The organism is Streptomyces sp. NPDC014656, assembly GCF_043084305.1.
Classification (GTDB): Bacteria; Actinomycetota; Actinomycetes; order Streptomycetales; family Streptomycetaceae; genus Streptomyces.
Map to the genome: position 1 here is coordinate 282,921 of NZ_JBIBZN010000007.1, position 55,926 is coordinate 338,846.

A 55,926-nucleotide genomic window follows, 5' to 3' on the forward strand; every position below is an offset into this window, starting at 1 on the left:
CCCTCGCCCGCTACGTCGTCGAGAAGGGCTCCATCACCGTCGACGGCGTCAGCCTCACCGTGGTCGAGGTCGGCGACGACTGGTTCACCATCAGCCTCATCCCCACCACGCTCGCCCTGACCACCCTGGGCCACAAGGGCCCCGGCGCCCCGGTCAACCTCGAAGTGGACGTCATCGCCAAGTACGTCGAGCGGCTGCTCGGCCCGACCGCACGGGAGAACGTCAAGTGAACTGGCTCAACTCCGAGGCGTTCACCCTCTTCGGCCAGCGCATCATCTGGTCGGACATGGTCGGGAACGTCTTCGGGCTCGTCGCCCTCACCCTCGGCTGGCGCCGCTCCGTGTGGACCTGGCCCGTCCAGTTCCTCGCCGGACTCGTGCTCTTCGGCGCCTTCTTCGGCCACCTCACCGGCAGCGCCGGCAAGCAGGTCGTCGTCATGCTGGTGGCCGTCTTCGGCTGGTGGCAGTGGCAGCGCGGCAAGCAGGGCGGCGCCGACGGCCACATCGCGGTCCGCTTCGCCACCTGGCGCGAGCGCGGCGCCATGATCGCCGCGGCCGCCGCGGGCACCGTCGCCGTCGCCCTCCTCTTCGAGGCGTTCCCGACCCTCTCGTGGGACCCCTGGCCCGACGCGTACATCTTCGTCGGCACCGTGGTCGCCATGTACGCCCAGGCCCGCGGCATGGTCGAGTTCTGGTTCGCCTGGCTGCTCGTCGACCTCGTCGGCGTCCCGCTGAACTTCGCCAACGGCTACGCCTTCTCCGGCTTCGTCTACGTCCTCTACGGCGCGCTCGTCCTCTGGGGCATGCGCGACTGGTGGCTCCGGACGCGTACCGCCCCCGCTCTGGAAGGAGCCCCCGCATGAGCAGCGCCCCGTCCGTCTGGGACACCGAGGACCTCTCCCTCGACCCCGTGGAGCAGGCGGTCCGCGACATCGCCGCCGGCCGCCCCGTCGTGGTCGTCGACGACGAGGACCGCGAGAACGAGGGCGACCTCGTCATCGCCGCAGAGAAGGCCACCCCCGAGGTCGTCGCCTTCATGATGAGCGAGTGCCGCGGCCTGATCTGCGCCCCCATGGAGCACGAGGAGCTGGAGCGCCTCCACCTCCCGCAGATGGTCGAGCACAACACCGAGTCCATGCGGACCGCCTTCACCGTCTCCGTCGACGCGAGCCCCGAGCACGGCGTCACCACCGGCATCTCCGCCGCCGACCGCGCCACCACCCTCCGGATGCTCGCGAGCGGCCGCCACGAGCCCTCCGACTTCGTCCGCCCCGGCCACGTCTTCCCGCTGCGGGCCCGCGAGGGCGGCGTCCTCGCCCGCCCCGGGCACACCGAGGCGGCCGTCGACCTCGCCCGCCTCGCGGGCCTGCGGCCGGCCGGCGCGATCGTGGAGATCGCCGGCGAGGACGGCGTGATGCTCCGCCTGCCGGAGCTGATCCCCTTCGCCCGCAAGCACGGCCTGACGATCATCTCCATCGAGGACCTGATCGCCTACCGCCGCTCCGCCGAGCCGACCGTCCGCCGCGAGGCCGAGGTCCACCTCCCCACCGCCCACGGCGACTTCACCGCCTACGGCTACCGCTCCACCGTCGACGGCGTCGAGCACGTCGCCCTCGTCCACGGCGAGATCGGCGACGGCGAGGACGTCCTCGTCCGGGTCCACTCCGAGTGCCTGACCGGTGACGTCTTCCACTCGCTGCGCTGCGACTGCGGCCCCCAGCTCCAGGCCTCCATGGAGCGCGTCCAGGCGGCCGGCCGCGGCGTCGTCGTCTACCTCCGCGGCCACGAGGGGCGCGGCATCGGCCTGCTCTCCAAGCTGCGCGCCTACGAACTCCAGGAGCGCGGCCGCGACACCCTCGACGCCAACCTGGAGCTCGGCCTGCCCGCCGACGCCCGCGACTACGCGGCCGGCGCGCGAATCCTCGTCGACCTCGGCGTCCGCAGCCTCCGGCTGATGACCAACAACCCCGACAAGATCGACGCCCTCACCCGGCACGGCCTCGCCGTCGAGGGCCGCGAGCCGATGCCCGTCACGGCGGGCGAGCACAACCTCCGCTACCTGCGCACCAAGCGGGACCGGATGGGCCACGACCTGCCCTGGCTGGACGGCTCCCCGGCCTCCACCTGCGGCAACCAGTAAGCACGTACGTACGAAACCGGCTAGGAGAGACATGAGCGGCAAGGGCGCACCCGTCCTCAGCGTGAAGAACTGCGGCGACCTCCGGGTCGCGGTCATCGCGGCGCAGTGGCACGAGAAGATCATGGACGGACTCGTGGACGGCGCCCTGCGCGCCCTGTCCGAACTCGGCATCGACGAGCCCACCCTGCTCCGCGTCCCGGGCAGCTTCGAACTGCCCGTCGTGGCCAAGGTGCTCGCGGAGCGCGGCTACGACGCGATCGTCGCCCTCGGCGTGGTCATCCGCGGCGGCACCCCCCACTTCGACTACGTGTGCCAGGGCGTCACCCAGGGCCTGGTCCAGGTCTCCATCGACACCGGCGTGCCCGTCGGCTTCGGCGTACTGACCTGTGACAACGAGGAGCAGGCGCTGGACCGCGCCGGCCTGGAGGGATCGAACGAGGACAAGGGGCACGAAGCGGTCACCGCCGCCGTCGCCACCGCCACCATCCTCCGCACGGTCAGCGAGCCCTGGCGCACGTCCACGGAGTGAACCCCGGCTACGGAGCTCCCCGGCGAAGCCGTACCCTAAGGACATCATGGCGAACAAAACCTTCGAAGAGCTCTTCACCGAGCTCCAGCTCAAGGCCGCCAACGGCGACCCCAGCACCTCCCGCACCGCCGAGCTGGTCGGCAAGGGCGTCCATGCCATCGGCAAGAAGGTCGTCGAAGAGGCCGCCGAGGTCTGGATGGCCGCCGAGTACGAGGGCAAGGAGGCGGCCGCCGAGGAGATCTCGCAGCTGCTGTACCACGTCCAGGTGATGATGGTCGCCCGCGGGATCTCCCTCGACGACGTCTACGCCCACCTCTGAAGCACGCCCCCGCCGTCTCCCACCACTCCCAGGCAAAGGAAGCCCACCCCATGCTGCGCATCGCCGTCCCGAACAAGGGTTCCCTCTCCGGACCTGCGTCGGCCATGCTCCATGAGGCCGGCTACCGCCAGCGCAAGGAGTCCAAGGAACTGGTGGTCATCGACCCCGACAACGAGGTCGAGTTCTTCTACCTGCGGCCGAAGGACATCGCCATCTACGTGGCGTCCGGGAAGCTGGACATCGGCATCACCGGCCGTGACCTGCTCCTCGACTCCGGCGCCAGCGCCGAGGAGATCCTGGCGCTGAACTTCGGCCGCTCCACCTTCCGTTACGCCACCCGCCCGGGCACCGCGAACGGCCCGGAGGACTTCGGCGGGATGACGATCGCCACCTCCTACGAGGGCATCGTCGCCAAGCACCTCGCCGACCAGGGCATCGACGCCTCCGTCGTGCACCTGGACGGCGCCGTCGAGACCGCGATCCAGCTGGGCGTCGCCCAGGTCATCGCCGACGTCGTCGAGACCGGCACCAGCCTGCGCAACGCCGGACTGGAGGTGATCGGCGAGCCGATCCTGAAGTCCGAGGCGATCGTCGTCCGCCGCCACGGTGCCGAGACCGAGAACCCGCAGGTCCAGCAGTTCCTGCGCCGCCTCCAGGGCGTCCTCGTCGCCCGCAGCTACGTGATGATGGACTACGACTGCCGCGCCGAGCACCTGGAGCAGGCCGTCGCCCTCACCCCGGGCCTGGAGTCGCCGACCGTCTCCCCGCTACACAACGAGGGCTGGGTCGCCGTCCGCGCGATGGTCCCCGCCAAGGAGGCGCAGCGGATCATGGACGACCTGTACGAGATCGGCGCCCGCGCGATCCTCACCACCGCGATCCACGCCTGCCGCCTCTGACGGCGTCCGGCCCCGTACCACCCACGGCACCGAGGAACCCCGATGTCCGAGTCGCCCACGCCCGCCCTCCCGGTCACCTTCCGGCCGGGCCGCACCCGCGCCGTCCTGCTGACCGTGGGCGCCGTCATGTTCGCGGCGATCACCGCGGTGGCGCTGATGCTGGAGCGGCTCGGCCCGGGCGAGCGGGCCAGCTTCGTCTTCACCGCCGCGCTCTTCCTCGGGGTGCTGGTGATGCTCAGCCGCCCCAAGGTCGTCGCCGACAGCGAGGGCGTCACGGTCGTCAACATCACCCGCACCCGGCGCCTTGCCTGGGCGGAGATCCTCCGCGTCAACCTGCGTCCCGGCGACCCGTGGGTCTTCCTCGACCTCAGCGACGGCACCAGCCTCCCGGCCCTCGGCATCCAGCCCGGCATCGCCAGGGAGTCCGCCATCAGGGACGCCCGCGCCCTGCGGGCCCTCGCGGACAGCCGCGGCACCGGGGCCGAGGCGGCCTGAGCCCCGACGCGGAGCCGGGGCGGCCCCGAGCCGGCGGACCGGGAGAACCCCGGTGCGTCCCCCATCCGGGGCGTCCCCCCTGCCACGCGGGGCCCGTGCGTGACTACTCTTGAGGCGGTGGTGCCGGACGCACCACCGCCTCGCGCGTGCAGGGCCGCCGCCGGCGGCCGGCGAGGCCACCCTTCGACCCGAGGAGTGACTCCCTCCGGCAATGGACGGATCGTCCGGTAGTACCTGCGCCGCCCCCTCTCCCGACGAGGCGGCGGCATGATCGTCTCCCTGCTGCCCCTCCTGGCGGCCTTCCTCCTGATCCTCGCCAACGGCTTCTTCGTCGCCGCCGAGTTCGGTCTCGTGACCGTCGAGCGCGCGGAGGCCGAGCGGGCCGCGGCCGCCGGTGACCGCCGCGCCCGCACCGTCGTCTCGGCGCTGCGCGAGCTGTCCTTCCAGCTCTCCGGCACCCAGCTCGGCATCACCCTCACCTCGCTGATCGTCGGCATGCTCGCCGAGCCCGCCCTCGCCGGCCTGCTGCGCACCCCGCTGACCGCCACCGGGCTCCCCCCGGGCGCCGTCTCCGGGATCGCCGTGGTGATCGGCATGCTCCTCGCCTCGGCCGTGCAGATGGTCGTCGGCGAGCTGGTCCCCAAGAACTGGGCGGTCTCCCGGCCGCTCCAGGTCGCCCGCTTCGTGGCCGCCCCGCAGCGCCGCTTCTCCGCCGCCTTCCGGCCGGTGATCGCCCTGCTCAACCGGGTGGCCAACGGACTGGTCCGCGCCCTGGGCGTCGAGCCCACCGAGGAGCTGGACTCGGTCCGCACCCCGGGCGAGCTGGAATCCCTCGCCCGGCACTCGGCCCGGGCCGGCGCCCTCGAACAGGACACCGCCGACCTCTTCGTCCGGACCCTGTCCCTGGCCGGCCTCACCGCCGAGCAGGTCATGACCCCGCGCGTGAAGGTCAGCGCCCTCCAGTGGGACGCCACCGCGGCCGACGTCCTCAACCTCACCCGGGCCACCGGCCTCTCGCGCTTCCCCGTCTACCGGGACCGCATCGACGAGGTCGTGGGCATGGTCCACCTCAAGGACGCGCTCGCCGTCGCCCCCGACGCCCGCCCGCGGACCTCCGTCGGACGGATCGCCGTCCCGCCGCTCCTGGTCCCCGAGTCGCTGCCCGTCCAGGCCCTCCTGGAGCGGCTGCGCCGCGAGCAGCCGATCGCCGTAGTCGTCGACGAGTACGGCGGCACGGCCGGCGTGGTCACCCTGGAGGACATCGTCGAGGAACTGGTCGGCGAGGTCCGCGACGAGCACGACCCCGCGGCCGAGGCCCGTCCCGAGCTGGCCGCCGCGCCCGCCGAGGACGGCCGCCCGGCCTGGGAGGCCGACGGCTCCTGCCGGGTCCACACGCTGCGCCGGATAGGCCTCGACGTGCCCGACGGCCCGTACGAGACCGTCGCCGGGCTCGTCGCCGACCTCCTCGGCCGGATCCCGGCCCCCGGCGACCGGGCCGAACTGCCCGGCTGGCGGCTCTCCGTCCGCCGGGTCGACCGCTTCCGGGCCGAGCGGGTCCGGATCGTGCGCACCGCCCCGGTGCCGATGGCGGAGGCGGTCCGATGAACACCCTGCAACTCCTCCTCGCCCTCCTCCTCGTCCTGGCCAACGGCTTCTTCGTCGGCGCCGAGTTCGCGCTCGTCTCCGTCCGCCGCAGCCAGATCGAGCCGCTCGGCGGGACCCGCGCCACGCAGGTGCTGTACGGGCTGGAGAACCTGCCGCGGATGATGGCGGCCGCCCAGTTCGGCATCACCGTCTGCTCGCTCACCCTCGGAGCGGTCGCCGAACCGACCGTCGCCCACCTCCTCGAACCGGCCTTCCATTACGTCGGCGTGCCGGCCGGCCTCATCCACCCGCTCGGCTATGTGATCGCCCTCGCCGTGGTCGTCTTCCTCCACCTCGTCATCGGCGAGATGGTCCCGAAGAACCTGGCGATGGCGGCGCCCGAGCGGACCGCGCTCCTGCTCGCCCCCGCCCTGGTCGGCTTCGCCCGGCTCTGCCGGCCGGTCACGGCCGCCCTGGGGGCCTGCTCGGCCCTGGTCCTGCGGGCCTTCAAGGTCGAGCCGAAGGACGAGGTGGAGGCCGTCTTCACCAGCGCCCAGCTCGGCCGGCTCGTCGAGGACGCCGGCCAGGCCGGACTCCTCGACCCGGCCGAGCAGGAGCGCCTGGAGGACGCCCTGGAGCTGGGCAGCCGCCCGGTCACCGACGTCCTGATCCCGGCCGCCGCGCTCGTCACCGTCCCGCCGTCGGCCACCCCGCGGGAGATCGAGGAGCTGACCGTGCGGACGGGCTACTCCCGCTTCCCGGTCCGCGCCGAGGGCCGGCAGGCCGTCTTCCTCGGCTTCGTGCACGTCAAGGACGTGCTGGACCTGGAGGAGCGGGAGCGGGCGGTGCCGCAGCAGCTGTGGCGCCCGATGGCGACGCTCCGCGCCGAGCTGCCGCTGGACGACGCCCTCACCGTGATGCGGAGGGCGGCGACCCATCTCGCGCAGGTCGCCGACGCCTCCGGCCGGGTCCTCGGCCTGGTCGCCCTGGAGGACGTCCTGGAGACGCTGGTGGGCGAGGTCCGCGACCCCGCGCACCGGCTGGGCCCCGCCCCGTCGCCCGTCGCCTAGCGGGTCAGAACGGCGGTTCCTGCTGGGGGCCGCGGTCCGCCGGACCGCGGCCCGACAGCACCTCGCCGTACGCCTGCATGAGGTCCCCGAGCCGCAGGGTGGCCAGGTCCTCGCGGGTCAGCGTGCCGGGGTAGCCGGAGAGCCGGAGGTCCCGGTAGGCGCAGGACTTCTCGTACAGGGTCCGCAGGAAGCGGCCGTTGCCCAGCTCGTCGATCCAGCCCTGCTCGACCACGTGGCCGCTGATCGAGCGTAGCTCGTCCAGGGCCTCCTCGTCCCAGCCGTCGCCGTTCGCGGCGGCCAGCACCTCGCCGATCGCGGTCAGTTCGAGCGGCCGGTAGGACGGGAAGTCGACCCGGGTGGTGAAGCGGGAGGAGAGCCCGGGGTTGGCGGCGAGCAGCCGGTCCATGCCCTCCGGGTAGCCGGCCAGGATGACGACGAGGTGGTCCCGGTTGTCCTCGGCCCGCTTCAGCAGCACCTGGAGCGCCTCGTCGCCGTAGGCGTCGCCCTTGCTGTAGCCGGAGTTGGAGAGGGCGTAGGCCTCGTCGACGAAGAGCACCCCGCCGACCGCCGAGTCGATCAGCTCGTTCGCCTTCACCGCCGTCTGGCCGAGGAACTCGCCGACGAGGTCGGCCCGTTGGGCCTCCACCAGGTGGTCGCCGCCGAGCAGGCCGAGCGCGTAGAAGACCCGGCCCAGGATCCGGGCCACGGTCGTCTTGCCGGTGCCGGACGGCCCGGAGAAGACGAAGTGCCGCTTCGGCGGCTGCACCGGCAGCCCCTGACGGGCCCGCAGCCGGGCCATCTCCAGCTGCGCCGAGAGCGCCTTGACCTGCCGCTTCACCGGTTCGAGCCCGACCATGCCCTCCAGTTCCGCGAGGGCCTCCGCGAGCAGCACCGGATCCGTCGGCCCGGCCGGGAAGCGCGGCGGCCCGGGCTGCGCGGGCACCGGCGAGCTGTGCCGCACGACCTCCGGCGGCGCGGCCGGCACGCCGGGCGGCACCGGTTCGGGGGAGCGGCGCAGCCCGTCGCCGCCGGGGGCGGCGGGCTCCGTCTCGGGCCCGGCGGCGGTGTCCGTGCCGTCCGGCCCGGGGCCGGTGCCCACCGTGCCGAGGGCGACGGCGGCGAGCCCGGCCTGCTCGTCCATGCCGTCGAGCCCGTCGAAGCCGTCGTACTCGGCGATCGCGGCGAGCCGGGCGGCGGTGTCCATGAACGCCGGGTCGACGCGGTGCACCGCGCGGTAGAGGGGGAGGGCGGCGGCGCTGCGGCCGGTGCCCTCGTGGGCGCGGGCGAGCCAGTAGCGCAGCTCCTTGCGCTGGGGCTGCTCGCTGCGGCAGCGCATCAGGGCCGCCGACAGCAGCGGCTCGGCCTGCCCGTACATCTCCAGGCGCACCCGGGCCATGCCGCCGAAGAGTCCGGCCTCGATGCCGAGCAGCGGGTCGTCGACGAGCGGTTCGGTGTGCCGGACGAGCTGGTCCCAGTCCTTGACCAGGTAGGAGCGGCAGGCGTGCAGGAAGCGGACCTGCGGGTCGGTGTCGACCGGCGGCAGCTCGGCGAGGGCCCGGTCCAGCTCCGGCACGTGCCGTCCGTCGAGCCAGTGGGAGGCGTGCGCGAGCAGCAGGTCGCGCGGGCTTTCGAGCACCGGCTGCACCCACCAGCCCAGCCAGTACCAGGAGTTGAGGGTGCGGCGGTGGCGGGCGCGCTGCTCGCCGAAGCGCTCGCGGTTGCGGTACATGCGGAGCAGCGCGGTGGTGGTGTCCACCCGGAGCGCGTGCAGCCCCAGCCAGCCGTCCGCCATGCCGGGATCGATCCGCACCGCGGCCCGGAACTCCTCCTCGGCCTGCGGATAGGCGCCCATGGTGTAGGCGTCCACTCCGCGCAGCCAGGCGAGTTCGGCGGGGGCCTGCGCGCCCTGCGTGCCGATGTCCATCGGGTCCCCCACAACCGTCGGCGTATGGACGGGATTTGACCGCACCTGGGGGCATCGTACCTGCGCAGGGGTGGTGCGCTTAAGGAGAAGCGCAAGATCCGGAAGCGGTGACCCTGGGTGAGCGCGGGAGGTCGGGGAGGGCCCGGGGAAGGGGCGCGGAGGGCAGAACGAAGCCCCCGGTCACGGGGGAACAACCGGGGGCTTCGTGTCTGCGGCGGCTGTCGAAAAGCCGCACATTGAGAACGTAAGACCTGTAAGCCCCCGGGGTCAAGCGCCCTCGGGGCACTTGCGGAAGCGGAGTTCCGGGGACTCAGTCCGCCGCCATCGCGCCGTCACGGTGGGTGATGATCTGGCGCGGGCCCGTCGTCACAGCGGGCCCGGGAAGCCACTCGTACCCCTCGCCCCGCTCCCGAACCAGGGTTCCGGCGAAGGGCCGCGACGGGTCCTCGGCGAAATGGCGAGTCTCCGCCACCACCCAGCCGTCCCAGAACTCCGCCTGCTCCGGTCCGTCCCGGTGCCGGCCCCGCTCCCAGGAGGCCCCGGCCGGCCGGTCCATCCACAGCAGCCACGCGAGGTGCGGCCGCAGCTCCCGCCGCCCGGACCCCACCCCCTCCACCAGCACCACGGGCGCCGGGGGCAGCGCGCGGGCGGGTCCGAAGCGCCGCAGCTCCCAGTCGTACGGCCGGTAGCGGGCGGTCGCGCCGCGTTCCAGCGGCTCCAGGACCTGGGCCCGCAGCCGGCCGGTCCAGGCGAAGGGCTCCTCGTGGGTGGCGAGGTCGTCGAGCCGCAGGACGGGCGCGCCGCCGAGCGCGGAGGCGAGCCGGCGGGCGAGCGTGGACTTCCCGGAGCCGGCGTGGCCGTCGACGGCGACCAGCCGGACCGGTCCGAGCGAGGGCGGCAGCCGGCGCAGCGCGCGGGCGGCGCGGTCGAGGTCGTCCATGCGGCCCAGGGTAGGTGAGGGGTGCCCGCGCAGGTCAGCGAGGTGCCGCCGTCAGTGGTCCATACCCATGTCGATGGCGGCGACGCGGCCCGAAGTGCTGGCGGAGGCCCGGCCGAGCCGGGATAGTGGGCCCGCGCCGTCCCGCCCGATCGCCGTTCCGTCCTCGACTGGGGGTCCTCGCCATGCCCGGATCAGCCTCACGCCGGACCGTCCTCGCCGCAGCGCTCGCGGCCGCCGCGGGCACGGCCGGAGCCGCGCCGGCCGCGGCGACCGGACCGTCCGCGCCGGCCGGCCCGGAGGCGGCCGCCGCCCTCCCGGCCCCGGCGACCGTCGCCAACCGCTTCTGGTCGACCTACACCGACTGGCGCTCCGGGCACGCCGAGGGCACCCGGCCCGTCGCCGGGCACCGTCCCGGCCTGGTCCTGGACGCGCCCCTGGGCCGTACCGACTACACCGACCCGCACACCGGGCTGACCTCCGCCTGGGAGCACGCCCGCTGGACCTCGCCCGCGCACGCCCCCGAGGTGCCGGCCACCGAGGTGATCGCGTCCTGGAACGCCCGCACCCCGGCCGGCACCTGGATCCAGGTCGAGCTGTCCGGCACGTACTCCGACGGCACCGGCACCCCGTGGTTCGTGATGGGCCGCTGGGCCTCCGGCGACACCGACATCAAGCGCACCTCGGTCGACGACCAGACCGACGGCCGGAGCAGCGTGTGGACCGACACCTTCGCGGTCGACGACCCGGCGAGCGGCCTCCGGCTCGCCTCGTACCGGCTGCGCCTCACCCTGTACCGCCGCCCCGGCACCGCCCTGACCCCCACGGTCTGGCGGATCGGCGCGATGGCCTCGGACGTCCCCGACCGCTTCACCGTCCCCGCCTCCGCGCCCGGCCTCGCCCGCGAGCTGGCTGTCCCGCGCTACTCGCAGAACACCCACGTCGGCCAGTACCCCGAGTACGACAACGGCGGCGAGGCGTGGTGCAGCCCGACCTCCTCGCAGATGATCGTCGAGTACTGGGGCCGGGGGCCGTCCGCCGCCGACCTGGCCTGGGTGGATCCCGCCTTCGCGGACCCGCAGGTCTGCCACGCGGCCCGCTTCACCTACGACTTCCAGTACTCCGGCTGCGGCAACTGGCCCTTCAACGCCGCCTACGCCTCCGCCTACCCCGACCTCAACGCCGTCGTCACCCGCCTGCGCTCGCTCACCGACCTGGAGACCCTGATCCGGGCGGGCATCCCGGCCATCACGTCCCAGTCCTTCCGCAAGGAGGAGCTGACCGGCGCCGGCTACGGCACCTCCGGCCACCTGATGACGGTGATCGGCTTCACCCCCGAAGGCGACGTGATCGCCAACGACCCCGCCTCCCCGACCAACGACGCCGTCCGCCGGGTCTACCGCCGCCGCGAGTGGGAGAACATCTGGCTGCGCACCAAGCGGTACAACGCGAGCGGGAAAGTGGTGTCCGGCACAGGAGGGGTCTGCTACCTGTACTTCCCCGAGCGGCCGACTCCCGCGCAGCGCAAGGCGCTTCGGGCCGTCGGGGTGCTCTGAGCGGTCCCGGCGCCGGCGGGGGTGTGAGGGACGTCTCTGGTCCGGGGGCGTCCCGGTGCCCCATGGTGGTGGCCATGAGCGCCACCACCACCCTCACCGGCCGTCTGTTCGCGCGCACCCGCACGGGCGGCCCCCAGGACGACCGGGGCCCCGAGCTCCTGGAGCACGTCCTCGGCTGGACCCTCGTCGTCCTGCTCGCCGTCCTGGTCACCCGCGCGGGTCTGATGTGACCCGCCGGGCGGCCGTCACGCTCCGGCGGGCCGGACCAGGACCCCGCTGACCCGGACGGTCCGGTCGGCCCAGACCGGCCCCGCGGCGAGCCGCGTCCACTCCGCGTCCCGGCGCCCGGGCAGGGTGCGCCCCTGGCTGGCCCAGAGCGAGTACAGCGCCTGGTAGATCGGCGGGTCGGGATGGACCTGCACGGGCACGGGAGCCGGCGTGGGCACGGGTGCGGACGCCTGCGGGGGCACCGGTACGGACGCCTGCGCGGGCGCCGGGGCCGGCTCCGGCGCGGGTGAGGGCACGACGGCCGCGGGTTCGGGGCCGGGGAGCGGGGGAGTCCGTCCCGGGGCCGGAGCGGGGGTCTGCGCGGGAAGCGGTGCCGGTGCCGGGGCGGGCACCGGTGCGGCACCGTCGGGGGCGGGGCCGGGTGGGTCCGGCGCCTCCGGAATTCGGTGAAGAACCGATTCTTCACCGCTCGGTTCGGTCTGCCGATGCCGACCGACTCCGCTGGGTGTGGAGTACAGCGTGGTCATGCCCGGACCAACGCGCCCCGGGCCGCCGGGTCACCCCCGGACGGATTCGGGCGCCAGTTCGCCCCCTACCCGTCCCTTATCCATTCCTTATCCGCCCGTGATCACCCCCGCCCGTCCCCTCCCTCCCCGCCCGCCCCGCCCCGCGCCGGCGGTCGCCCTCCGTCCCGCGCCCCGCGCACACCCCTGGTCCTCGCCGCGATGCCTGACGTACCGTCAGATCTCCCTCGACGACCAGGAGGTCAGCCGTGGACGACGACCGGCCCGTCGCGCTCGACGAATACCCCGTGCACCAGGCCCCGCTGTCGATGAAGCACCACGTCAGCGGCGACCGGAACGCCTACGACCGCTGCATCTTCCACGTCTTCGACCACGCCGGGCGCGCCCTGCTCGTCGCCGGCCTCGGCGTCTACCCCAACACCGGGGTGATCGACGCCTACGCCACCCTGCGCACCGGCGACCGGCTGCACGCCGTCCGCGCCTCCGACGCGCTCGGCGACGACCGGATGCGCCTGGAGGTCGGCCCGCTGCGCGTCACCGTCGACGAACCGCTGCGCCGCTTCACCCTGAGCTGCGCCGCCGACCCGGCCGACCCCGACGGGCTCTCCTTCGACCTCACCTGGACCGGGGACTTCCCCGCCCTCTGGGAACCGCACCACCTCCAGCGCACCGGAGGCCGGCTCACCCTCGAAGGCCGCCGCTTCGTCCAGGCCGGACGCTGCACGGGCGCGATCACCGCCGGCGGCGAGCGGTTCGAGGTCACGGCGGGGGAGTGGACCGGGACCCGCGACCGCAGCTGGGGAGTCCGCCCCATCCCCGGCGAGGAGCCCGGCCGCGCCGCCGAGTCGCGCCCCGAGGGCTTCCACTGGCTCTGGATCCCCATGCGCTTCGACGACCGCTTCGTGATGGTCGTCGTCCAGGAGGACGCCGACGGCTACCGCACCCTCAACCAGGCCCAGCTCGTCCGCGAAGGCCGCCGGGACGTCCAGCTCGGCTGGCCCCGCACCGAGATCGCCTACCGGCCCGGCACCCGCCACCCCGAGAGCGCCGTCGTCCACCTCACCGACCCCACCGGCAAGCCCCTGGAGATCGGCGTCGAGGTCCTCGTCTCCTCCCCGCTCGCCGTCGGCGCCGGCTACCCGCCCGCCGGCGACTGGCAGCACGGCACCTGGCAGGGCCGCGACTGGACCGACCGGCGCGTCTACGACCTCTCCGACCCGGCCGCCCACCCCCTCGCCGGCTACGGCGTCACCGACCACTCCGCCCGCTTCACCCTCGACGGGCGCACCGGCCACGGCATCTTCGAGCACGGCTCCTTCGGCCGCCACGACCCCAGCGGCTTCGCCGGCCCCACCTCCACGGCCCGCTGAGCCGCCCCCCGCTGAGGAGACCCGCATGGCCACGGCACCCCGTCCCCGCACCACCACCCGCGACCCCGAGGAGCTGGCCGCCCGGCTCACCGCCTGGCTCGACCGCAGGCTCCCCGGCGCCACCGTCTCCGGCCTCGCCGTCCCCGGCTCCAACGGCATGTCCAGCGAGACGCTGCTCTTCGACCTGGAGCACCCGGACGCCCCCGTCCGCGGCTGCGCCCTGCGGCTGGCCGCCGACCCCGCCGCGTACACCGTCTTCCCCGTCTACGACATGGCCCGCCAGCACCGGGTGATGGCGCTGGTCGCCGAGCACACCGACGTGCCCGTCCCGCGCGTGCTCTGGCTGGAGGAGGACCCCGGGCCGCTCGGCGCGCCCTTCTTCGTGATGGCCCGCGCCGAGGGACGCGTCCCGCCGGACGTCATGCCCTACACGTACGAGGGGAACTGGCTGCACGATGCCACCGACGCCCAACGCGCCTGCCTGGAGGCGGAGTCGGTGGCGGTCCTGGCACGGCTGCACGACCGGTTCCCGGCGAAGGAGGCCGAGTTCCTGCTCCCCGAGGGCGGGGGGAGCCCGCTGCGCCGTCACGTCGACGCCCAACGCGCCTACTACGCCTGGGTGGTGGAGGGACTCGCGTCCTCGCCGCTCATCGAGGCCGCCTTCGCGCGCCTGGAGGAGCTGTGGCCGGACGACGAGGGGCCGGCGGTGCTCTGCTGGGGCGACGCCCGCATCGGGAACATCGTCTACGACGGCTTCGTCCCCGCCGCCGTCCTCGACTGGGAGATGGCGGCCTGCGCGCCCCGCGAGGTCGACCTCGGCTGGACCGTCTACCTGCACCGCTTCTTCCAGGACCTGGCCGCGGGCTCCGGCCGGCCGGGCCTGCCGGACTTCCTGCGCCGCGGAGCGGTCGAGCGGCGGTACGCCGAACTGACCGGGCACGCGCCGCGCGCGATGGAGTTCCACACCCTGTACGCGGCGCTGCGGCACGCGATCGTGATGCTGAGGATCGCGTACCGCCGGGCGCACTTCGGCGAGGTCGAGGTCCCCGAGGACCCCGACCGGCTCATCCTGCACCGCGCCGCCCTCGCGGCGATGGTGCGCGGCGACTACTGGACCGGCGAGGAGTAGCCCGGCTCAGGCCGCGCGGCGCAGCTGCGCCGCGCGGATGGGCCGCGAGCCCGGGCCGCCGATGTGCGAGAAGGGCTGCTTCCGCCAGTCGAGGCCCTGGGGGAGCGTCAGGAGCAGTGCGGTGTCCTGCTCCTGGACCCCGGCGCCCTCGTCGGCGGAGACCGCCTCGTCCGCCGACCGGCCGGTGCCGGCGCAGACCGTGAGCGTGAAGGGGTTCCACGGCGACGGGCACAGCGCGTGCTCGGGCAGCGCGTCCTCGTCGGCCAGCAGGGCGATCGGCTGATCGCACTCCGGGCAGATGACCCGGAACATCTCAAAGGTGTCGTACGCGTCGAACTCGTCGGACGTGTCGACCGAATCAACGGGCTCCAGCATGGAGAATCTCCCCCTCGGACCGGTCGGCCGGTACTGTGCGGCCGAACCACAGCAAGCCCTTCCCATGCGGGACTCCGCATAACCGTGAGCGGACTTCCGATGCCCGGCCCAAACCTGTGGCGTTCGTCACATGCCTGTCGCAGGTGCCCCGTGATCGCCCATAGCGGCCCATACGACCCCCTCCCGGCTGGGCCCGGGACGCCTCGGCGCAATAGGGTCGGCGCATGGAGGAGCTGGATCGTCAGATCGTGGAGTTGCTCGTCAGGGACGGACGCATGAGCTACACCGACCTGGGCAAGGCCACCGGCCTGTCCACGTCGGCCGTGCACCAGCGCGTCCGCCGGCTGGAGCAGCGCGGTGTCATCCGCGGCTATGCCGCCGTCGTCGACCCCGAGGCGGTGGGCCTGCCGCTGACCGCTTTCATCTCGGTCAAACCCTTCGACCCCAGCGCCCCCGACGACACCCCCGACCGGCTCGCCGACATCCCCGAGATCGAGGCCTGCCACAGCGTCGCCGGCGACGAGAACTACATCCTCAAGGTCAGGGTCGCCACCCCCCTGGAACTGGAGCACCTGCTCAGCCGCATCCGCTCCCAGGCGCACGTCTCCAGCCGCACCACCGTCGTCCTGTCCACCCCGTACGAAGCCAGGCCGCCGCGCATTTAGCCTGGTCGCATGAGCGACACCCTGAATTCCGGCGAACACCGCACCGTGCTCCTGCGCGGTGGAGACGTCCACAGCCCCGCCGACCCCTTCGCCACCGCCATGGTGGTGGAGCGCGGTCACATCGCCTGGGTGGGCGAGGAGGGCGCCGCCGACGCCTTCGCCTCCGGGGTGGACGAGGTGATCGACCTGGAGGGCGCGCTCGTCACCCCGGCCTTCGTGGACGCCCACGTCCACACCACCGCCACCGGCTTCGCGCTCACCGGACTCGACCTCTCCTCCGCCGCCTCGCTCGCCGAGGCGGCGGAGCTCGTCCGCGCCCACGCCGCCGCCCGCCCCGGGGACCGCATCCTCATCGGGCACGGCTGGGACGCCTCTCGCTGGCCCGAGCGGCGCCCGCTCACCCGCGAGGAGCTGGACGGCCTCACCGGGGGCCGCCCGCTCTACCTCACCCGGATCGACGTCCACTCGGCCGTCGTCACCACCGCGCTGCTCGACCTCGTCCCCGGCGTGCGCGGCCTCGACGGCTTCCACGACGGGCGCGCCCCGCTCACCGGCGACGCCCACCACGCCGTCCGGGCCGCCGCCTTCGCCGCCGTCTCCCCGGCCCAGCGCGCCGAGGCCCAGCGCGCCGCCCGCGCCCACGCCGCCTCCCTCGGCATCGGCACCCTCCACGAGTGCGGCGGGCCGCGGATCTCCTCCGAGGACGACTTCACCGGCCTGCTGGACCTCGCCCGCTCCGAGCCCGGCCCCCGCGTGGCCGGCTACTGGGCCGACCTCGACATCGAGCGGGCCCGCGCGCTCGGCGCCCTCGGCGCGGCCGGCGACCTCTTCGCCGACGGCTCGCTCGGCTCGCACACCGCCTGCCTCCACGAGCCGTACGCGGACTCGGCCGGCCACTCCGGCTCCGCCCACCTCGACGCGGCGACCATCGCCGCCCACGTCGTCGCCTGCACCGAGGCGGGCCTCCAGGCCGGCTTCCACGCCATCGGCGACGCCGCCGTCACCGCCGTCGTCGACGGCGTCAGGGCCGCCGCCGAGAAGCTGGGCGCGGCCCGCGTCCGGGCCGCCCGGCACCGCGTCGAGCACGCCGAGATGCTCACCCCCGAGACGGTCGCCGCCTTCGCCGAACTGGGCCTCACCGCCTCCGTCCAGCCCGCCTTCGACGCCCTGTGGGGCGGCGAGGACGGCATGTACGCCGAGCGCCTCGGTGCCGAGCGGGCCCGCACCCTCAACCCGTACGCGGCGCTGCTGCGGGCCGGCGTGCCGCTCGCCTTCGGCTCGGACAGCCCGGTCACCCCGCTCGACCCGTGGGGGACCGTCCGGGCCGCCGCCTTCCACCGCACCCCCGAGCACCGGGTCTCGGTCCGCGCGGCCTTCACCGCCCACACCCGCGGCGGCTGGCGCGCGGTCGGCCGGGACGACGCCGGCATCCTGGTGCCCGGCGCCCCCGCCGACTACGCGATCTGGCGGACCGGCGACCTGGTCGTCCAGGCGCCCGACGACCGGGTGGCCCGCTGGTCCACCGACCCGCGCTCCGGAACGCCCGGTCTGCCCGATCTGTCCCCCGGTGCCGAACTCCCCGTCTGCCTGCGGACCGTGGTGCACGGACAGACGGTATTCGTACGACCGAACGAGTGATGTGCGGTTGACGGCCACCCGGATGTACGCACCACGGGTTCGTCCCCGACCTGCGGATCTTCCCGTCCGGCCTGCGGCTTCTCGGGAACCCCGCAGGTCAAGCGGGTGTTGACAGCCGACCGCCATGGCCCGGTAGGTTCTCCCGCGTCCACCACAGGACGTCCGACCGGACCACGCCTCCTCGCCGGCGCCGACCGCCGCCCGCGCCTCGGCCGCGAGGGAAGGTTTCACCGGCGGAAGGTGCGACCCGGGTGGGGCCCGGACGTTCAGTAGACAACGGCCTCGTGCCGATCCGCAGCCGGCGGGTCCCGGGTCGGACCGAAGGACGTCGGGCCCCGCACCGCACCCCCTCCTCCCCCGCCGCACCGCACACCCCCTCCCCCCGCCGTGCCGCGCCCCCCGCCCGCTTCCGCGATCACGTCGCCCGTCTCACACCACCCACGCCACAGGGATACTCCAGGGACCTCGCTAAGGTGGGGGTCCATGTCAGAATCCGAAGGGGCAGTAGTGAACGACGGTGGCCAGAGGCGTTACGGCCCGCTCGGCGACGTGCTGGTGATCATTCCGACCTACAACGAGGCGGAGAACATCAGGCCGATCGTCTCGCGCGTACGGGAGGCGGTGCCGGAGGCCCACGTGCTGGTCGCCGACGACAACAGCCCGGACGGCACGGGCAAGTTCGCCGACGAGATCGCCGCCGACGACGACCACGTCCACGTCCTCCACCGCAAGGGCAAGGAAGGGCTGGGCGCCGCCTACCTCGCGGGCTTCCGCTGGGGCATGGAGAACGGCTACGAGGTCCTCGTCGAGATGGACGCCGACGGCTCCCACCAGCCCGAGGAGCTGCCCCGGCTGCTCACCGCGCTCAAGGGCGCCGACCTCGTCCTCGGCTCCCGCTGGGTGCCCGGCGGCCGGATCGTGAACTGGCCGAAGTCCCGCGAGTTCATCTCGCGCGGCGGCAGCCTGTACTCCCGCCTCATGCTCGACGTCCCCATCCGGGACGTCACCGGCGGCTACCGCGCCTTCCGCAAGGAGACCCTGCAGGGCCTCGGCCTGGAGGACGTCGCCTCGGCCGGCTACTGCTTCCAGGTCGACCTCGCCCGCCGCGCCGTCGCCTCCGGCTTCCACGTCGTCGAGGTGCCCATCACCTTCGTCGAGCGCGAGATCGGCGACTCCAAGATGAGCCGGAACATCGTCGTCGAGGCGCTCTGGCGGGTCACCGGCTGGGGCGTGACCGCCCGCGCCGAGAAGCTCTCCAAGGCCCTGGGCGGCCGCAAGCGCGCCTGATCCCGGCCGCCCCCCCGCCCGTCCGGCCCCCGGAGCCCCGCTCCGGGGGCCGGTCCTCCCTTTATGACGTTCCTGCGGCGGCCCAGGCACACTGGGGGCATGACGACAGGCGCACCGCCCCCTCTCGCCCCGAAGCGCTCCCGGGCGCGCACCCTCCTCCCGCTGGGCCTCGCCGCCTGGCTGGTCCTGGAGATCTGGCTGCTCACGGTCGTGGCGGACGCGGCCGGCGGGCTGACGGTCCTGCTCCTCCTGATCGGCGGCGCCGTGCTCGGCGCCACGGTGGTCAAGCGGGCCGGCCGGCGGGCCTTCGCCAACCTCACCTCCACCTTCCAGCAGGCCCAGGCCGCCGCGCAGAGCGGTACGGTCCCGGACCCGGCCGACCGCAAGGGCGCCGGGGACCGCAACGGCTTCCTGATGCTGGGCGGGCTGCTCCTGATGATCCCCGGCCTGATCTCGGACGCCGCGGGACTGCTGCTCCTCGTGCCCCAGGTCCGGGCGGCCCTCGGGCGCGCCGCGGAGAGGGCGGTCGAGCGCCGGATGGCCGCCGCGCCTCACGGAAGCCTCCAGGACGCCTTCCAGCAGGCCCGCATCCACCGCCCGGACGGGAAGGTGGTCCAGGGCGAGGTCATCCGCGACGACGCCCCCCAGGGCCCGTACGGCCCCGCCGGGGGTCAGCGCCCGCCGCTGACCCCCTGACCCCCGGGGGCGTACGCTCCGCCGGCCCGTGCGCGGACCGGCGGACCGCACCCGGACCGGACGGGAGAACGCCGAGGGGCCCGGTACACGGATCGTGTACCGGGCCCCTCGGCGTTGCTCTGCCGGGCCGTCCGTCAGGCGGACTTGCGGCTGTCGCGCGGATGCACCGCGATGTTCATGGCGCCGGAGCGCAGGACGGCCAGCCTTTCGGCGAGGACCTCCTCCAGCTCCTCACGGGTACGCCGCTCCATGAGCATGTCCCAGTGCGTACGCGCCGGCTTGCCCTTCTTCTCCTCGGGTCCGTCGCCGTCCACCAGGAGTGCCTGGATTCCGCAGACCTTGCATTCCCACTCCGGCGGAATCTCCGCCTCCACCGAGAAGGGCATCTCAAAACGATGGCCCTTCTCGCATGCGTACTCCACGGCCTGGCGCGGGGCCAGATCGATGCCGCGGTCGGTCTCGTAGCTGGTCACCACGAGGCGCGTGCCGCGAAGAGCTCGCTCACTCATGAATCGTGCCTCCCGGGCTTGTCGCCCACAGGACAGGTGTCGCTGTCGTCGTCATCCGGTCAACGTCCGGTCGGCGAGAAAGATTCCCGTTCCGGGTAATGCGTCGCCCGTCGTGCCGCCCCTTGTTGTACCCACCAGTGACCGATTTGTCACATCTGGCGGCAGATGTGACTCGGCGTCTTCACTAAAGCAGCACGCAGTAACGGTCCGCCTGGCAGGCCAAACGCGTACACTACCGGCCTTTCACTTCCGCGTCTAAATTCGCTCCGGTACGACATTCCCCGCCTTCCTCACCGCCTCCCGCACGGGTACCCGCGCGAGCAGCGCGAAACCGGCCACGAAGAAGATCACGAGGGAGATGATGGCAGCTCGGTAGCTGTCCGTCAGCTGGTACACGAGCCCGAACATCAACGGCCCCAGCCAGCTCAGCCCGCGGTCGCTCAGCTCGTACGCCGAGAAGTACTCCGCCTCCTTGCCCTCCGGCACCAGGTGCGAGAACAGCGAGCGGGACAGCGCCTGGGTGCCGCCCATCACCAGCCCGATGGCCGCCGCCAGACAGTAGAAGAAGAGCGGGGCCCCGGCCGGCAGCAGGTACCCGGCCAGGAGGATGACCGTCCACACGACGAGCGCGCCGAGGATCGTCCGCTTGGCGCCGTGCGTCCGGGCGAACCGGGCCATCAGGAGCGCGCCCGCCACGGCCAGCACCTGCACCAGCAGCACCGCCGTGATGAGCGTGGTCTTCTCCAGGCCCAGCTCCTTCTCGCCGAAGATCGCCGCCTGCGAGATCACCGTCTGCACCCCGTCGTTGTAGACGAGGTAGGCCAGCAGGAAGGCCAGCGTCAGCGGGTGCCGGCGCATGTCCCGGACGGTCGACCGCAGCTGCCGCCAGCCCGCGCCGACCGCCCCGCCGCCCGCGGGCCGCTCCGCGCCGCCCGCCGCGGGCGGCAGCCGCCGGTCGCGCAGCCGCCGCAGCGGGATCAGCGCGAAGGCGCCCCACCACAGGCCCGCCGAGGCCAGGCAGATCCGGACCGCCTCGCCCTCCTCCAGGCCGAAGGACTCGTGCGCGGAGTAGAGGACGAGGTTGAGCACCAGGACGAGGGCGCCGGAGGTGTAGCCGAAGGCCCAGCCCCGCGAGGAGACCCGGTCCCGTTCGTCCGGGTCGGCGATCTGCGGCAGGTAGGCGTTGTAGAGCATCATCGCGACCGCGAAGGAGGCGTTCGCCACGATCAGCAGGAAGGCGCCCAGCAGATAGCGGCTGCCCTCCAGGAAGAACATCCCGGTCGTCGCGGCCGCCCCGAGGTACGCCGCCGCCGCGAGCAGCGGCTTCTTGCGGCCCCGGCGGTCCGCCGCCGCGCTCACCAGCGGCATCGCGATGATGGCCACCACCAGCGACACGGACACCGTGTAGGGGAAGAGCGAGCCCGGCGCCACGGGGATGCCGAGCGGGTACAGCGTCCCGTCCTCGCCCCCGGCGGCCGTCTCGGCCACCTGGTTGAGGTACGGCCCCAGGAACACGGTCACGACGCTGGTCGAGTAGACCGAGCAGGCGAAGTCGTAGAAGTACCAGCCGCGCTGCTCCCGCGCGCGCTCGGCCGGATCGGTGATGGGCCCCTCAGGACCGGTCGTCTCGGCGGTCACGGCCGCACGCCCCCCTCGTTCGTCCCCGTCGCCGGGACGCCCGCCCGGCCTCAGGCCCACGCCCCGCGGGCGGCCAGGACCTCGCGCAGCGTCTCCAGATGATCGGTCATGATGCCATCCACCCCCAGGTCGAGGAGAGACTCCATGCGTCCCGGATCGTTCACGGTCCACACGTGGACCTGGAGCCCGCGCGCGTGCGCCGCCCGGACGAAGCGGCGGTCCACCACCCGGATCCCGCCCTGCGTCTCCGGGACCTGCGCCGCCACCGCCCCCGCCCGCAGCGGGGCGGGGAGCCCGAGCGAGCGCATCCGCAGCGCCGCGACCCCGGTCACGCCGTACGAGGTGGCCAGCCGGGGGCCGGCGAGCCGCTGGGCCCGCGCCACCCGGGCCTCCGTGAAGGAGCTGACCAGGACCCGGTCCCAGGCGCCGGTGCGGGAGATCAGGTCCACCAGCGGGGCGAGCGCCGACTCGGTCTTGAGGTCCACGTTCCAGCGGGCCTCGGGGAACTCCTGGAGCAGGTCCTCGAAGAGCGGCAGCGGCTCCTTGCCGGCCACCCGGGCCTCCCGCACCGCCGCCCACGGCAGGTCGCGGATGCGGCCCGGGGTGTCCGTCACCCGGTCCAGGGTCGCGTCGTGGAAGGCGACGAGCACCCCGTCGGCGGTGGTGTGCACATCGGTCTCGAAATAGCGGTAGCCCGCCGCGGCGGCCCGGCGGAAGGCGGCCGCGGTGTTCTCCAGGCCGTCCGCCGTGCCGCCCCGGTGGGCGAAGGGCAGCGGGAGCGGGTGGTCGAGGTAGGGGTGGCGTACGCGGGTCACCGCCGCAGTATGGCGCCTTCCGGTGACGCGGGGGCGACGGCGGTGCCGACGGCGTCCGGCCCGGGGGTGACGGCGTCCGGCCCGGGGGTGACGGCGTCCGGCCCGGCGGCGTCCGTGGCCTCGGGCCCGGCGGCGGCCGCCTCCGGGACGGCGAAGAAGCGGAGGAAGAACTGGGCGAGCGGGCCGATCGACAGCGCGTACAGGAGCGTGCCGACGCCGACGGAGCCGCCGAGCAGGAAGCCAGTGGTGACCACCGCGATCTCGATCAGGGTCCGGGTCAGCCGGATCGACCGGCCCGTGAGCCGGTGCAGCCCGGTCATCAGGCCGTCGCGCGGGCCGGGGCCGAAGCGGGCCGCGATGTACAGGCCGGTCGCCAGGCCGTTCAGCACGATGCCCAGGACCATGAGGGCGATCCGGGCCGCCGGGCCGTGGCCGTCCGGGAGCAGCGCCAGGGTCCCGTCCATGGCCAGGCCGATCACGAAGACGTTCGACACCGTGCCCAGGCCCGGCCGCTGCCGGATCGGGATCCATAGCAGCAGGACGGCCGCGCCGACGATGATCGACACCACTCCGATCGTCAGTCCGGTGAGCCCGGCCAGTCCCTGGTGGAGCACGTTCCACGGCTCCATGCCGAGCCCGGCCCTGACCAGCAGCGCCGAGCTGACCCCGTACAGGGTCAGGCCGGCGTAGAGCTGGACCAGTCGACGGGTCAGGTGCCGGCCGCGGGTGCCGGAGGCGATGGACATGGGCGTGCCCCCTGGGGTGGTGACGGGTGTGGACCGCGGCCCGGTGTGGTGACAGTGGACCGGCCCGTGCCACTCTGTGGCGGGAGAACGGATGCCAACCATGGCCAATTCGATGAAGGTGGACTGATTTCCATGGCTCAGTGGACTTCGGCCGTCGGGGCCGCCCAGCTCGCGCGGCAGCTCCAGGCGCAGCAGCCCCGCCCGGCGGGCCCCGGCACGCGGAAGCCGCCCGCCTACCGCGCCCTCGCCGACGGCATCCGCCTGCTCGTCCTGGAGGGCCGGGTGCCGGTCGCCGCCCGGCTGCCCGCCGAGCGCGAACTCGCCCTCTCCCTCACCGTCAGCCGCACCACCGTGGCCGCCGCCTACGAGGCGCTGCGCACGGAGGGCTTCCTGGAGTCCCGGCGCGGCGCCGGCAGCTGGACGGCCGTCCCGGCCGGCAACCCGCTGCCCGCGCGCGGCCTCGAACCGCTGCCCCCGGAGACCCTCGGCTCCCTCATCGACCTCGGCTGCGCGGCCCTCCCCGCCCCCGAGCCCTGGCTGACCCGCAGCGTCCAGGGCGCCCTGGAGGAACTGCCGCCGTACGCGCACACCCACGGCGACTACCCGGCCGGACTGCCCGCGCTGCGCGCCACGCTCGCCGAGCGCTACACCGCCCGCGGCATCCCGACCATGCCCGAGCAGATCATGGTCACCACCGGAGCCATGGGCGCCATCGACGCCATCTGCCACCTCTTCGCCGGCCGCGGCGAGCGGATCGCCGTCGAGTCCCCCTCGTACGCCAACATCCTCCAGCTCATGCGGGAGGCCGGCGCCCGGCTGGTCCCCGTCGCCATGTCCGAGGGGCTCGGCAGCTGGGACCTCGGCCGCTGGCGCCAGGTGCTGCGCGACGCCGCGCCCCGCCTCGCGTACGTCGTCGCCGACTTCCACAACCCGACCGGCGCCCTCGCCGACGAGGACCAGCGGCGGGGGCTCGTGGAGGCCGCCCGAGCGGCCGGCACCGTCCTGGTCGTCGACGAGACCATGACCGAGCTGCGCCTCGACGAGGACGTGCGGATGCCCCGGCCGGTCTGCGCCTTCGACCCGGCAGGCTCCACCGTCCTCACCGTCGGCTCGGCCAGCAAGGCCTTCTGGGCCGGGATGCGGATCGGCTGGGTCCGTGCCGCGCCCGACGTCATCCGCTCCCTGGTCGCCGCCCGCGCCTACGCCGACCTGGGCACCCCCGTCCTGGAGCAGCTCGGCGTCAACTGGCTGATGCGCACCGGCGGCTGGGAGGAGGCGGTCTCCCTGCGCCGGGCCCAGGCGCGGGAGAACCGGGACGCGCTCGTCGCCGCGGTCCGCAGGGAGCTGCCGGAGTGGGGGTTCGAGGTGCCGAAGGGCGGGCTGACGCTCTGGGTGCGCACCGGCGGGCTCTCCGGCTCCCGGCTGGCGGAGGCGGGCGAGCGGGTCGGCGTCCGGGTGCCCTCCGGTCCGCGCTTCGGCGTCGACGGCGCCTTCGAGGGGTACGTCCGGCTCCCGTTCACGGTCGGCGGCCCGGTCGCCGAGGAGGCCGCGTCCCGGCTCGCCGCCGCGGCCCGGCTGGTGGAGTCGGGCCTCGGCGGGGGAGTGGAGCCGCCCCGGACCTTCGTGGCCTGACCGGCCCGGCCGGGCGGTGGGCACGCGCGCGGGGAGCCGGGCCGGGCTCGCCGCGCGCGTGGAGACGGCGAAGGCCGGTACGGACCCGGGGTCCGTACCGGCCTTCGCCGTCCGTGGGGCCGGAGCCGGGGCGTCAGCCCTCCGCCGGGACCGGGGCGTGCAGGGGGAAGGGGCCCGGGGCCGGCTCGGCCGCCGCCTCCGGGACCTTCTCCAGCGCCATCGTGGCCGCCGCCCGTCGCTCCGGCAGCAGGTCGAGGACGGCCTGCCGGTCGGTGTCGCCGACGGCGTCGTCGTACGGGTCGGGAGTGGCCGGCACCTGGAGCCGCAGGACCGGGCCGGTGCCGAGGCGGGCGTAGCCGCGGCCCGGCGGGACCTGCGGGGTCGGGGTGGTGTGCGGCGCGGCGCCCAGCACCGCGGCGATCTGCTCGGGGGAGGCGGGGCCGAGCACCACGCGGGCGCGGGTGTGCGCGCGTACCCCCTCGTGGAGGGCGTCGGCGGTGTCGAACTGCTCCGCCACCACCACCGTCACCTGGGCGGCCCGGCCGTGCCGCAGCGGCACCTGGAGCAGCTCCTGGGGGTCGGGGCGGCCCTCGGAGGCGGCCAGGTGGCCCAGCGCGCCGGGGCGGTCGAGGAGGATCCACAGCGGGCGGCGGGTGTCCGCCGGGGCCGGGTGGCCGGCCTGCCGGGCGCGGTTGGCGGAGATCAGCCGCCGCTCGGTCTCGCGGGAGGCCCGTTCGAGGCTCTCCAGGGCGCCGGACAGCTCGCTCTCGACGCCGAGGACGCCGTCGCGGCCGACCAGGCAGGCGTACTCGCCGGCGCCCGCTCCGTCCACGATCAGCACGTCGCCGTGTTCGAGGGCCTGGAGCGCGAGGGAGCGCAGCAGGGAGGTGGTGCCGCTGCCGGGCTGGCCGACGGCGAGCAGATGCGGCTCGGTGGAGCGGGGGCCGGTGCGCCAGACGACGGCCGGGGCGTCCTCGGAGCCGTCGGCGGAGACGACCGGGACGGTCCGCTGCACGGCCTCGGCGTCGGTGAAGCCGAGCACGGTCTCGCCCGGGGCGGTGACGAACCGCTGGGCGGCGATGGTGGTCGGGAGGGCGGGCAGCACGTGCATGACGAGCCGGTTGCCCTCCTCGTCCCAGTCGAAGAGGTACTCGCGGCCGCGCCCCGACTTGGCGTGCAGCAACTGCTCGATCCGGGCGCGCGAGGCGGCCTCGCCGTCGGTGAAGTAGGGCGGGTAGGAGATCCGCAGCCGGGTCAGGCGGCCGTCCCCGTCGAAGGCGTGGTCGCCGAAGGCCCGGGCCCAGTCGCCTCCGTGGGCGAAGAGCGGCTCGGGGTCCTCGGGGACGGAGAAGTACGGCACCAGGGCCTCGTACAGGCCCTTGAGCCGGGCCGTCTCCGCCTCGTCGGGGCCGGTCTTCACGACCGGTTTCTCACGCCCCTTCCACGCGGCGGCACCCATGAGCGCGACGAGCGCGAGCAGCGGCCCGTACGGCGCGAGGGCGACGACCAGGACGCAGGCCGCGACCAGGAACAGCGTGGGACCTCGCCGTTCCTTGGGGGTCGCGGCCCACTTGGCGCGCGCGGCGGCGGCCAGTTTCCGCAGACCGCGGGAGACCGTGATCAGCGGGTGGAGCACGTCGGTGGCGCTGTCGGCGGCCGACCGCGCGATCTCTCGGCTGCGCGCGAGCTGCGCGCTGCCGCTGCTCAGAATGCGGGGGAGTGGTCGCGGGGCCACGTCGTACTCCTGGAGGGGTGGAAGGGGGTGAGAGGCGTCAGAACTTGATTCCGCCCAGCAGGCCGGCCAGGCTCTGGCCGCCCGCGGTGATGCTCGGCGCGATGGCGGTGCCCGCCAGGTAGAAGCCGAAGAGCGCGCAGACGAGGGCGTGCGAGGCCTTGAGGCCGTCCTTCTTGAAGAACAGGAAGCAGATGATGCCGAGCAGGACCACGCCTGAGATGGACAGGATCATTGGGTGTTCTCCTGGTTGAGGGGACAGTCACGATGAGTCCTTCCAGGTTCACGGCAAGTATCTATGTGACTAAAGGTGCATTCAGGTGAATGGCGGGCGTTTTCACTTGACCGGCGGACGCCGGCCGCCGTCCCGGGTGGCGAAACCGCCGGAGTGGGGTAAGGGGGCGTCGGGGCGTGCCGGTCACGGGCGGCGGACGCCGTGATCCTTGCCTCGGCCGGACGCGGCCATGTCACCGCGAGGGCAGTACCCTGTCGATTCACTCGTACGGCCGCGCTTGCCGTGCGCAGGTCAAGGGCAGGCGGTACCGGGCGGCACGCGCGCGGGACGCAGGCGGAGCACGGAAGGCGGTTGTGAAGATGAGCGAGACCCCGGACCCCGAGGTCGTCGAGCTGGCGTCGAAGGTCTTCGACCTGGCGCGCACCGGCGACTCCGCCGCCCTCGCCGCCTACGTCGACGCGGGCGTCCCCGCGAACCTCACCAACGACCGGGGCGACACCCTCGTCATGCTCGCCGCCTACCACGGCCACGCCGCCGCCGTCACCGCCCTCCTGGAGCGCGGCGCCGACGCCGACCGCGCCAACGACCGCGGCCAGACCCCGCTCGCCGGAGCCGTCTTCAAGGGCGAGGACGCCGTGATCCGCGCCCTCCTCGCCGGCGGGGCGAATCCGGAGTCCGGCACTCCGTCCGCCGTGGACACCGCCCGCATGTTCGGGAAGGCCGAACTCCTGGAGCTCTTCACCACCCGGTGAACGAGGCATGAACCCCAGGTGGGAACGGTGCCGTAAATGTGGTCGCGGCCGTGGAGACGGTCGGTCATCATGACGACAAGCCCGGCCGTCCGACCGGGCCACGGACGAGAGGCAGAGGAAGATGAGCAGCGCGCACAAGCGACGTACGACGGACGGCCCGACGGCATGTTGTCCCACGGCCTACTAGGGCGGCCACCGCGCGGACGGGCCCAGCGCCCGACCCGGTCCACCCCGGTCCACCCCGTCGTGTCGACAGCTTGATGTGAGGCGTCTTCCCATGTTCGAACCAGCCATAGCGCCGAGCGGCACCCTGCTCGGTCTGCTGCAGCGGGGCCGCGGCGACGGCACCCTGCACGCCCTCGCCGCCCCCCGTGCCGAGGCCCTCGCGGCCCTCGACCGCTGCGTGCTCGCCGACCCCCGCCACGACTGGCGGGTCGAGAACCGCTCCCTCTACTACGCCCGGCTCTACCTCGACCTCCACGGAGGCCTGGAGGCCGTCGAGGCGCACCTCTTCGCCGCCGAGGACCACCTCGACACCGAGGAGCACCGCACCGGGCTCGCCCTGGCCGTCCTCGGCCACCTGGCCTCCTACGGCCGCCACGACGCCCTGCTCCTGCTCCGGCGCTACGCGGCCACCGGAGCCAACTGGACCTGGGCCCTCGACGAGCTCGCCCTCCGCGACGACGACGCGGGACTGCGCTCCCTCGCCGAGGCCGTCCTCGCCCGCTTCCCCCAGGACGAGGACGGCGACGCGCGGCTCGCCGGCACCGTCCGCGACGCCTTCGAGCCCCGCCCCTGGCGGCTGTGGGCCGAGGACCGGCGGGACGCCGTCGGCGCCCGCGTCCGCGCCGCCCAGGAACACGGCTCCTTCGACCGCTGGCAGCGGCAGCTGCGCCCCGCCGGGCCCCGCCCCGGCTGGAGCGTCCGCGCCGTCCTCGACTGGGCCCAGGAGGGCTACGAGCGCGGCGCCGACCTCGCCGGTCCCGCCGCCCGCTGCCTGGCCGCCGTGGCCGGTCCCGAGGACCGCTCCGAGCTGCTCGCCGCCGGCCGCCGGGGAGCCCCCGGCGCCCGCGCCGCCGCCCTGCACCACCTGGCCGCCACCCGCGACCCCGCCGTCCTCGACCTCGTCGAGGCCGCCGCCGACGCCGTACACCCCCTCGATACGGCCGCCGGCACCGCGCACGGACAGGCCGGGCCCTACCCCGACGTCCCCGGCGCCGTCGACCGGGACGCCCTGGCCGTCGCCCGGGCCGCCGTCACCGCCTACCTCCGCATGTGCGGCGAGGACGCGGTCGCCCGCGCCCGCGCCTGGATCCACCGCACCGATCCCCTCGGCGCCGCCGCCGGCGAGACCCTCGCCGCGCGCGGCGAGGACCGGGACGCCGGGCTCGTCCTCGGCGCCCTGCGCACCGCCATCCGCGCCGCCGGACCCGACGCGGCCGTCCTCGGCACCCTCGTCGACGGCGCCGGACGCCTCGGCATCGCCTGCGCGGCCCCCGTGCTGCGCCACGTCTACCGGGAGACGGCCTCCTCCCAGCTGCGCGGCCGCACGGCCCGCGCCCTCGCGGCCACCGACCCCTCCTTCGCGAGCGGCTTCGCCGTCGAGTGCCTCTGGGACTGCGAGGAGACCACCCGCGAGATCGCGGCCCAGCACGCCGAGACGGCCGACGCGCGCGTGGCCGAGCGATTGCGCCGCCTCGCCGCCGACCCGGCCGAGGAGGTCGAGGTCCAGACGGCGGTCCGCAACCGCATCGGTCCCGACCTCCAGGTCTGAGCCGGCCCGCCACCGCCCCGCCCCGGGGCGGGGCGGCCCCCGGCGGCACCCCGCCGAGCGGGGCCCCGCCCCGGGACCGGACGGACGGCCCCGCTTCTCCCGGCCGCACGGCCCCGGGTCCGCCGGACGCGCGCGGAGACCGCCCCCGCCGCCGCCCTCGCGGCGACAATGGGGGAATGAGCGGGCGCTGGGAGTTCTGGATCGACCGGGGCGGCACCTTCACCGACGTCGTGGGGCGCCGCCCCGACGGGCGCCTCGTGACCCGCAAGGTCCTCTCCCACGACCCGGCCCGCCGGCAGGACGCCGCCGTGGCCGGGATCCGGCTCCTCATGGGCCTCGCCCCCGGCGAACCCGTCCCCGCCGAGGAGATCGCCGTCGTCAAGATGGGCACCACCGTCGCCACCAACGCCCTCCTGGAGCGGCGCGGGGAGCCGACCCTGCTGCTGATCACCGAGGGCTTCCGCGACGCCCTGCGGATCGCCTACCAGAACCGGCCCCGCCTCTTCGACCGGCACATCGTGCTGCCGGATGCCGTGTACGCGCGCGTGGCCGAGGTTCCCGAACGGGTGGACGCGCACGGCACCGTCGTCCGCCCCCTCGACGAGGCCGCCGTCGCCGCCGCGCTCGCCGCCGCCCACCGGGACGGGCTCCGCTCCGCCGCCGTGGTACTCATGCACGGCTACCGCCACCCGGACCACGAGCTGCGCGTCGCCGCCGCCGCCAGGGCCGCCGGATTCACCCAGATCAGCTGCTCGCACGAGGTCAGCCCGCTGATCAGACTGGTCCCGCGCGGCGACACCACCGTCGTCGACGCCTACCTCTCACCGGTGCTGCGCCGCTACGTCGACGAGGTCGCCACCGAACTCGCCGGGATCCGCCTGATGTTCATGCAGTCCAACGGCGGACTGCGGGAGGCCGCCCACTTCCGGGGCAAGGACGCCGTCCTGTCCGGACCGGCGGGCGGCGTCGTCGGCATGGCCCGCACCTCCGCCCGGGCCGGACACGACCGCGTCATCGGCTTCGACATGGGCGGCACGTCCACGGACGTGTCGCACTACGCCGGCGCTTTCGAGCGTGAACTCGGTTCACAGGTCGCCGGGGTGCGGATGCGGGCGCCCATGATGAGCATCCACACCGTCGCCGCCGGCGGCGGCTCCGTCCTCCACTACGACGGGCGCCGCTACCGCGTCGGACCCGACTCGGCCGGCGCCGTCCCCGGCCCCGCCTGCTACCGGCGCGGCGGTCCGCTCACCGTCACCGACGCCCAGGTGATGCTCGGCCGGATCCAGCCCGGCCACTTCCCGGCCGTCTTCGGCCCCGACGGCGACCGACCGCTCGACGCCGGGATCGTCCGCGAGCGGTTCACCGCCCTCGCCGAGGAGGTCGGCGGCGGCCGCACCCCCGAGGAGGTCGCGGCCGGCTTCCTGCGGATCGCGGTCCTCGACATGGCCAACGCCGTCAAGAAGATCTCCGTCCAGCGCGGCCACGACATCACCCGCTACGCCCTCACCTGCTTCGGCGGCGCCGGCGGCCAGCACGCCTGCGCCGTCGCCGACGCCCTCGGCGTCGACACCGTCCTCGTCCCGCCGCTCGCCGGCGTCCTCTCCGCGTACGGCATCGGACTCGCCGACGCGACCGCCCTGCGCGAACGGTCCGTCGAGGCCCCGCTCGACGAACCCGGCACCCACGCGCGCGTGGAGGCCGTCGCCGCCGAACTCGCCGACCGCACCCGGGCCGAACTCCGCGCCGACGGCCTCCCCGACACGGCGATCACCACCCACGCGCGCGTGCTGCTGCGCTACGCCGGCACCGACGCGAGCCTCCCCGTCGACCTCGGCCCCGCGGAGGCGATGGCCGCCGCCTTCACCGCCGACCACCGCGCCCGCTACGCCTTCACCATGGACAAGCCGCTCGTCGCCGAGGCCGTGACCGTCGAGGCCGTCGGCACCGCGGGCCCGCACGGCCCCGTCCACGTCCCCGCCGGAGCCCGCACCGGCCCCCTCGCCCCCCGCGCCACCGTCACCACCCACGACGGAACCACCGCCGCCGACACCCCCCTCCACCGCCGCGAGGACCTGCGCCCGGGCGACACCGTCGACGGGCCCGCGATCCTCGCCGAGGACGACGCCACCACCGTCGTCGACCCCGGCTGGCGCGCCACCGCCGCGCCCACCGGCCACCTGCTGCTCACCCGCGCCGTCCCGCGGCCCGCCCGCACCGCCGCCGGAACCGACGTGGACCCGGTCCTCCTGGAGGTCTTCCACAACCTCTTCATGGCCATCGCCGAGCAGATGGGCGTCCGCCTGGAGAACACCTCCCACTCCGTCAACATCAAGGAACGGCTCGACTTCTCCTGCGCGCTCTTCGACGCCGAGGGCAACCTCGTCGCCAACGCCCCCCACATCCCCGTCCACCTCGGCTCCATGGGCGAGACCGTCAAGGAGGTCCTGCGCCGCAGGGCCGGCGACCTGCGGCCCGGCGACGTCTACGCCGTCAACGACCCCTACCACGGCGGCACCCACCTGCCCGACGTCACCGTCGTCACCCCCGTCTTCGACGACGCGGGGCACGAGCTCCGCTTCCTGGTCGCCTCCCGCGGCCACCACGCCGAGATCGGCGGCATCACCCCCGGCTCCATGCCCGCCTTCAGCCGCACGATCGACGAGGAGGGCGTCCGCTTCGACAACTGGCTCCTCGTCCGCGACGGAAGGCTCCGCGAGGCCGAGACCCGCGCCCTGCTCACCGGCGCCCCGTACCCCTCCCGCGACCCCGACGCCAACCTCGCCGACCTGCGGGCCCAGATCGCCGCCAACGAGAAGGGCATCGAGGAACTCCGCAAGGCCGTCGCGGAGTTCGGCCTCGACGCCGTCCGGGCCTACATGCGTCACGTGCGGGCCAACGCCGAGGAGTCGGTCCGCCGGATCGTCGCCCGTCTGGAGGACGGCACCCACCGGTACGAGACCGACTCCGGCGCCGTCATCCAGGTCGCCGTCCGCGTCGACCGCGAACGGCGCTCCGCCGTCCTCGACTTCACCGGCACCTCGCCCCAGCTCCCCGGCAACGCCAACGCCCCCACGGCGGTCGTCACGGCCGCCGTCCTGTACGTCTTCCGCACCCTCGTCGACGAGTCCATCCCCCTCAACAGCGGCTGCCTGGCCCCCCTGGAGATCCGCGTCCCGCCCGGCTCGATGCTCGCCCCCGAACCACCGGCCGCCACCGTCGCCGGGAACGTCGAGACCTCCCAGGCCGTCACCGGCGCCCTCTACGCCGCCCTCGGCGTCCAGGCCGAGGGCTCCGGCACCATGAACAACCTCACCTTCGGCGACGACCGCGTCCAGTACTACGAGACCGTCGCCAGCGGCTCCGGCGCGGGCGACGGCTTCGACGGCGCCGACGCCGTCCAGACCCACATGACCAACTCCCGCCTCACCGACCCCGAGGTCCTGGAGTGGCGCCACCCCGTCCGCCTCGACGCCTTCGCCGTGCGCGAGGGCAGCGGCGGCCGGGGCCGGTGGCACGGCGGCGCCGGCGTGGAACGGCGACTGCGGTTCCTGGAGCCGATGACCGTCACCCTCCTCACCGGACACCGGCGGGTGCCCCCGTACGGCATGGCGGGCGGCGCCCCGGGCGCCCTCGGGGAGAACCTCGTCGAACGCGCCGACGGCACCGTGGACCGCCTCGACGGCGCCGCGACCACCGAGGTCGGCCCCGGCGACGTCCTGGTGCTGCGCACCCCCGGCGGCGGGGGCTACGGCACCCCGCCGGAGGACGGCGTCCGGCCCGGCGGCCCTACGGAGCCGTGACGAAGCGGACCGGCGTCCCCGGCGCGGCCTGCGCCGCAGCCGCCAGGTCCGCCTCCCGCACCACCGCCACCACGGGGTAGCCGCCGGTCGTCGGATGGTCCGCCAGGAAGACCACCGGCCGTCCGTCCGGCGGCACCTGCACCGCCCCCAGGACCATGCCCTCGCTGGGCAGTTCCCCCGACCCGGCACGCTCCAGGGAGGGCCCGTCGAGCCGCAGCCCGATCCGGTTGCTCGCCGACGACACCAGGTACGCGCGCGTGGTCAGGGTCCGCAGCGCCCCGCCGGTGAACCAGTCGTCGCGCGGCCCGAGCCGGACCCGCAGGACGAGTTCGTCCGGCGGGCCCGGCCAGGGGGGAGCGTCGACCGGCCCCCGTACGGCCGCGGCCGCCCCCAGCGGCAGCACCGCCCCGTCCGCCAGCGGTGCCGGGCCGAGCCCGGACAGCAGGTCCGTGGAACGGCTGCCGAGCACCGGATCGACGGCGATCCCGCCGCCGATCGCCACGTACGAGCGCAGCCCGCGCACCGCCGCGCCGACCTCCAGGAGCGCGCCGGCCGGAACCCGTACCGCCGTGCCCCAGGGCAGCGGACGGCCGTCCGCCCGGACCGGGCAGGGCGCGCCGCCCACCGCCACGGTCACCGCGCGCCGGGGCCGCAGCGCGCAGCCGGTGACGGTGGTCTCCAGGACCGCGGCCCCCTCGTCGTTGCCCACCAGCCGGTTCACCAGGCGGGCGGCGGCCGGGTCCAGGGCCCCGGAGCGGGGCACGCCCAGATGCGCGAACCCGGTCCGCCCCTGGTCCTGCACGGTGGTCAGGGCGCCGGCCCGGACCACGGCGACGGCACGGTCGTTCACCGGCCCGCCCCCGTCCCCGTCAGGACGTCCGCCGGGACGAACCGCACGCGCGTGCCGGGGGAGAACAGCGCCGCCGGTTCGCGGCCGGTGTCCCACAGGACCGCGTCCGTCGTCCCGATCAGCTGCCAGCCGCCCGGCGAGGAGCGCGGGTACACCCCCGTGTACGGCCCCGCCAGCGCCACCGCCCCGGCCGGCACCGAGGTCCGGGGCGTCGCCCGGCGCGGCACCTCGTACCGCGCGCCGAGTCCCGTCAGATAGCCGAAACCGGGGGCGAAGCCGCAGAACGCGACCCGGAACTCGGCCGAGGAGTGGATCCGCACCGCCTCGGCGGGCGACACCTCCCACCGGGCGGCCACCTCGGCCAGATCGGGCCCGTCGTACCGGACGGGGACCTCCACGACCTCGCCCACGCGCGCGTGCCCCGGCCGCGGCTCCCAGCCGGGCAGCTCGGCCGCCAGGGCCGCCGGTTCGGCCACCCCGTCGAGCAGCACCGTCCGCGCGGCCGGCACGATCTCCCGCACGCCGGGCAGCGCGCCCGCCGCCCGGCGCCGCAGCAGCTCCGCGTGGAACGCCTCGGCGGCGGCGCCGTCGGCCAGTTCGACCAGGAGGGCGTGCTCGCCCACGCGCAGCACCCTCACGCGAAGGCCCCCACGGTGACCCCGGCGGACTCCAGGCCCGCCCGGACGCGCCGGGCCAGCTCCACCGCGCCCGGGGTGTCCCCGTGCAGGCAGAGCGAACGTGCCCGCACGCGCACGGCCGTCCCGCAGTGCGCGGTCACCGTGCCCGCGCGGACCAGCGCCACCGACCGCTCGACCACCACGTCGGGATCGTGCACGACGGCTCCCTCCCGCCCCCGTGGCAGCAGGGAGCCGTCGGCCCGGTACGCGCGGTCCCCGAAGGCCTCGGCGACCGCCGGGAGCCCCGCCCGCTCCGCCGCCTCGTGCAGCCGCGAACCGGGCAGCCCGAGCACCGGCAGCCCGCCGCCCGCGAGCAGCACCCCGTCGACGACCGCCGCCGCCTGCTCCGCGTCCCGCACCACCCGGTTGTAGAGCGCGCCGTGCGGCTTCACGTACGACACCCGGGACCCCGCCGCGCGGGCGAAGACCTCCAGGGCGCCGATCTGGTACGCCACCTCCGCGGCCAGCTCCGCCGCCGGCACGTCCATCGCGCGCCGCCCGAAACCGGCCAGGTCCCGGTAGGACACCTGGGCCCCGACGCGTACCCCCCGCTCGGCGGCGAGTTCGCACACCCGCCGCATGGTGACCGCGTCCCCCGCGTGGAAGCCGCAGGCCACGTTGGCGCTGGTGACGACGGAGAGCAGCCGCTCGTCGTCGGTCAGCGTCCAGCGGCCGAAGCCCTCGCCGAGATCGGCGTTCAGGTCGATCGAGACCCCGCTCATGATGGTGCTGTTCCCTTCACCGGTGCTGTGGTGCTGTGGTGCTGTGGCGGCACGCGCGCGTGGAGGAGTGGTTTCAGAGGACGAGCCGGTACTCCTCGTCCCGGACGTCGGTGACGAACATCCGCCCCGGCGCGTGGGTGATCGCGAACGGCGGACGCGAGGCCATGACGGCCGCCTGCGGGGTGACCCCGCAGGCCCAGAAGACCGGCACGTCCCCCGGCTCCGCCACCACCGGGTCCCCGAAGTCCGGCCGGTCCAGGTCACGGATCCCGAGCGCCGCGGGGTCGCCCGCGTGCACCGGCGCCCCGTGGACCGCGGGCAGCAGCCCGCTGATCCGCCGGGCCGTCGGTACGAGCTCCGCCGGGACCGGCCGCATCGACACCACCATCGGCCCGTGCAGCCGCCCGGCGGGCCGGCAGGCCCGGTCCGTGACGTACATCGACACGTTCCGGCCCTGCTCGACGTGGCGCAGCGGCACCCCCGCCGCGTCGAGCGCCCCCTCGAAGGTGAAGCTGCACCCGATCAGGAACGAGACCAGGTCGGTCCGCCAGTAGGGCGTGGCGTCCGCCGGCTCCGCCACCAGCCGCCCGTCCTCCCACACGCGGTAGCCCGGGACGTCGGTGCGCAGGTCCGCCCCCGGCGCGAGCGGGGTGGTCCAGGAACCGGCGTCGGTGACGTCCAGGACCGGGCAGGGCCTGGGATTGCGGGTGCAGAAGAGGAGGACGTCGTAGGCCCAGTCGGCCGGCACCGCGATCAGGTTGGCCTGGGCGTGGCCGGGGGCCCAGCCGGCCGTCGGACCGGCGGTCCCGGCCCGCGCACGCGCGCGTGCCTCCCGCGGACCCGGTACGCCCGCCCCCGGCTTTTCGATGCCGCTCACCCCAGCTCCTTCCCGCGCGTCTCCGGCAGTCCGAGCAGCGCGACGACCGCGATCCCGTACCCCACCGCGCCGAAGACCAGCGCCCCGCCGACGCCCCAGCTCTCGGAGAGGAAGCCGACCAGGGTGGGGAAGACCGCGCCGACCGCGCGGCCGGTGTTGTACGTGAGTCCCTGGCCGGTGCCGCGCACCGGCGTCGGGTACAGCTCGGCGAGGAAGGAGCCGAAGCCGCTGAAGATGGCCGACATGCAGAAGCCGAGCGGGAAGCCGAGCACCAGGAGGAGGGTGTTCGCGCCCGCCGGGATCTGGGTGTACGCGAGGACCGCCGCCGCCGACAGGACGGCGAAGAGCGCGATGTTCCGCTTGCGGCCGATCCGGTCCGTCAGGTGGCCGCCCGTCAGATAGCCGAGGAAGGCGCCCGAGATCAGCAGCGTCAGGTAGCCGCCGGTGCCGACCACGGTCAGCCCGCGCTCGGTCTTCAGGAAGGTCGGCACCCAGGTGGCGAGCGTGTAGTAGCCGCCCTGCACGCCCGTGGAGAGCAGGATCGCGAAGAGCGTGGTGCGCAGCAGCCCGGGCCGGAACACCGCCCGCAGCGAGCCCCGTTCCGGGCTCGCCACGCGTGCGGCGGCCGCCTGCGGGGCGTCCTCCACGTGCCGCCGCACCCAGAACACGAGCAGCGCGGGCAGGGCGCCCGTCCAGAACAGGATCCGCCAGGCCAGGTCCGCGTCGAAGAACTGGAACACCAGGGTGTAGACGATCACCGCGAGGGCCCAGCCGGCCGCCCACGCCGACTGCACGGCGCCGAGCGTACGGCCCCGGTGCTTCGCGGAGGCGTACTCGGCGACCAGGATCGCCCCGACCGCCCACTCCCCGCCGAAGCCGAGGCCCTGGAGCGCCCGGAAGACCAGCAGCGTCTCGTAGTCGGGCGCGAAGCCGCAGAGCACGGTGAAGAGCGCGTAGGTGATCACCGTGATCATCAGGGCCTTGACGCGGCCCACGCGGTCGGCGAGGACCCCGGCGAGCGCGCCGCCCACCGCCGAGACCACCAGGGTCACGGTGGTGAGCAGTCCGGTCTGACCCTTGTCGAGGCCGAAGTAGGCGGCGATCGCCACCATGGACAGCGGCAGGGTGAAGAAGTCGTAGGAGTCCAGGGCGTATCCGCCGAAGGCGCCGCCGAAGGCCCGCCGTCCGCGCGGGCCCAGCGCGCGCAGCCAGCCGAAGGCGCCCGTCGCGCCGGGGCCGTCGGGGGCGTCAGGGGCGTCAGGGGCGGCCGGGTGGTCGGGGTGGTCGGGGTGGTCGGGGTGGTCGTCCTGGGAGTGCTGCCGGGGCTGTGCCGTGCTCATCTGCACCTCGCAAGGGGGGGAGGCGTGCCGGAGACGTACGAAAGGCCGTGCGGAAGCGTGCGGGCCGCCGGGGACGGTCCGGTACCGGGGCGTGCTCCGGTGGTGACCGTGTGCGGTGGCGCCAAGGTAGAGGATTGTTCAACGATTCGACAAGGGGGATGTTGTCCCCGATCCGTTTCTGCGGTTGACTCGGCGGCCGGACGACGAGGGGGCCGATCGCCCCGGCAGGGAGGGGGACCGTGGACGCGAGCGGCACCGGGACGACCGGGGGCCTGGCGGACGACCGCGCGCTGCTCGGGCGCACCAGCACGGCGGAACGGGTCGCGGACATCCTGCGCACCCGCATCGCCGAGGGCTTCTTCCCGCCCGGCACCCGGCTCTCCGAGGAGAGCATCGGCGGCGCCCTCGGGGTGTCCCGCAACACCCTGCGCGAGGCCTTCCGGCTCCTCACCCACGAGCGGCTGCTCGTCCACGAGCTGAACCGCGGCGTCTTCGTCCGGGTCCTCGCCGTGGACGACGTCGAGGACATCTACCGCACCCGCCGGCTCGTCGAGTGCGCCGTCGTCCGGGGCCTCGGCGACCCGCCCTTCCCGGTGGACGGCCTCGCCGCCGCCGTCGCCGGGGGCGAGGCCGCCGCGCGCGCCGGCGACTGGCGCGCGGTCTCCACCGCCAACATCCACTTCCACCGCGAACTCGTCGCCCTCGCCGGCAGCGCCCGCACCGACGAGCTCATGCGGAGCGTCCTCGCCGAACTCCGGCTCGCCTTCCACGTCGTGGACGACCCCCGGGCCCTCCACGAGCCCTACCTCGTCCGCAACAAGGAGATCCTGGAAGCCTTGCGGGCGGGGGAGCGGGCCGCCGCCGAGGGCCTCCTCACCCGCTACCTCGACGACTCCATCCGCCGCGTCGCGGCGGCCTACGCCCGGGCCGTGGACGAACCGGCCGGGGCGTAGCGGGCCGCAGGCCGCCGGAGCGGTCGCGGAGGGTACCTCCCCGGGCGGGCGGGGCGGTGGTTTCTGCGCCGTTTCGACCCGTGTCGGTGCGAGGACCTACTCTGTCCACCGTGACTTCGCCTGCCTCGACGGACCTCGCTCCGCCCCAGCTCAGCGCGGGGCCGCGCCCCGCGCAGGGGCCGGCCGCCGACGAAGGGCTCGCGCGGCGCCTGCGCGCGCTCGCCTGCACCGCGCCGCTGCACGACCTCGACGCGCGCAAGGCCAACCTGGCGGGCGAGTACACGGTCTACGCGATGGCCGAGGTCGCCCTCGCCGCGATCGACCTCGTCACCCTCCACATGGACTTCGACACCGGCGCCGACCACGACCAGGTCGTCGCCCGGCTGTTGCCCCGCGTCGCGGCCCAGGCCCCGGGCCGCCCCGCCGCCGAGCACGAGCGCGTGGCCCGCTGGGTCCTGGAGAACCTGATCAACGTCGGCAGCGTCGACCGCGGCTTCCGCGCCGTCTACGGCACCTTCGGCACCGACGGCGTGTACGTCCGCCGGGACTACGACTTCAAGCTCGTCGAGGAGGTCCCCGGCTACGGCGGCGCCGTCTGCCTGCGGACCACCGACGAGGCCGTCAACGTGCTGGTCGGCGCCCTCGACACCGACGTCACCAGCGCCCAGATCGCCGCCGAGGTGAAGCTGGAGGTCCTCATCAGCCGGGGCCGCCTCGCCGACGCCCAGCTCGCCGCCGAACAGGCCCGCTACCGCACCGTCCAGTACGCCGAGACCCTCCGCAGGACCCTGGAGGCCACCCGGCGCAACGTCCGCGCGGTGGACTGGCTCAACGGCGTCCCCGACATGATCGCCGAGGCGCTCGACCACGTCGCCGACCGCTACCGCCACGAGAACGCGATCCTCACCAACATCCGCAAGGCCCGCGACGAGGCCGAGGAGCCCGAGCACAAGCGCCGGGCCGCCGAGCTGGTCGACATCGTCAAGGACTGCATCCGCCGCCACACCCAGCTCCAGTCCCGGCTCCTGGAGGCGGGCCCGCTCTTCCGCGCCGAGCAGGACCGGCAGGCCTTCGCCGCCCCCACCCGGTACACCGGCCTCGACCTGTACGGGCAGCTGGTCGCCCCCGTGCTGCCGCTCCCCGTCGAGCGGGCCACCCGGGTCACCGACGCCTTCTTCGCGCGTGGCACCGGCCTGCGCACCCCCGCCTCGGTCCGCCTCGGCGACCTCGTGGACCTGCTCCTCACCCCGCCGGTCGAGCGCGAGCACCTCGGCGCGGAGATGCCCGAGCCGGAGCTGATCGCCACCCCCGACGACTCCCGCTTCAGCGAGCGGCAGCTGGCGGACGCGCTCGGCCTGCTGGACCTGGAGCACGACGCCCCGCGCCGGCTCTCCGGCCTGCTCGCCGAGGCCCGTGCCACCGGCGGCGAGGACCTCGCCTACCTGGTGGCCCTCCTCGCCGTCCACGCCGCGAGCCCCCCGGTCGGCACCGCCTACCGCCAGGGCGAGGAGCGGCTGCTCTTCGCCGTCGACGACGGCACCCCGCTCGACGACCCCGGCTTCGGGGGCGCCGACCTCATCGTCGGCACGGCGCTCCTCGACGCCGCCGGCATGGCCGCCGACCGTACGGAGGCGACATGACCTACGTCTCCGGGACCACCCCGGCCGCTCCCGGCCCCGGCCAGGACCCCCGCCCCACGCGCGCGTGGCCCCCCGGGCCCGTACCCCCGGCCTCCCCGGCCGAGCCGCCGGAGGCCGAGGCTCCGGTCCTCGACTCGCCCGCGCCGTTCCGGCCCGTGACGCCCGCGCCGCCGGAAGCCGTGGATCCGACCCCCGCCGAGCCCGAGCCCGCGCCGGCCCCCGAGCCGTTCCGGCCCGTGGCGCCCGCCCCCGTGCCGCCGGAGGCCGAGCTGCCGGAGGCCGAAGGCCCAGCCCTCGCCGAGCCCGCGCCGGCCCCCGAGCCGTTCCGGCCCGTGGCGCCCGCGCCCGCGCCGCCGGAGGCCGAGCTCCTGGAGGCCGAAGCCCCGGCCCCCGTGGCGCCCGCGCCCGCGCCGCCGGAGGCCGAGCTCCCGAAGGCCGAAGCCCCGGCCCCCGCCGCCCCCGAGCCGTTCCGGACCGCCGCGCCCGTGCCCGCCGACGACGCCCCGGTCACCACCGGCACCCCCGCGGACCCGGCCACCGGCGCCCTCCGGCCCCCCGCGTCCCCCGGCCCCCGGCTCGGGGCCGTCCCGCTGCCGCAGGCGCCGAGGGCCGCCGCGCGGCGCCGGGAGCTGCCGGCGGTCCGCGCCGTACGCCTCGGCGTCCCCGGCGAGCCCGCGGCCGCGCCGGGCGAGGCCCCCGCGCCGCCGCCCGCCGCCGTCACCCCCGTGCCGCTGCCCCTGCCGAGGGGCGCCGACACCCCCGCCGTACCGCACGAGAGCCGCACCGAGGAGCCCCAGCCGTGAGCGACGACGCCGTCCAGTACACCGAGTACGCCGAGTACACGGACGCGCGGAGCGAGCAGGAGCCGCCCCGGCCCGCGGCCCCCGGCGGGCCCGCCGGCGTCACCCCGGCCGACGCCGCCGACGCCGCGCGGCTCGTCTCCTTCGGCCTCCAGCCCAAGCTGCTCCCTGCCCGCGACGCCGAGTACGCCGAGCTGCTCCGCCGCTACCAGGAGGACCCGGCCTTCGCACGGCTCGCCGACGCCGTCGCGACCGGCCTCGGCCTGATCGTCCTGGAGGTCTCCCCGCGCGCCGGCATGGCCGTCACCGCCGGCGAGGACTCCGTCTTCGCGGTCCGCATGGGCGACTACGCCCGCCGCGCCAACACCGACTCCGCCGACCGCTTCCTGCACGGCCTCGCCCACCTCGCCGTCGCCGCCATGGCCTTCCCGCGCCCCGAGGACCTCGCCGACGACGGCTACATCGGCCGCCTCACGGTCAACGGCGTCGACTCCTTCGTCCGCCAGGCGTGCCTGCGCCTGGAGCAGCGCGCCGAGGAGGAGGGCGAGAACACCGACCCCGCCTCCGACGCCCCCGGCCTGGAGGCCGCCTGGCGCGTCTGGTCCCGCCGCTCCACCACCGGCGCCACCAAGGACGCCCGCCGCCTCGCCGGCTCCACCACCGGCATCGTCGCCAAGGCCGTCGCCTTCCTCACCGACTCCGGCTTCCTCCAGCGCACCGGCGACGAGAACGGCGGCTCCTTCCGCACCACCGCCCGCTACCAGCTCCAGGTCCGCGACATGGCGGGTTCGGCCGCCCTGACCGAACTGCTCGACCTCGGCATCGTCCCCGTCAGCGACGGCACCGCCACCCTCGTCCCGCCGCCCGAGGGCGACGACCTGGACCTCGCCGCCGACGCCGGCCTGCCCTTCCACGCGTAGCCCCACCGCGCCGCACCCCGCCCCGCACCACCGAACTCCCCGAGCACGAGAGCACGAGAGTCCCTCGCCATGTACGAGCTGTCCCGGGTCCGCCTCTACTCCATCGGCCCCGCCGGCGCCCGCTACGCCGACACCGTCCTGGACCTGCGGGGCGTCGGCGCGCCCGTGCCGAACCCCGCCCCCACCCAGGCGGAGTTCTTCGAGGACGAGCCGGTCGGCCCGCCCCGCCGCCCCGCCCCCGCGGGCGTGCTCTTCCTGGAGAACGGCGGCGGCAAGTCCGTCCTCCTCAAGCTGATCTTCTCGGTGATGCTCCCCGGCCACCGCAACACCCTCGGCGGCGCCAGCTCCGGCGTGCTCCGCAAGTTCCTGCTCGCCGACGACTGCGGCCACGTCGCCCTGGAGTGGCAGCACACCCTCACCGGCGAACTCGTCGTCGTCGGCAAGGTCAGCGAGTGGCGCGGCCGCCAGGTCTCCAACGACCCGCGGAAGTTCGCCGAGGCCTGGTACTCCTTCCGCCCCGGCCCCGGACTCAGCCTGGACAACCTCCCGGTCGCCGAGGCGAACTCCGTCCGCCCCGCCGCCGAGGGCGCCTCCGGGGCCACCGGCCGCCGCCGCACCATGAAGGGCTTCCGCGACGCCCTCACCGAGGCCGGCAAGGCCTACCCGCACCTGGACGTGGTGTGGGAGGAGATCCACGACCGCTGGAACGAGCACCTCGGCGAGCTCGGCCTCGACCCCGAACTCTTCCGCTACCAGCGCGAGATGAACGCCGACGAGGGCGAGGCCGCCGGCCTCTTCGCGGTCAAGAAGGACTCCGACTTCACCGACCTCCTCCTCCGCGCGGTCACCGACACCCGCGACACCGACGGCCTCGCCGACCTCGTCGGCGGCTTCGGCAACAAGCTCGGCCGCCGCGCCGAACTCACCGCCGAACGCGACTTCACCGCGGGCTCCGTCGATCTCCTCACCCGCATCGTCGACGCGGCCGGAACGCGCGCCCGCGCCCGGGAGGTGCACGCCGCCTCCGAACGCCGCACCCGCGCCCTCGCCCGCAGGCTCTCCGCCCGGGCCGCCGGGGAACGCGCCCGCGCCGCCGAACTGGCCCAGGGCGTCACCTCCGCCGCCCACGCCGTCTCCGAGGCAGAGACGGCCCGCGAGCGCAGCGCCCTCATCGCCGCCGAACTCGCCTACCGGCACGCCTCCCTGGCGCTCGCCGCCGCGGAGAAGGGCGCCGCCTCACAGCGCCGCGAGCTCATCGAGGCCCGCACCCTGCACTCCGCCTGGCAGGCCGCCGAATCGGTGCTCCGCCACCGCGCGGCCGGCGACCGCTCCGCGCGCGTGGCCGCCGCCATCCGCGAGGCCGAGCGCGACGCCGCCCCGGCCCTCGCCGCCCGCGCGGAGGCCGCCGCCGACCTCGTGCGGGCCCTGGCCGCCGCCGCCGAGGAGGGCGAGCGCCACGCCGCCGAGGAGGAGGAGCGCTCCACCGCCCTCCAGGAGGCCGGCGAGGCCGCCCACCGGGACGCCACCGCCGCCGCCACCGAGGCCCAGCGCGCCCGCAGCGAGGCCGGGCACCTGCGCCAGCGCCTCGCCGAGGTCGAGCAGGAGACCGCCGAGGCCGTCCGGGCCGGCTGGCTCGACGACTCCGCCCCGGACGCCGACCCCGCCCGCGCCGCGCTCGCCGCCGCCGACGCCGAGAAGACCGCCGTCGCCGCCTGGGACGCCGCCCGCGACGCGGCCCGCACCGCGAGCGACCGGGCCCGCGAGACGGCCGCCGCCGAGTCCCGCGCCGAACTCGCCGCCGCCCGCGCGGCCGACGCCGCCGAGGCCGCCGGCAGCGCCTACGACGCCGAGCGCCGCGCCGCCGAGGCCCTGGCCGGGGAGGAGCGCCTCGCCGAACTCCTCGGCCTGCCCGGCCCCGGGCGTCGTGGCGACGAGGCCACCGAGGACGCGGCGCGGGTCGACGGAACCGACGTCCGCGCCCCGCTCTCCGTCACCGACTTCGACCGCTACGCCGACGAGCTGCGCCGTCTGCTCGACGGCGCCGTCTCCTCCGCCGAGCGCCAGCTCTTCGACCTGCGCACGGCCGCCGCCGACGACTCCCGCATCCTCGGCGCCCTCGGCGACGGCGGCCTGCTGCCGCCCGGCCCCGACGTCCTCGCCACCGTCGAGTTCCTCGGCGAGCACGGCATCCCCGCCCTCCCCGGCTGGCGCTACCTCGCCCAGTCCGTCGACCCCGCCGACCACGCGCGCGTGCTCGCCGCCCGTCCCGAACTCGTCGACGGCGTCGTCATCACCGACCCCGTCTCCTACGGCCGCGCCCGCGAGGCCCTCGGCTCGGCCGCCCTGCTGCCCCGCTCCGCCGTCGCCGTCGGCACCGCCGCCGCCCTCCTCGCCCCCGTGCCGGCGCAGGACGCGGGCGACGACACCGGGGTCTTCCTGGTGCCGCCGAACCCGGCCATGCACGACGAGCACGCCGCCGACGAGGAGCGCCAGGCACTGCGCGCGCGGGCCGCCGCCCGCGACGAGGAGATCCGCGCCCTCGCCGCCAGGCTCGCCGGCGACCGTGCCCTCGCCGCCCGGATCGGCGCCTGGCGCGCCGACTGCCCGCCCGGCATGCTCACCGAGCTCGCGGCCGGCGCCGCCACCGCCCGGGAGGCCGCCGAGGCCGCCGCCCAGGCCCTCGACGAGGCCCGCGCCACGCGCGCGGAGGCCGAGGAGACCGCCGCCGAGGCCCTCGCCGTCCGCGACGAACGCCAGGAGGCCGCCCAGCGCGCCCGCCGGGCCGCCGACGCCCTCGCCGGCCTCGCCTTCCGGCTTCGCGAGCGCTCCGCCTGGCAGGCCAAGCTCCGCGAACTCGCCGACGACGCCACCGAGTACGAGGCCCGCGCCCAGACCTGCCTGGAGCGCGCGCGTGCCGCCGACCAGGACCGCCGGGCCGCCCAGCGCGCCGCCGACGACGCCCACCGCACCGCCCGCGCGCTGCGCGCCGAGCGCGCCGAGATCGCCGGCGCCCCCGAGCAGCTGCCGGAGGAGGCCCCGGGCGCGCCCCGCGCCGCGCTCCCCACCCTCCGCGAGGCCTACCGGGCCGCCTCCCAGGTGTACGAGAAGGTCGGCGTCGGCGCCGACCTGCGCGCCGAGCAGGCCCGCGCCGAGAGCGACGAGTCCGCCGCCCTCGCCGAACTGGACCGGCTCACCAACAAGGTCCGCACCCGCGCCGAGCAGCTCCTGGAGTCCACCGACGGCGCCGACGGCCCGTCCCGGCAGGCGGCCGCGGCCCGCGCCGAGTCCCTGGTGCAGATGCTGGAGACCCGCGCCTCCGAGGCGAGCGAGAAGCTCGGCCGGCTGCGCGGCGAGTCCGAGCGGCTGGCCCCCGAGGACGCCGAGGCCCACACCGAGCTGCCGGAGGAGCTGGTCCCGGCCGACGCTGACCGCGCCCAGGCCCTGCTGCGTACCGCGAGCGCCGAACTCGCCGCCCGCAGCGACGCCCTGGAGGCGGCCCGCGCCGCCCACGCCGGGCTGCTGCGCGACCACCGGGCCGCCGAGGACGCCGCGGGCGGCTTCGACGAGACCGCCGCGCTCCTGCGCGACCTGCTGCGCGACCACGCGGAGGAGGAGCAGGCGGAGCAGGAGCCGTACCCCGGCTCCCTGGAGGAGGCCCGGACCACGGCGGGCGAGGCCCGGCGGGCGCTGCGCGCCTGCACCGCCGAGCTGTCCGCCGCGGACTCCGCCGTCCGCGAGGCGAGCGACATCCTCGTCCGGCACGCCAACTCCACCCGCTACGAGCAGGTCCGCACCCCGGCCCGCCAGCAGATCCGCGAACTGCCCGCCTCCGCGCTGCCCGAGCACGCCGCCAAGTGGGCCGAGGCCTTCGCGCCCCGGCTGCGCGTCCTCACCGACGAGCTGGCCCAGCTGGAGCGCAACCGCGAGTCGATCGTGGACCGGCTGCGCGGCCTCGTGGAGACCTCGCTGGCCACCCTCCGCTCCGCCCAGCGGCTCTCCCGGCTCCCCGAGGGCCTCGGCGAGTGGTCGGGCCAGGAGTTCCTGCGGATCCGCTTCGAGGAGCCCGACCAGGCCACCCTCGCCGAGCGCCTCGGCGAGGTCGTCGACGAGGCGACCCGCGCCGCCGTGAAGAAGAACTCCGACCTGCGCCGCGACGGCATGTCGCTGCTGCTGCGCGGGGTGCAGGCGGCCCTCGAACCCAAGGGCGTCGCCGTCGAGATCCTCAAGCCGGACGCGGTGCTGCGCGCCGAGCGGGTGCCGGTCGGGCAGATGGGCGACGTCTTCTCCGGGGGCCAGCTGCTCACCGCGGCCATCGCCCTGTACTGCACGATGGCGGCGCTGCGCTCCAACGACCGGGGCCGGGACAAGCACCGGCACGCGGGCACGCTGTTCCTCGACAACCCGATCGGCCGGGCCAACGCCACGTACCTGCTGGAGCTCCAGAGGGCCGTGTCGGACGCGCTCGGCGTCCAGCTGCTCTACACCACGGGCCTGTTCGACACCACGGCGCTGGCCGAGTTCCCGCTGGTGATCCGGCTGCGCAACGACGCGGACCTGCGGGCCGGCCTGAAGTACATCAGCGTCGAGGAGCACCTGCGCCCGGGCCTGCCGCAGCCGGCCGGCGAGGGCGAGACGATCCACGGCGAGATCAAGGCGACCCGGATGTTCCGCCGCCACCAGGACGAGCAGCCGCCCACCGCGCCGTAGGCCCCGCCCGGCCCGCCGCGCCCCGGGCACGGGAAAGGCCCGGCCCCCTGGAAACCGCCCAGGGGGCCGGGCCTTCCTCCACGCACCGCCGCCCGACCGTCCGGCCGGGGGACCAGGTACCGCGTACGGCCGCCGGGCCGCGTACGGCCGCCCGGCCGCGTCCCGTCAGGCGACCTGTTCCTCCACCACCCGCTCCCGCCGCGCCGCGTAGGCGGTGCTGCTCGGCTCGGAGACCACGCCGTCGCGCTGCCGCCAGACCTGGCGGGTGATCCAGATGTCCAGCACGCTCCAGGTGGCCACCACCGTCGCGACCACGGCCGCGATCGTCATCGGATAGGCCAGCCACGAGCTGGTGACCGAGGTGAGGAAGGCGACCACGGCCAGGATGATCGTCACCGACATGATCATCACCGCCCGCACCGCGGCGTTCCGCACCGGATCCGGCATCCTCCGCAGTCCGCGCTCGTCCTCCACCCACAACTGACCCGCGGTCCGCGTCTCGTCTTCCATGTTTTCGTCACTCCCCACCGCACGGCGCTCTCAGGGACGGCTGCCCGGATCCGGCGGTCCTACACGGCGCGCGCGGCCGGCGCGCGGCCCGCCCCTCCAAGGGCAGAGCGTTCCCCCGTACTTCATGACGCTCCGGACAGGGAAAAGGTTTCCCCGCATCACCCGACATCGCGAGCGGAACGAATGATTCCAGCCATTGCGCCCAGGGCGGAAAATAGCGCACCGTCACGTGTCCTGCGCCACAGTGACCGATCCGAACTCCTGGAATACCAGGACATCTCATGATCAACGCTCACTCAGCAGGCTGAAAATCGCTCAGACACACCTTCGAGATGGTCGCGATGCAGTAGTAGGCTCACGCCGCCGTTTGTTGAAGCCGAAGGTTGACGCGCCGTGTTGACGCGGCGACGCCGTTCGAGTGACCTCCGTGGCCGCGGAGGCCGTACTGGGGGAGGCCATGCGCTTTCGCGGGAAGTCCATCCGCCGGAAGATCGTGGCGCTGCTCCTCGTACCGCTCGTCTCCCTGACCGGCCTCTGGGGTTTCTCCACCGTCCTCACCGGACGCGAGGCCGACCAGCTCCTGGACGTCGGCTACATCGTCGACAAGGTCGGCTACCCCATCGAGGACACGGCCCGGGTCATCCAGCTCGAACGCCGCCAGTCCCTCGTCTACCTCGCCGACCCGCGCGGCTCCGACGCGCTCACCCAGCTCCGCGAGGCCCGCCTCGCCACCGACCGCCAGATCGCCCGCATCCGCTCCAACGCCCAGGACCCCGGCGTCCGCGAGGAGATGCGCCCGGTCACCACCCAGAAGCTCAACTCGCTCCTCACCGCCTTCGAGGAGATCTCCTCCCTGCGCCGCTCGGTCGAGAGGCGCAGCATCGGCCGGCTCCAGGCCCTGGAGTTCTACAACCGCCTGGTCGACCCCTGCTACAGCTTCCTCGTCACCCTCCACGCGCTGGAGAACGTCGAGATGGACAAGCAGGGCCGCGCCCTCGTCGGCATCACCCGGGCCCGCGAACTCCTCTCCCGCGAGGACGCCCTGGTCCTCTCCGCGCTCGTCGCCGACCGGGTCACCGCCCAGGAGGTCCGCGCCGTCTCCGACCTCGTCGCCGTGCGCAAGCAGTTCTACGAGGTCAACCTCGAACTCCTCCCCGCCTCCGAGCGGCGGCGCTTCGAGCAGTACTGGCGCAGCCCCGAGACGACGGCCCTGCGCACGACCGAGGAGGCCTTCATCAAGGAGGGCCCGACCGAGCGGCCCAGGAGCGCCACCGCCGCCTACTGGCAGGACGAGGCCAGCCCCGTCCTCGACGAGCTCGCCCGCGCCAACACCGCCGCCGGCGACCGCTACCAGGACCGCGTGCAGCCCGCCGCCTACAGCGTGCTGCTCAAGGCGGGCGTCGCCGGCGTCCTCGGCTTCCTCGCTCTCCTCGCCTCCGTCGGCATCTCGGTCCGCGTCGGCCGCTCCCTCGTCCGCGACCTGCGCCGCCTCCAGAAGGAGTCCCAGGAGGTCTCCGGCGTCCGCCTGCCGAGCGTCATGCGCCGCCTCGCCGCCGGCGAGCACGTCGACGTCGAGACCGAGGTGCCCCACCTGCGGTACGGCGAGGACGAGGTGGGGCAGGTCGGCCAGGCCCTCAACACCCTCCAGCGCGCCGCCGTCGAGGCCGCCGTCAAACAGGCCGAGCTGCGCCGCGGCGTCTCCGAGGTCTTCGTCAACCTCGCCCGCCGCAACCAGGTCCTGCTCCACCGCCAGCTCACCCTGCTCGACACCATGGAGCGGCGCACCGAGGACACCGAGGAGCTGGCGGACCTCTTCCGCCTCGACCACCTCACCACCCGCATGCGCCGCCACGCCGAGGGCCTGGTGATCCTCTCCGGCGCCGCCCCCTCCCGCCAGTGGCGCAAGCCCGTCCAGCTGATGGACGTGGTCCGGGCCGCCGTCGCCGAGGTCGAGGACTACGAGCGCGTCGAGGTCCGCCGGCTGCCCCGGCTGGGCGTCGGCGGTCCCGCCGTCGCCGACCTCACCCACCTCATCGCCGAACTCCTGGAGAACGCCACCGTGTTCTCCCCGCCGCACACCGCCGTCCAGGTCCTCGGCGAGCGCGTCGCCAACGGCTTCACGCTGGAGATCCACGACCGCGGCCTCGGCATGAGCCCCGACGTCCTCCTCGACGCCAACCTGCGGCTCGCCGAGACCCCCGAGTTCGAGCTCTCCGACACCGACCGGCTCGGCCTGTTCGTGGTCAGCCGCCTCGCCCAGCGCCAGAACGTCCGGGTCTCGCTCCAGACCTCCCCGTACGGCGGCACCACCGCGGTCGTCTTCATCCCGGCCGCGCTGCTCACCGACGCCCCCGAGACGCAGGGCGCGGGCTTCCGCCTGGACCGCAAGACCCTCGACCCGCGCCCGGCGGAGGGCGAAGCGCGGCACGCCTCCGGCGGATCCCGTACGGCCTCCGGGGCGCCCGCGGGCGTGCTCGACGAGGCCCCGCTCCCGCAGCGTCGGCCCGCCCTCGCGCGCGTGCCCGATCTGGCGGACGGGACGACGCCGGAGGGCGGCGACGCCGCCCGCCCCCTGGACGGCCCCGTCGAGCTGGAGCCGCCGCTCGGCGCCGACGACCTGGACGCGCTCCTCGACCGCTCCGCCGACCTCCTCGACAGCGACAGCGAGCGCGGCGGCCTCTTCCGCCCCCAGCGCCGCCGCACCGGGCTCGTCCCGGCCGCCGAGCAGCACCAGCAGGCCCCCGACCAGACCTCGGGCCGCGGCGAGGACGACCCGGCCGGCGACGACGGCGCCCACGGCCCGGCGCCGCTGCCGCGCCGCCGTCAGCCGACCCTGGTCGTCGACCGGGGCCGGCGGCTCGACGAGCCCGGCCGCGCCCATCCGGCCCCCGGCCCGGGCCGCGACGAGGACCACCGGGTGCCGCCGCGCCCCGCCGGCCCCACGCTCGTCCCGGTCCGCCCGGAGGGCACCGCCGACGCCCGTACGGCTCCGACGCCGCCGCCCGGGGCGCCCGAGCCCGTCCGCGAGCCCGCCGCCGCCCCGGAAGGGTTCGACGGGCTGCCGCGCCGGGTCCGGCAGGCCAGCCTCGTGCCGCAGCTGCGCGAGTCCGACCGGCCGGCCCCCGAGGCCCGGCCCGACGGGCCCGGACCCGACGGGGACGACTTCGAGCGCGACGCCGAGGAGGTGCGGGCCCGCATGGCCGCCATGCAGCGCGGCTGGCAGCGCGGCCGCCGGCACGGCGCCGACCCGGACGACAGCACAGCACACGGAACGACACCCGAGGGGGACGGTCGATGACCGCACCGAACGCCGCAGCAAGCACCAGCAGCTCCGTCCAGGGCAACGGCGAGCTCAACTGGCTCCTCGACGAGCTGGTCGAGCGCGTCGCCGCCATCCGCAAGGCCCTGGTGCTGTCCAGCGACGGCCTGCCCACCGGCGCGTCGAAGGACCTGAGCCGCGAGGACGGCGAGCACCTCGCCGCCGTCGCCTCCGGCTTCCACAGCCTCGCCAAGGGCGTCGGCCGCCACTTCGAGGCGGGCAGGGTCCGCCAGACCGTGGTCGAGCTGGAGGACGCCTTCCTCTTCGTCACCGCCGCGGGCGACGGCAGCTGCCTCGCCGTCCTCGCCGACTCCGACTCCGACGTCGGCCAGGTCGCCTACGAGATGACGCTCATGGTCAAGCGGGTCGGCACCCACCTCGGCACGGCCCCCCGGACCGGTCTGCCCACGGGAGGGTGAGCCGCCCCGCATGAGCGACGCAGCCGAGCGCGACCAGCCCGACCGGGAGGCCCCCGGCCGGCGGACGGCCGTCCCCCACCACTGGTACGACGACGACGCGGGCCCGGTCGTCCGTCCGTACGCGATGACCCGCGGCCGGACGAGCGCCGCCGGCCGCCACCGGCTCGACCTCATCGCCGTGGTGGTCCCCGAGCCCGCCGCCGACGACCCCGGCCGTGACCAGTCGCTCTCCCCGGAACACGTGGAGATCGTCGAACGCTGCTCCGAGCAGCCCCAGTCGATCGCCGAGCTCGCCGCCGGACTGGACCTCCCCGTCGGGGTGGTCCGGGTCCTGGTCGGCGATCTCGTCGACGAGGAACTCGTCCGTGTGACCCGCCCCGTTCCGCCGGCCCAGCTGCCGGACGTGAGCATCCTCCGCGAGGTGATCAATGGCCTTCGGGCGCTCTAGCCGCAAGAAGACCCCCGTCGAGCCGGTGACCCTGAAGATCCTGGTCGCCGGCGGGTTCGGGGTCGGCAAGACGACGCTGGTCGGCACGGTCAGCGAGATCCGGCCGCTGCGGACCGAGGAGGTCCTCACCGAGGCCGGCCGTCCCGTGGACGACCTGCACGGCGTCGAGGCCAAGACGACCACCACGGTCGCCATGGACTTCGGCCGGATCACGCTCCGCGAGGACCTCGTCCTGTACCTCTTCGGCACCCCCGGCCAGGACCGCTTCTGGTTCCTCTGGGACGAACTGGCACAGGGGGCGCTCGGCGCGGTCGTGCTCGCCGACACCCGCCGCCTGGAGGACAGCTTCGCCGCCATCGACTACTTCGAGCGGCGCGGCATCCCCTTCACGGTGGCCGTCAACTGCTTCGAGGGCGCCCGCCGCTATCCGACGGAGACCGTGCGGGCGGCGCTCGACCTCGATCCCGAGGTCGAGCTGCTGATGTGCGACGCCCGCGACCGCGAGTCGGTCAAGAGCGTCCTCGTCGCCGTCGTCGAGCACGCCCTCGTCCTCGCCGACCGGGGGCACGAGCCCGTGGCGACCTGAGCGGTACGGCTCCGGCCGCCACGCGCGCGCGTGGACCCGTCGCGGGCGGCGGCCCTCAGCGGACCGCCACCACCGCCGACCCGTGCCCGAACAGGCCCTGGTTGGCGGTGATCCCGGCCCGCGCGCCCGGTACCTGCCGGTCGCCGGCCTGGCCGCGCAGCTGCCGGGTCAGCTCGCAGACCTGGGCGATCGCCTGCGCGGGCACGGCCTCCCCGAAGGAGGCGAGCCCGCCGCTGGTGTTCACCGGCAGCGCGCCGCCGAGCCGGGTCACCCCGTCCCGGAGCAGTTTGGCGCCCTCCCCTGGGCCGCACAGGCCGATGTCCTCGTACCACTCCAGCTCCAGGGCCGTGGACAGGTCGTACACCTCGGCCAGCGACAGGTCCTCGGGACCGAGCCCCGCCTCCTCGTACGCGGCCCGCGCGATCGATGCGCGGAAGGTGTGCGGCGAGGGCGCGAGCGCGGCGGTCGAGTCGGTCGCGATGTCGGGCAGGTCGAGCACGGCCTTGGGGTAGGTGGGGGAGACCGTCGACACCGCCCGGATCCGCACCGGGTCCGGATGCCCGTGCCGGCGCGCGAAGTCCAGGCTGGACAGCACCAGGGCCGCCCCGCCGTCCGAGGTGGCGCAGATGTCGAGCAGCCGCAGCGGATCGGCGACCACCGCGGAGGCGGCGACCTCCCCGGCCGTCACCGGCTTCCGGTAGCGGGCCAGCGGGTTGAGCGCCCCGGCCGCCGCGTTCTTCACCTTGACCTGCGCGAAGTCCTCGACGGTGTCCCCGTACAGGGCCATCCGGCGGCGGGCGTAGAGCGCGAAGTAGGCGGGGTTGGTCGCGCCGAGGATCCGGAAGCGCAGCCAGTCCGGATCGTCGGGCCGGTCCCCGCCCGCCGGGGCGAAGAAGCCCTTGGGGGTGGAGTCGGCGCCGACGACGAGGACCGCGTCGGCGAGCCCGGCCAGGATCTGCGCCCGGGCCGCGCCGATGGCCTGGGCGCCCGAGGCGCAGGCCGCGTACACGCTGGTCACCCGCGCGCCCTGCCAGCCCAGCGCCTGCGCGAAGGTCGCCCCGGCCACGTACCCCGGGTAGCCGCAGCGCACGGTGTCGGCCCCGACGACGGATCCGATGTCCGCCCACTCCACGCCCGCGTCGGCGAGCGCGGCGCGGGCGGCGGCGGTCCCGTAGGAGACGAAGCTCCGCCCCCACTTGCCCCAGGGGTGCATCCCGGCCCCGATGACGGCGACGTCGTTCACGCGCGCTCCTCCGTCGCCACGGGCCGCCACCGCCAGGTCGTCCACACGTGCCCGGCCTCCTCGCCGAGCACCCCGGGCACGACCTCGACCTCCATGCCCACCGCGAGGTCCGCCGTCCGCACCCCGGGCGCGGCCTGCCCGAGCACCACCATCCCCTCCGCCGCGAGCTCGACCGCGACGAGCGTGTACGGCTCCCAGGGCGCGTCCGGGTCGGAGACGTACGGCGCGGGCGGCCGGTACCGCCCGTCGGTGTACGACCAGACCCGCCCGCGCGGCGACAGCGGCGTCTCGGCGAGCGTGCCGCCGCCCGGACAGGCCGGATTGCGGCAGGCCTCGTCCTCGCGCGGGAAGAACACCGCCGCGCAGGCCGTGCACCGGGTGCCGAGCAGCCGGAACTCCCCGTCCGGGACCGTGTCGTCGGTGAACCAGCCGGGCACCACCGGCCCGCGCGTCCGTGCCATCTCCGGGACCTCCCACTGATCTGACGTAGCGTCAGGAATCTGGTGGCGAGTCTGGCACGGCCTCCCCGGAGGCGGAAGACGTCAGTGCCCGGCCACCGACCTGCGCGCCACCGGGAAGTCGAAGAACGTCGAGGGGAACGGCTCCGGCTTGAAGGTGAAGTGCCACCACTCCTCCGGCAGGTTCACGAACCCCTCCGCCTCCAGCGCGCCCTTCAGCAGCTGCCGGTTGGCCCGCTGGACACCCGTGATCCGCGGATCCTCGGTGTGCGAGAGCGTGTCGAAGCAGTCGTACCCGGTCCCCATGTCGACCGAGCTGTCCGGGAACCGCTCCTCCCGCGGCCCGGAGCACGACGTCAGCTCCTCGCCCGGCACGTACGCGCGCGTGCGCGCCGCGGGCAGCCGCACCACCGTCAGGTCCACCGTGGACCCCCGGCTGTGCCCGGACTTCTCCGCGATGTACCCGTCAGCGAACAGCCGCTCCTTGGCCACCAGCGGATAGAACTCCGCCTTCATCCGCTCGTCCGCCAGGTCCTGTGCCCACCGCACGAAGTGGTCCACCGCCCGCTGCGGCCGGTAGCAGTCGTACACCTTCAGCGTGTACCCCCGCGCCAGCAGCCGCGTCTGCGCCCGGTGCAGCGCCTCCGCCGCCGGGCGGGTCAGCAGGCACAGGGGCTGCCGGTACCCGTCGATCGGCTCCCCCACGAAGTTGTGCGCCGTGGTGTACCGCATCTCCTGGAGGACGGTCCGGTCCACCGAGTCCAGCGCCACGAACTCCCGCGGCGCCTTCGGCTCGGGAACGGAGCGGGCGGGGGAGGCGGCGGGAACGGCGGCTGCGGGCGAGGCGGCGGACCCGGCGAACGCGAGCAGGGCGGCAGCACCCGTGACGGCGAGGGCGCGCAGGGCAGAGGCAAGTCCATTCATGCGCACCGGGTCTACCAGTTCCGCCCCCACCGCGAAACCCCATCGCGTACGGTCCCCAGGTGACCGACCCCGCGCCCCACTCCCACTGCTCCGCCTGCGGAGCCCCCTATCCGCCCGGCACCACCGCCTGGCCCCGCACCTGCCCCGGCTGCGCCACCACCGCCTACCGCAACCCCCTCCCGGTGGCCGTGGCCCTCCTCCCGGTGACGGGCCCGGCGGGCACCGGCCTCCTGGCCGTCACCCGCGCCATCCACCCCGGCCACGGCGGCACCGCCCTCCCGGGCGGCTTCATCGACCACGGCGAGGACTGGCGCACCGCCGTGGTCCGCGAACTCCGCGAGGAGACCGGACTGGAGGCCGACCCCGCCGCCGTCCGCCTCGCCGACGCCCTCAGCTCCGGCGAACACCTCCTCCTCTTCGGCCTCCTCCCGCCCGTCCCCGCCCACTCCCTCCCGGCCTTCGTCCCGACCCCGGAGACCTCCGCCCGCCTCGTCCTGCCGGAACCGCGCGAACTGGTCTTCCCCCTCCACACCGAGGCGGCGGGGAAGTGGTTCGCGGGCGCGTACGGCTGATCCGGACGCCGCTCGGTCACACCGGGCTCAGTCCCACCAGAAGGTCCACACGTCGGCGCCCACCAAGTGCTCCGCGTACTCGGCGAGGTCCTTCACCGACCCCTGCCGGACGTTGTCCGGGCAGAAGGCGAAGTGCTCGGCGGCGACCGGCAGCGCCTCCTCCGGGGTGGCCGGGGGAGCGGCGACGGAGAGCCGCAGGGTGTCGAACCCGACCGCGAACACCCGCGCCCCGAAGCGCCGTTCCCAGTCGGTGACGACCGCGGCGATCCGCGCCGTGTCGTTCTCGTGGTTGGCCGGCCCCGACCAGCCCACCACGGCGAGCGCCTCCGCCCCGGACCCGGCCCCGACCAGCCCCAGGCGCGCCTCGGCGCCGAAGGACAGGAAGACCTCCGCGTGCTCCGCCGCGAGCGCGTCGGGATCCTCCGCGGGCGACCGCCCGGGCGCGAGCCCCGGCCAGACCGCGCCGTAGGGGGCGGTGACGGCGAGCCGTTCCTCCGCGGAGAGCGGGGCGTCCTCCTCGTCGACCGCGGCGCACCCCTCCCACCACTCCGCGAGGACCGCCGCCGGGTCGTGGCCGGCGGGACGGGTCACCCCGCCGGGGTACAGCTCGCCCGACGCCCACGGACGGAAGTCCCGCTCTCCCCCCAGCGGTTCGAGCAGCAGCGGCCACAGCCCCGTACGCGCGTGCGCCACGCGGATCCGCCCCCACGCCCCGTGGGGCGCGGGCCCGTCGCTCAGCCACAACGGGAGCGCCCAGCCCTCCTCCTCGCCGGCCGTGACCACACGGCCCGGGGGAAGCTCGACGACACCGCTCAACAAGGACTCGGGATGCATGGACCGGATGCTAGGCGCAGGGTCCGACAACGCCCCCGACGCACCCGGGAGCAAGGCCCGGCCCCGCGCGCGTCCGGCTTCGCGGTCGTTCGGCGCCGCGTCCGCCCGTCCCCGCGTCCGCCCGTCC

Annotated in this window: 51 protein-coding genes (1 of these 51 cut by a window edge); 31 read left to right on the forward strand and 20 right to left on the reverse strand. The window is 75.1% G+C overall.

What is annotated here, in order from left to right; all coding sequences use genetic code 11:
* The 9 genes from ACF1ED_RS18885 to ACF1ED_RS18925 form a co-directional block, all read left to right on the forward strand.
* Positions 1 to 230 carry the end of a riboflavin synthase gene (locus ACF1ED_RS18885; protein ID WP_391761780.1) on the forward strand. It extends 379 nt beyond the left edge of the window, so 230 of the gene's 609 nt are visible here — the last part of the coding sequence; its start codon lies beyond the left edge, outside the window; it ends in the stop codon at positions 228 to 230.
* Positions 227 to 862 carry a nicotinamide riboside transporter PnuC gene (locus ACF1ED_RS18890; protein ID WP_391761782.1) on the forward strand — a complete coding sequence of 212 codons (636 nt, stop codon included), beginning with the start codon at positions 227 to 229 and terminating at the stop codon, positions 860 to 862. Before ACF1ED_RS18885 ends, ACF1ED_RS18890 begins: the two co-directional genes overlap by 4 nt.
* Entirely contained in the window at positions 859 to 2,139 is a 1,281-nt protein-coding gene (locus tag ACF1ED_RS18895) for a bifunctional 3,4-dihydroxy-2-butanone-4-phosphate synthase/GTP cyclohydrolase II (protein ID WP_391761784.1), read from the forward strand. Before ACF1ED_RS18890 ends, ACF1ED_RS18895 begins: the two co-directional genes overlap by 4 nt.
* Positions 2,140 to 2,170: 31 nt before the next feature.
* Complete coding sequence (ribH, locus tag ACF1ED_RS18900; RefSeq protein ID WP_391761786.1) at positions 2,171 to 2,668, forward strand: 6,7-dimethyl-8-ribityllumazine synthase; 498 nt, start codon at positions 2,171 to 2,173, stop codon at positions 2,666 to 2,668.
* 46 nt (positions 2,669 to 2,714) lie between these two features.
* Entirely contained in the window at positions 2,715 to 2,987 is a 273-nt protein-coding gene (locus ACF1ED_RS18905) for a phosphoribosyl-ATP diphosphatase (protein WP_031005643.1), read from the forward strand.
* 50 nt (positions 2,988 to 3,037) lie between these two features.
* Positions 3,038 to 3,886: an ATP phosphoribosyltransferase gene (hisG, locus tag ACF1ED_RS18910; protein ID WP_391761788.1), complete on the forward strand. Its 849-nt coding sequence runs from the start codon at positions 3,038 to 3,040 to the stop codon at positions 3,884 to 3,886.
* Between the two features lie 42 nt (positions 3,887 to 3,928).
* Positions 3,929 to 4,381 (forward strand): PH domain-containing protein, encoded by a 453-nt coding sequence (locus tag ACF1ED_RS18915; RefSeq protein WP_391761790.1) that lies wholly within the window; start codon positions 3,929 to 3,931, stop codon positions 4,379 to 4,381.
* Positions 4,382 to 4,648: 267 nt separating this feature from the next.
* Positions 4,649 to 5,986, forward strand: coding sequence for a hemolysin family protein (locus ACF1ED_RS18920; protein WP_391761792.1), 1,338 nt, complete (start codon positions 4,649 to 4,651; stop codon positions 5,984 to 5,986).
* A complete protein-coding gene (locus ACF1ED_RS18925) occupies positions 5,983 to 7,035 on the forward strand; it encodes a hemolysin family protein (protein WP_391761794.1) in 1,053 nt (350 codons plus the stop codon). Before ACF1ED_RS18920 ends, ACF1ED_RS18925 begins: the two co-directional genes overlap by 4 nt.
* Positions 7,036 to 7,039: 4 nt before the next feature.
* Here the strand turns inward: ACF1ED_RS18925 and ACF1ED_RS18930 are convergent, their stop codons facing one another.
* Positions 7,040 to 8,959 carry an AAA family ATPase gene (locus ACF1ED_RS18930; protein ID WP_391761796.1) on the reverse strand — a complete coding sequence of 640 codons (1,920 nt, stop codon included), beginning with the start codon at positions 8,957 to 8,959 and terminating at the stop codon, positions 7,040 to 7,042.
* 310 nt (positions 8,960 to 9,269) lie between these two features.
* On the reverse strand, positions 9,270 to 9,899 hold the full coding sequence (locus ACF1ED_RS18935; RefSeq protein ID WP_391761798.1) for a uridine kinase: 630 nt from the start codon (positions 9,897 to 9,899) through the stop codon (positions 9,270 to 9,272).
* A 182-nt stretch (positions 9,900 to 10,081) separates the two neighbouring features.
* Here ACF1ED_RS18935 and ACF1ED_RS18940 point away from each other — a divergent pair, with 182 nt between their 5' ends.
* Together ACF1ED_RS18940 and ACF1ED_RS18945 are read left to right on the forward strand one after the other, a co-directional pair.
* Positions 10,082 to 11,452 carry a peptidase C39 family protein gene (locus ACF1ED_RS18940; protein ID WP_391761800.1) on the forward strand — a complete coding sequence of 457 codons (1,371 nt, stop codon included), beginning with the start codon at positions 10,082 to 10,084 and terminating at the stop codon, positions 11,450 to 11,452.
* 74 nt (positions 11,453 to 11,526) lie between these two features.
* Entirely contained in the window at positions 11,527 to 11,682 is a 156-nt protein-coding gene (locus ACF1ED_RS18945) for an SCO1431 family membrane protein (RefSeq protein ID WP_376300445.1), read from the forward strand.
* A 15-nt stretch (positions 11,683 to 11,697) separates the two neighbouring features.
* Here ACF1ED_RS18945 and ACF1ED_RS18950 read toward each other — a convergent pair whose 3' ends face one another.
* Positions 11,698 to 11,880 carry a hypothetical protein gene (locus tag ACF1ED_RS18950; RefSeq protein ID WP_391761802.1) on the reverse strand — a complete coding sequence of 61 codons (183 nt, stop codon included), beginning with the start codon at positions 11,878 to 11,880 and terminating at the stop codon, positions 11,698 to 11,700.
* A 632-nt stretch (positions 11,881 to 12,512) separates the two neighbouring features.
* Here ACF1ED_RS18950 and ACF1ED_RS18955 point away from each other — a divergent pair.
* Both ACF1ED_RS18955 and ACF1ED_RS18960 read left to right on the forward strand, forming a co-directional pair.
* Positions 12,513 to 13,574, forward strand: a complete 1,062-nt coding sequence (locus ACF1ED_RS18955) for a hypothetical protein (protein WP_391761902.1) — start codon at positions 12,513 to 12,515, stop codon at positions 13,572 to 13,574.
* A 25-nt stretch (positions 13,575 to 13,599) separates the two neighbouring features.
* Positions 13,600 to 14,703 carry a phosphotransferase family protein gene (locus ACF1ED_RS18960; RefSeq protein WP_391761804.1) on the forward strand — a complete coding sequence of 368 codons (1,104 nt, stop codon included), beginning with the start codon at positions 13,600 to 13,602 and terminating at the stop codon, positions 14,701 to 14,703.
* A gap of 6 nt (positions 14,704 to 14,709) precedes the next feature.
* Here ACF1ED_RS18960 and ACF1ED_RS18965 read toward each other — a convergent pair whose 3' ends face one another.
* Positions 14,710 to 15,078 carry a hypothetical protein gene (locus ACF1ED_RS18965; protein ID WP_391761806.1) on the reverse strand — a complete coding sequence of 123 codons (369 nt, stop codon included), beginning with the start codon at positions 15,076 to 15,078 and terminating at the stop codon, positions 14,710 to 14,712.
* Positions 15,079 to 15,302: 224 nt separating this feature from the next.
* Between ACF1ED_RS18965 and ACF1ED_RS18970 the strand changes: the two genes are divergently transcribed.
* From ACF1ED_RS18970 to fxsA, 4 genes are all read left to right on the forward strand, one after another.
* Complete coding sequence (locus ACF1ED_RS18970) at positions 15,303 to 15,743, forward strand: Lrp/AsnC family transcriptional regulator (protein ID WP_391761808.1); 441 nt, start codon at positions 15,303 to 15,305, stop codon at positions 15,741 to 15,743.
* A 9-nt stretch (positions 15,744 to 15,752) separates the two neighbouring features.
* Positions 15,753 to 17,381, forward strand: a complete 1,629-nt coding sequence (locus tag ACF1ED_RS18975) for an amidohydrolase (RefSeq protein WP_391761810.1) — start codon at positions 15,753 to 15,755, stop codon at positions 17,379 to 17,381.
* Positions 17,382 to 17,888: 507 nt separating this feature from the next.
* Positions 17,889 to 18,668 (forward strand): polyprenol monophosphomannose synthase, encoded by a 780-nt coding sequence (locus ACF1ED_RS18980; RefSeq protein WP_391761904.1) that lies wholly within the window; start codon positions 17,889 to 17,891, stop codon positions 18,666 to 18,668.
* A gap of 99 nt (positions 18,669 to 18,767) precedes the next feature.
* Positions 18,768 to 19,364, forward strand: a complete 597-nt coding sequence (gene fxsA / locus ACF1ED_RS18985) for an FxsA family membrane protein (RefSeq protein ID WP_391761812.1) — start codon at positions 18,768 to 18,770, stop codon at positions 19,362 to 19,364.
* Positions 19,365 to 19,498: 134 nt separating this feature from the next.
* On the opposite strand, the gene ACF1ED_RS18990 is transcribed toward fxsA, so the two are convergent.
* The 4 genes from ACF1ED_RS18990 to ACF1ED_RS19005 form a co-directional block, all read right to left on the reverse strand.
* The gene (locus tag ACF1ED_RS18990) at positions 19,499 to 19,873 is read right to left on the reverse strand and encodes an RNA polymerase-binding protein RbpA (RefSeq protein ID WP_015032218.1); all 375 of its coding nucleotides are present in this window, start codon (positions 19,871 to 19,873) and stop codon (positions 19,499 to 19,501) included.
* Between the two features lie 255 nt (positions 19,874 to 20,128).
* Complete coding sequence (locus ACF1ED_RS18995) at positions 20,129 to 21,511, reverse strand: MFS transporter (RefSeq protein WP_391761814.1); 1,383 nt, start codon at positions 21,509 to 21,511, stop codon at positions 20,129 to 20,131.
* Between the two features lie 50 nt (positions 21,512 to 21,561).
* The gene (locus ACF1ED_RS19000) at positions 21,562 to 22,326 is read right to left on the reverse strand and encodes a glycerophosphodiester phosphodiesterase (RefSeq protein ID WP_391761815.1); all 765 of its coding nucleotides are present in this window, start codon (positions 22,324 to 22,326) and stop codon (positions 21,562 to 21,564) included.
* Positions 22,323 to 23,072: a YitT family protein gene (locus ACF1ED_RS19005; protein ID WP_391761816.1), complete on the reverse strand. Its 750-nt coding sequence runs from the start codon at positions 23,070 to 23,072 to the stop codon at positions 22,323 to 22,325. The genes ACF1ED_RS19000 and ACF1ED_RS19005 overlap by 4 nt, the downstream gene beginning before the upstream one ends.
* A gap of 132 nt (positions 23,073 to 23,204) precedes the next feature.
* On the opposite strand from ACF1ED_RS19005, the gene ACF1ED_RS19010 reads away from it, so the two are divergent.
* Positions 23,205 to 24,704 (forward strand): PLP-dependent aminotransferase family protein, encoded by a 1,500-nt coding sequence (locus ACF1ED_RS19010; protein WP_391761817.1) that lies wholly within the window; start codon positions 23,205 to 23,207, stop codon positions 24,702 to 24,704.
* A gap of 133 nt (positions 24,705 to 24,837) precedes the next feature.
* Here the strand turns inward: ACF1ED_RS19010 and ACF1ED_RS19015 are convergent, their stop codons facing one another.
* The gene (locus tag ACF1ED_RS19015) at positions 24,838 to 26,439 is read right to left on the reverse strand and encodes a hypothetical protein (protein ID WP_391761819.1); all 1,602 of its coding nucleotides are present in this window, start codon (positions 26,437 to 26,439) and stop codon (positions 24,838 to 24,840) included.
* 37 nt (positions 26,440 to 26,476) lie between these two features.
* Positions 26,477 to 26,671, reverse strand: coding sequence for a hypothetical protein (locus ACF1ED_RS19020; protein ID WP_030493667.1), 195 nt, complete (start codon positions 26,669 to 26,671; stop codon positions 26,477 to 26,479).
* 359 nt (positions 26,672 to 27,030) lie between these two features.
* On the opposite strand from ACF1ED_RS19020, the gene ACF1ED_RS19025 reads away from it, so the two are divergent.
* The 3 genes from ACF1ED_RS19025 (at position 27,031) to ACF1ED_RS19035 (ending at position 33,000) form a co-directional block, all read left to right on the forward strand.
* Complete coding sequence (locus tag ACF1ED_RS19025; RefSeq protein WP_391761821.1) at positions 27,031 to 27,423, forward strand: ankyrin repeat domain-containing protein; 393 nt, start codon at positions 27,031 to 27,033, stop codon at positions 27,421 to 27,423.
* 277 nt (positions 27,424 to 27,700) lie between these two features.
* Positions 27,701 to 29,197, forward strand: a complete 1,497-nt coding sequence (locus ACF1ED_RS19030) for a HEAT repeat domain-containing protein (protein ID WP_391761823.1) — start codon at positions 27,701 to 27,703, stop codon at positions 29,195 to 29,197.
* A 176-nt stretch (positions 29,198 to 29,373) separates the two neighbouring features.
* Positions 29,374 to 33,000 (forward strand): hydantoinase B/oxoprolinase family protein, encoded by a 3,627-nt coding sequence (locus ACF1ED_RS19035; protein WP_391761825.1) that lies wholly within the window; start codon positions 29,374 to 29,376, stop codon positions 32,998 to 33,000.
* On the opposite strand, the gene ACF1ED_RS19040 is transcribed toward ACF1ED_RS19035, so the two are convergent.
* From ACF1ED_RS19040 to ACF1ED_RS19060, 5 genes are all read right to left on the reverse strand, one after another.
* Positions 32,987 to 33,850: a biotin-dependent carboxyltransferase family protein gene (locus ACF1ED_RS19040; RefSeq protein WP_391761827.1), complete on the reverse strand. Its 864-nt coding sequence runs from the start codon at positions 33,848 to 33,850 to the stop codon at positions 32,987 to 32,989. The two genes, ACF1ED_RS19035 and ACF1ED_RS19040, sit on opposite strands and share 14 nt — an antisense overlap.
* Complete coding sequence (locus tag ACF1ED_RS19045; protein ID WP_391761829.1) at positions 33,847 to 34,488, reverse strand: allophanate hydrolase subunit 1; 642 nt, start codon at positions 34,486 to 34,488, stop codon at positions 33,847 to 33,849. Before ACF1ED_RS19045 ends, ACF1ED_RS19040 begins: the two co-directional genes overlap by 4 nt.
* Complete coding sequence (locus ACF1ED_RS19050; protein WP_391761831.1) at positions 34,485 to 35,249, reverse strand: LamB/YcsF family protein; 765 nt, start codon at positions 35,247 to 35,249, stop codon at positions 34,485 to 34,487. Before ACF1ED_RS19050 ends, ACF1ED_RS19045 begins: the two co-directional genes overlap by 4 nt.
* Positions 35,250 to 35,322: 73 nt before the next feature.
* The gene (locus tag ACF1ED_RS19055; RefSeq protein WP_391761906.1) at positions 35,323 to 36,117 is read right to left on the reverse strand and encodes a putative hydro-lyase; all 795 of its coding nucleotides are present in this window, start codon (positions 36,115 to 36,117) and stop codon (positions 35,323 to 35,325) included.
* Between the two features lie 5 nt (positions 36,118 to 36,122).
* Positions 36,123 to 37,466 carry an MFS transporter gene (locus ACF1ED_RS19060; RefSeq protein ID WP_391761833.1) on the reverse strand — a complete coding sequence of 448 codons (1,344 nt, stop codon included), beginning with the start codon at positions 37,464 to 37,466 and terminating at the stop codon, positions 36,123 to 36,125.
* Positions 37,467 to 37,705: 239 nt separating this feature from the next.
* On the opposite strand from ACF1ED_RS19060, the gene ACF1ED_RS19065 reads away from it, so the two are divergent.
* The 5 genes from ACF1ED_RS19065 to ACF1ED_RS19085 all read left to right on the forward strand — a co-directional run bounded on the left by ACF1ED_RS19065 (position 37,706) and on the right by ACF1ED_RS19085 (position 46,486).
* On the forward strand, positions 37,706 to 38,419 hold the full coding sequence (locus tag ACF1ED_RS19065; RefSeq protein ID WP_391761835.1) for a GntR family transcriptional regulator: 714 nt from the start codon (positions 37,706 to 37,708) through the stop codon (positions 38,417 to 38,419).
* Between the two features lie 110 nt (positions 38,420 to 38,529).
* Positions 38,530 to 40,059, forward strand: coding sequence for a hypothetical protein (locus tag ACF1ED_RS19070; RefSeq protein WP_391761837.1), 1,530 nt, complete (start codon positions 38,530 to 38,532; stop codon positions 40,057 to 40,059).
* Complete coding sequence (locus ACF1ED_RS19075; protein ID WP_391761839.1) at positions 40,056 to 40,862, forward strand: hypothetical protein; 807 nt, start codon at positions 40,056 to 40,058, stop codon at positions 40,860 to 40,862. Before ACF1ED_RS19070 ends, ACF1ED_RS19075 begins: the two co-directional genes overlap by 4 nt.
* The gene (locus tag ACF1ED_RS19080) at positions 40,859 to 41,779 is read left to right on the forward strand and encodes a hypothetical protein (protein ID WP_391761841.1); all 921 of its coding nucleotides are present in this window, start codon (positions 40,859 to 40,861) and stop codon (positions 41,777 to 41,779) included. The genes ACF1ED_RS19075 and ACF1ED_RS19080 overlap by 4 nt, the downstream gene beginning before the upstream one ends.
* Before the next feature lie 69 nt (positions 41,780 to 41,848).
* Positions 41,849 to 46,486 carry a hypothetical protein gene (locus ACF1ED_RS19085; protein WP_391761843.1) on the forward strand — a complete coding sequence of 1,546 codons (4,638 nt, stop codon included), beginning with the start codon at positions 41,849 to 41,851 and terminating at the stop codon, positions 46,484 to 46,486.
* Positions 46,487 to 46,651: 165 nt separating this feature from the next.
* On the opposite strand, the gene ACF1ED_RS19090 is transcribed toward ACF1ED_RS19085, so the two are convergent.
* Positions 46,652 to 46,996: a hypothetical protein gene (locus ACF1ED_RS19090; RefSeq protein WP_391761845.1), complete on the reverse strand. Its 345-nt coding sequence runs from the start codon at positions 46,994 to 46,996 to the stop codon at positions 46,652 to 46,654.
* A gap of 457 nt (positions 46,997 to 47,453) precedes the next feature.
* Between ACF1ED_RS19090 and ACF1ED_RS19095 the strand changes: the two genes are divergently transcribed.
* From ACF1ED_RS19095 to ACF1ED_RS19110, 4 genes are read left to right on the forward strand one after another with little or no spacing between them, the layout of a single operon-like run.
* Complete coding sequence (locus ACF1ED_RS19095) at positions 47,454 to 50,294, forward strand: nitrate- and nitrite sensing domain-containing protein (protein ID WP_391761847.1); 2,841 nt, start codon at positions 47,454 to 47,456, stop codon at positions 50,292 to 50,294.
* A complete protein-coding gene (locus ACF1ED_RS19100; RefSeq protein WP_391761849.1) occupies positions 50,291 to 50,734 on the forward strand; it encodes a roadblock/LC7 domain-containing protein in 444 nt (147 codons plus the stop codon). Before ACF1ED_RS19095 ends, ACF1ED_RS19100 begins: the two co-directional genes overlap by 4 nt.
* A gap of 10 nt (positions 50,735 to 50,744) precedes the next feature.
* A complete protein-coding gene (locus tag ACF1ED_RS19105) occupies positions 50,745 to 51,182 on the forward strand; it encodes a DUF742 domain-containing protein (RefSeq protein WP_391761851.1) in 438 nt (145 codons plus the stop codon).
* Entirely contained in the window at positions 51,163 to 51,768 is a 606-nt protein-coding gene (locus ACF1ED_RS19110) for an ATP/GTP-binding protein (RefSeq protein ID WP_391761853.1), read from the forward strand. Before ACF1ED_RS19105 ends, ACF1ED_RS19110 begins: the two co-directional genes overlap by 20 nt.
* A 55-nt stretch (positions 51,769 to 51,823) precedes the next feature.
* On the opposite strand, the gene ACF1ED_RS19115 is transcribed toward ACF1ED_RS19110, so the two are convergent.
* The 3 genes from ACF1ED_RS19115 to ACF1ED_RS19125 form a co-directional block, all read right to left on the reverse strand.
* A complete protein-coding gene (locus ACF1ED_RS19115; protein ID WP_391761855.1) occupies positions 51,824 to 53,011 on the reverse strand; it encodes a lipid-transfer protein in 1,188 nt (395 codons plus the stop codon).
* Complete coding sequence (locus ACF1ED_RS19120; RefSeq protein WP_391761857.1) at positions 53,008 to 53,472, reverse strand: Zn-ribbon domain-containing OB-fold protein; 465 nt, start codon at positions 53,470 to 53,472, stop codon at positions 53,008 to 53,010. The genes ACF1ED_RS19115 and ACF1ED_RS19120 overlap by 4 nt, the downstream gene beginning before the upstream one ends.
* Positions 53,473 to 53,553: 81 nt before the next feature.
* The gene (locus tag ACF1ED_RS19125) at positions 53,554 to 54,393 is read right to left on the reverse strand and encodes a M15 family metallopeptidase (RefSeq protein WP_391761859.1); all 840 of its coding nucleotides are present in this window, start codon (positions 54,391 to 54,393) and stop codon (positions 53,554 to 53,556) included.
* 59 nt (positions 54,394 to 54,452) lie between these two features.
* Between ACF1ED_RS19125 and ACF1ED_RS19130 the strand changes: the two genes are divergently transcribed.
* Positions 54,453 to 54,965, forward strand: a complete 513-nt coding sequence (locus tag ACF1ED_RS19130) for an NUDIX domain-containing protein (RefSeq protein ID WP_391761861.1) — start codon at positions 54,453 to 54,455, stop codon at positions 54,963 to 54,965.
* A 27-nt stretch (positions 54,966 to 54,992) separates the two neighbouring features.
* Here ACF1ED_RS19130 and ACF1ED_RS19135 read toward each other — a convergent pair whose 3' ends face one another.
* A complete protein-coding gene (locus tag ACF1ED_RS19135) occupies positions 54,993 to 55,799 on the reverse strand; it encodes a DUF4253 domain-containing protein (RefSeq protein ID WP_391761863.1) in 807 nt (268 codons plus the stop codon).
* Between the last annotated feature and the right edge of the window lie 127 nt (positions 55,800 to 55,926).

Coding starts and splice junctions, on each gene's coding strand:
- ACF1ED_RS18930 (WP_391761796.1), bottom strand. CDS start 8,959: ATGGACATCGGCACGCAGGGCGCGCAGGCCCCCGCCGAACTCGCCTGG.
- ACF1ED_RS19105 (WP_391761851.1), top strand. CDS start 50,745: ATGAGCGACGCAGCCGAGCGCGACCAGCCCGACCGGGAGGCCCCCGGC.
- ACF1ED_RS19010 (WP_391761817.1), top strand. CDS start 23,205: ATGGCTCAGTGGACTTCGGCCGTCGGGGCCGCCCAGCTCGCGCGGCAG.
- ACF1ED_RS18925 (WP_391761794.1), top strand. CDS start 5,983: ATGAACACCCTGCAACTCCTCCTCGCCCTCCTCCTCGTCCTGGCCAAC.
- ACF1ED_RS19035 (WP_391761825.1), top strand. CDS start 29,374: ATGAGCGGGCGCTGGGAGTTCTGGATCGACCGGGGCGGCACCTTCACC.
- ACF1ED_RS19120 (WP_391761857.1), bottom strand. CDS start 53,472: ATGGCACGGACGCGCGGGCCGGTGGTGCCCGGCTGGTTCACCGACGAC.
- ACF1ED_RS18965 (WP_391761806.1), bottom strand. CDS start 15,078: ATGCTGGAGCCCGTTGATTCGGTCGACACGTCCGACGAGTTCGACGCG.
- ACF1ED_RS18955 (WP_391761902.1), top strand. CDS start 12,513: ATGAAGCACCACGTCAGCGGCGACCGGAACGCCTACGACCGCTGCATC.
- ACF1ED_RS18975 (WP_391761810.1), top strand. CDS start 15,753: ATGAGCGACACCCTGAATTCCGGCGAACACCGCACCGTGCTCCTGCGC.
- ACF1ED_RS19135 (WP_391761863.1), bottom strand. CDS start 55,799: ATGCATCCCGAGTCCTTGTTGAGCGGTGTCGTCGAGCTTCCCCCGGGC.
- ACF1ED_RS19095 (WP_391761847.1), top strand. CDS start 47,454: ATGCGCTTTCGCGGGAAGTCCATCCGCCGGAAGATCGTGGCGCTGCTC.
- ACF1ED_RS18895 (WP_391761784.1), top strand. CDS start 859: ATGAGCAGCGCCCCGTCCGTCTGGGACACCGAGGACCTCTCCCTCGAC.
- fxsA (WP_391761812.1), top strand. CDS start 18,768: ATGACGACAGGCGCACCGCCCCCTCTCGCCCCGAAGCGCTCCCGGGCG.
- ACF1ED_RS18945 (WP_376300445.1), top strand. CDS start 11,527: ATGAGCGCCACCACCACCCTCACCGGCCGTCTGTTCGCGCGCACCCGC.
- ACF1ED_RS18990 (WP_015032218.1), bottom strand. CDS start 19,873: ATGAGTGAGCGAGCTCTTCGCGGCACGCGCCTCGTGGTGACCAGCTAC.
- ACF1ED_RS19050 (WP_391761831.1), bottom strand. CDS start 35,249: ATGAGCGGGGTCTCGATCGACCTGAACGCCGATCTCGGCGAGGGCTTC.
- ACF1ED_RS18905 (WP_031005643.1), top strand. CDS start 2,715: ATGGCGAACAAAACCTTCGAAGAGCTCTTCACCGAGCTCCAGCTCAAG.
- ACF1ED_RS19110 (WP_391761853.1), top strand. CDS start 51,163: ATGGCCTTCGGGCGCTCTAGCCGCAAGAAGACCCCCGTCGAGCCGGTG.
- ACF1ED_RS18920 (WP_391761792.1), top strand. CDS start 4,649: ATGATCGTCTCCCTGCTGCCCCTCCTGGCGGCCTTCCTCCTGATCCTC.
- hisG (WP_391761788.1), top strand. CDS start 3,038: ATGCTGCGCATCGCCGTCCCGAACAAGGGTTCCCTCTCCGGACCTGCG.
- ACF1ED_RS19075 (WP_391761839.1), top strand. CDS start 40,056: ATGACCTACGTCTCCGGGACCACCCCGGCCGCTCCCGGCCCCGGCCAG.
- ribH (WP_391761786.1), top strand. CDS start 2,171: ATGAGCGGCAAGGGCGCACCCGTCCTCAGCGTGAAGAACTGCGGCGAC.
- ACF1ED_RS19090 (WP_391761845.1), bottom strand. CDS start 46,996: ATGGAAGACGAGACGCGGACCGCGGGTCAGTTGTGGGTGGAGGACGAG.
- ACF1ED_RS19125 (WP_391761859.1), bottom strand. CDS start 54,393: ATGAATGGACTTGCCTCTGCCCTGCGCGCCCTCGCCGTCACGGGTGCT.
- ACF1ED_RS19025 (WP_391761821.1), top strand. CDS start 27,031: ATGAGCGAGACCCCGGACCCCGAGGTCGTCGAGCTGGCGTCGAAGGTC.
- ACF1ED_RS18940 (WP_391761800.1), top strand. CDS start 10,082: ATGCCCGGATCAGCCTCACGCCGGACCGTCCTCGCCGCAGCGCTCGCG.
- ACF1ED_RS19020 (WP_030493667.1), bottom strand. CDS start 26,671: ATGATCCTGTCCATCTCAGGCGTGGTCCTGCTCGGCATCATCTGCTTC.
- ACF1ED_RS18970 (WP_391761808.1), top strand. CDS start 15,303: ATGGAGGAGCTGGATCGTCAGATCGTGGAGTTGCTCGTCAGGGACGGA.
- ACF1ED_RS19060 (WP_391761833.1), bottom strand. CDS start 37,466: ATGAGCACGGCACAGCCCCGGCAGCACTCCCAGGACGACCACCCCGAC.
- ACF1ED_RS19005 (WP_391761816.1), bottom strand. CDS start 23,072: ATGTCCATCGCCTCCGGCACCCGCGGCCGGCACCTGACCCGTCGACTG.
- ACF1ED_RS18915 (WP_391761790.1), top strand. CDS start 3,929: ATGTCCGAGTCGCCCACGCCCGCCCTCCCGGTCACCTTCCGGCCGGGC.
- ACF1ED_RS19030 (WP_391761823.1), top strand. CDS start 27,701: ATGTTCGAACCAGCCATAGCGCCGAGCGGCACCCTGCTCGGTCTGCTG.
- ACF1ED_RS19100 (WP_391761849.1), top strand. CDS start 50,291: ATGACCGCACCGAACGCCGCAGCAAGCACCAGCAGCTCCGTCCAGGGC.
- ACF1ED_RS19085 (WP_391761843.1), top strand. CDS start 41,849: ATGTACGAGCTGTCCCGGGTCCGCCTCTACTCCATCGGCCCCGCCGGC.
- ACF1ED_RS18960 (WP_391761804.1), top strand. CDS start 13,600: ATGGCCACGGCACCCCGTCCCCGCACCACCACCCGCGACCCCGAGGAG.
- ACF1ED_RS18935 (WP_391761798.1), bottom strand. CDS start 9,899: ATGGACGACCTCGACCGCGCCGCCCGCGCGCTGCGCCGGCTGCCGCCC.